Source organism: Ruegeria sp. CDSA020 (assembly GCF_059612345.1).
This window is the reverse complement of record NZ_JBXWQK010000006.1, coordinates 281,192-335,622: the sequence shown is the minus strand read 5'-3', so window position 1 is coordinate 335,622 and position 54,431 is coordinate 281,192. Positions and strand designations below refer to the sequence as shown.

At 57.5% G+C, this 54,431-nt stretch carries 56 protein-coding genes and 1 tRNA gene (2 of these 57 running past the window's edge); 30 read left to right on the top strand and 27 right to left on the bottom strand.

Annotated elements, in window-relative coordinates:
* Positions 1-813: the 3' portion of an efflux RND transporter permease subunit gene (locus AC2FJW_RS13225; RefSeq protein ID WP_496750285.1), read on the top strand. The gene continues 2,238 nt to the left of window position 1, outside the view; 813 of the gene's 3,051 nt are visible here — the last part of the coding sequence; the start codon falls outside the window, past its left edge; it ends in the stop codon at positions 811-813.
* Between the two features lie 60 nt (positions 814-873).
* Here the strand turns inward: AC2FJW_RS13225 and carB are convergent, their stop codons facing one another.
* Entirely contained in the window at positions 874-4,275 is a 3,402-nt protein-coding gene (gene carB / locus AC2FJW_RS13220; protein WP_496750284.1) for a carbamoyl-phosphate synthase large subunit, read from the bottom strand.
* A 177-nt stretch (positions 4,276-4,452) separates the two neighbouring features.
* Between carB and AC2FJW_RS13215 the strand changes: the two genes are divergently transcribed.
* The 4 genes from AC2FJW_RS13215 to aspS all read left to right on the top strand — a co-directional run bounded on the left by AC2FJW_RS13215 (position 4,453) and on the right by aspS (position 8,705).
* Positions 4,453-5,580: an aminodeoxychorismate synthase component I gene (locus AC2FJW_RS13215; protein ID WP_496750283.1), complete on the top strand. Its 1,128-nt coding sequence runs from the start codon at positions 4,453-4,455 to the stop codon at positions 5,578-5,580.
* Positions 5,535-6,182, top strand: coding sequence for an aminotransferase class IV family protein (locus AC2FJW_RS13210; RefSeq protein ID WP_496750282.1), 648 nt, complete (start codon positions 5,535-5,537; stop codon positions 6,180-6,182). The genes AC2FJW_RS13215 and AC2FJW_RS13210 overlap by 46 nt, the downstream gene beginning before the upstream one ends.
* Positions 6,179-6,850: a CPBP family intramembrane glutamic endopeptidase gene (locus AC2FJW_RS13205; RefSeq protein ID WP_496706671.1), complete on the top strand. Its 672-nt coding sequence runs from the start codon at positions 6,179-6,181 to the stop codon at positions 6,848-6,850. Before AC2FJW_RS13210 ends, AC2FJW_RS13205 begins: the two co-directional genes overlap by 4 nt.
* A 79-nt stretch (positions 6,851-6,929) precedes the next feature.
* Positions 6,930-8,705 (top strand): aspartate--tRNA ligase, encoded by a 1,776-nt coding sequence (gene aspS / locus AC2FJW_RS13200; protein WP_142636592.1) that lies wholly within the window; start codon positions 6,930-6,932, stop codon positions 8,703-8,705.
* A 194-nt stretch (positions 8,706-8,899) separates the two neighbouring features.
* On the opposite strand, the gene AC2FJW_RS13195 is transcribed toward aspS, so the two are convergent.
* A complete protein-coding gene (locus AC2FJW_RS13195; protein ID WP_496693874.1) occupies positions 8,900-9,616 on the bottom strand; it encodes a response regulator in 717 nt (238 codons plus the stop codon).
* 134 nt (positions 9,617-9,750) lie between these two features.
* On the opposite strand from AC2FJW_RS13195, the gene mce reads away from it, so the two are divergent.
* A complete protein-coding gene (gene mce / locus AC2FJW_RS13190; RefSeq protein WP_271949260.1) occupies positions 9,751-10,155 on the top strand; it encodes a methylmalonyl-CoA epimerase in 405 nt (134 codons plus the stop codon).
* 17 nt (positions 10,156-10,172) lie between these two features.
* Entirely contained in the window at positions 10,173-10,448 is a 276-nt protein-coding gene (locus AC2FJW_RS13185) for a DUF1467 family protein (RefSeq protein ID WP_142636598.1), read from the top strand.
* Between the two features lie 3 nt (positions 10,449-10,451).
* Here AC2FJW_RS13185 and AC2FJW_RS13180 read toward each other — a convergent pair whose 3' ends face one another.
* Together AC2FJW_RS13180 and AC2FJW_RS13175 are read right to left on the bottom strand one after the other, a co-directional pair.
* Positions 10,452-11,150: an EI24 domain-containing protein gene (locus AC2FJW_RS13180; protein WP_496750281.1), complete on the bottom strand. Its 699-nt coding sequence runs from the start codon at positions 11,148-11,150 to the stop codon at positions 10,452-10,454.
* Positions 11,147-11,725: a nitroreductase family protein gene (locus AC2FJW_RS13175; protein WP_281972678.1), complete on the bottom strand. Its 579-nt coding sequence runs from the start codon at positions 11,723-11,725 to the stop codon at positions 11,147-11,149. Before AC2FJW_RS13175 ends, AC2FJW_RS13180 begins: the two co-directional genes overlap by 4 nt.
* A gap of 136 nt (positions 11,726-11,861) precedes the next feature.
* On the opposite strand from AC2FJW_RS13175, the gene AC2FJW_RS13170 reads away from it, so the two are divergent.
* Positions 11,862-12,137 (top strand): DUF167 domain-containing protein, encoded by a 276-nt coding sequence (locus tag AC2FJW_RS13170; protein ID WP_496706668.1) that lies wholly within the window; start codon positions 11,862-11,864, stop codon positions 12,135-12,137.
* On the opposite strand, the gene AC2FJW_RS13165 is transcribed toward AC2FJW_RS13170, so the two are convergent.
* Complete coding sequence (locus AC2FJW_RS13165) at positions 12,128-12,373, bottom strand: DUF8831 family protein (protein ID WP_142636604.1); 246 nt, start codon at positions 12,371-12,373, stop codon at positions 12,128-12,130. The genes AC2FJW_RS13170 and AC2FJW_RS13165 overlap by 10 nt on opposite strands.
* Positions 12,374-12,495: 122 nt before the next feature.
* Between AC2FJW_RS13165 and AC2FJW_RS13160 the strand changes: the two genes are divergently transcribed.
* The 5 genes from AC2FJW_RS13160 to AC2FJW_RS13140 all read left to right on the top strand — a co-directional run bounded on the left by AC2FJW_RS13160 (position 12,496) and on the right by AC2FJW_RS13140 (position 14,427).
* A complete protein-coding gene (locus AC2FJW_RS13160) occupies positions 12,496-13,203 on the top strand; it encodes a M48 family metallopeptidase (RefSeq protein WP_271949271.1) in 708 nt (235 codons plus the stop codon).
* Positions 13,200-13,568, top strand: a complete 369-nt coding sequence (locus AC2FJW_RS13155; protein ID WP_142636608.1) for a YigZ family protein — start codon at positions 13,200-13,202, stop codon at positions 13,566-13,568. The genes AC2FJW_RS13160 and AC2FJW_RS13155 overlap by 4 nt, the downstream gene beginning before the upstream one ends.
* A 64-nt stretch (positions 13,569-13,632) precedes the next feature.
* Complete coding sequence (locus AC2FJW_RS13150; protein ID WP_496693872.1) at positions 13,633-13,890, top strand: DUF6455 family protein; 258 nt, start codon at positions 13,633-13,635, stop codon at positions 13,888-13,890.
* 10 nt (positions 13,891-13,900) lie between these two features.
* Entirely contained in the window at positions 13,901-14,173 is a 273-nt protein-coding gene (locus tag AC2FJW_RS13145; protein ID WP_496750280.1) for a DUF6455 family protein, read from the top strand.
* Positions 14,170-14,427: a DUF6455 family protein gene (locus AC2FJW_RS13140; protein ID WP_496750279.1), complete on the top strand. Its 258-nt coding sequence runs from the start codon at positions 14,170-14,172 to the stop codon at positions 14,425-14,427. The genes AC2FJW_RS13145 and AC2FJW_RS13140 overlap by 4 nt, the downstream gene beginning before the upstream one ends.
* Here AC2FJW_RS13140 and AC2FJW_RS13135 read toward each other — a convergent pair whose 3' ends face one another.
* Entirely contained in the window at positions 14,428-14,670 is a 243-nt protein-coding gene (locus AC2FJW_RS13135; protein ID WP_142636614.1) for a CDGSH iron-sulfur domain-containing protein, read from the bottom strand. It lies immediately after the preceding gene.
* A gap of 226 nt (positions 14,671-14,896) precedes the next feature.
* Between AC2FJW_RS13135 and AC2FJW_RS13130 the strand changes: the two genes are divergently transcribed.
* Positions 14,897-15,085 (top strand): hypothetical protein, encoded by a 189-nt coding sequence (locus AC2FJW_RS13130; RefSeq protein WP_142636616.1) that lies wholly within the window; start codon positions 14,897-14,899, stop codon positions 15,083-15,085.
* A 131-nt stretch (positions 15,086-15,216) separates the two neighbouring features.
* Positions 15,217-15,573, top strand: coding sequence for a diacylglycerol kinase (locus AC2FJW_RS13125; protein WP_496689606.1), 357 nt, complete (start codon positions 15,217-15,219; stop codon positions 15,571-15,573).
* Positions 15,574-15,607: 34 nt separating this feature from the next.
* On the opposite strand, the gene rimO is transcribed toward AC2FJW_RS13125, so the two are convergent.
* Positions 15,608-16,996 carry a 30S ribosomal protein S12 methylthiotransferase RimO gene (rimO, locus tag AC2FJW_RS13120; RefSeq protein ID WP_496750278.1) on the bottom strand — a complete coding sequence of 463 codons (1,389 nt, stop codon included), beginning with the start codon at positions 16,994-16,996 and terminating at the stop codon, positions 15,608-15,610.
* Positions 16,997-17,092: 96 nt separating this feature from the next.
* On the opposite strand from rimO, the gene AC2FJW_RS13115 reads away from it, so the two are divergent.
* Positions 17,093-19,051: an AsmA family protein gene (locus AC2FJW_RS13115; protein ID WP_496750277.1), complete on the top strand. Its 1,959-nt coding sequence runs from the start codon at positions 17,093-17,095 to the stop codon at positions 19,049-19,051.
* 31 nt (positions 19,052-19,082) lie between these two features.
* On the opposite strand, the gene AC2FJW_RS13110 is transcribed toward AC2FJW_RS13115, so the two are convergent.
* Genes AC2FJW_RS13110 through AC2FJW_RS13095 form a run of 4 tightly spaced genes read right to left on the bottom strand, consistent with a single transcriptional unit; the run spans position 19,083 to position 23,644 of the window.
* Complete coding sequence (locus AC2FJW_RS13110; RefSeq protein WP_496750276.1) at positions 19,083-20,579, bottom strand: phosphomannomutase/phosphoglucomutase; 1,497 nt, start codon at positions 20,577-20,579, stop codon at positions 19,083-19,085.
* A 14-nt stretch (positions 20,580-20,593) separates the two neighbouring features.
* Positions 20,594-21,427 carry a 3-deoxy-8-phosphooctulonate synthase gene (gene kdsA / locus AC2FJW_RS13105; protein ID WP_496708714.1) on the bottom strand — a complete coding sequence of 278 codons (834 nt, stop codon included), beginning with the start codon at positions 21,425-21,427 and terminating at the stop codon, positions 20,594-20,596.
* A gap of 5 nt (positions 21,428-21,432) precedes the next feature.
* Positions 21,433-23,007, bottom strand: a complete 1,575-nt coding sequence (locus AC2FJW_RS13100) for a KpsE/RkpR family capsule polysaccharide export protein (RefSeq protein ID WP_496750275.1) — start codon at positions 23,005-23,007, stop codon at positions 21,433-21,435.
* Complete coding sequence (locus tag AC2FJW_RS13095) at positions 22,985-23,644, bottom strand: ABC transporter ATP-binding protein (protein ID WP_142636630.1); 660 nt, start codon at positions 23,642-23,644, stop codon at positions 22,985-22,987. The genes AC2FJW_RS13100 and AC2FJW_RS13095 overlap by 23 nt, the downstream gene beginning before the upstream one ends.
* A 228-nt stretch (positions 23,645-23,872) precedes the next feature.
* On the opposite strand from AC2FJW_RS13095, the gene AC2FJW_RS13090 reads away from it, so the two are divergent.
* Both AC2FJW_RS13090 and AC2FJW_RS13085 read left to right on the top strand, forming a co-directional pair.
* On the top strand, positions 23,873-24,460 hold the full coding sequence (locus AC2FJW_RS13090; protein ID WP_282027571.1) for a uracil-DNA glycosylase family protein: 588 nt from the start codon (positions 23,873-23,875) through the stop codon (positions 24,458-24,460).
* The gene (locus AC2FJW_RS13085) at positions 24,453-25,241 is read left to right on the top strand and encodes an SseB family protein (RefSeq protein WP_281972684.1); all 789 of its coding nucleotides are present in this window, start codon (positions 24,453-24,455) and stop codon (positions 25,239-25,241) included. Before AC2FJW_RS13090 ends, AC2FJW_RS13085 begins: the two co-directional genes overlap by 8 nt.
* A 45-nt stretch (positions 25,242-25,286) precedes the next feature.
* Here AC2FJW_RS13085 and yghU read toward each other — a convergent pair whose 3' ends face one another.
* A complete protein-coding gene (gene yghU, locus AC2FJW_RS13080; RefSeq protein ID WP_496750274.1) occupies positions 25,287-26,165 on the bottom strand; it encodes a glutathione-dependent disulfide-bond oxidoreductase in 879 nt (292 codons plus the stop codon).
* Positions 26,166-26,411: 246 nt separating this feature from the next.
* Here yghU and AC2FJW_RS13075 point away from each other — a divergent pair, with 246 nt between their 5' ends.
* The gene (locus AC2FJW_RS13075; protein WP_496689615.1) at positions 26,412-26,930 is read left to right on the top strand and encodes a YHS domain-containing (seleno)protein; all 519 of its coding nucleotides are present in this window, start codon (positions 26,412-26,414) and stop codon (positions 26,928-26,930) included.
* 53 nt (positions 26,931-26,983) lie between these two features.
* Here AC2FJW_RS13075 and AC2FJW_RS13070 read toward each other — a convergent pair whose 3' ends face one another.
* Together AC2FJW_RS13070 and metF are read right to left on the bottom strand one after the other, a co-directional pair.
* The gene (locus tag AC2FJW_RS13070) at positions 26,984-27,655 is read right to left on the bottom strand and encodes a J domain-containing protein (protein ID WP_282021502.1); all 672 of its coding nucleotides are present in this window, start codon (positions 27,653-27,655) and stop codon (positions 26,984-26,986) included.
* Positions 27,656-27,869: 214 nt separating this feature from the next.
* A complete protein-coding gene (gene metF / locus AC2FJW_RS13065; RefSeq protein WP_496706658.1) occupies positions 27,870-28,736 on the bottom strand; it encodes a methylenetetrahydrofolate reductase [NAD(P)H] in 867 nt (288 codons plus the stop codon).
* 93 nt (positions 28,737-28,829) lie between these two features.
* Here metF and AC2FJW_RS13060 point away from each other — a divergent pair, with 93 nt between their 5' ends.
* Positions 28,830-29,735, top strand: a complete 906-nt coding sequence (locus AC2FJW_RS13060; protein ID WP_496701538.1) for a LysR family transcriptional regulator — start codon at positions 28,830-28,832, stop codon at positions 29,733-29,735.
* 96 nt (positions 29,736-29,831) lie between these two features.
* Positions 29,832-30,617: an inositol monophosphatase family protein gene (locus AC2FJW_RS13055; protein WP_496750273.1), complete on the top strand. Its 786-nt coding sequence runs from the start codon at positions 29,832-29,834 to the stop codon at positions 30,615-30,617.
* Positions 30,618-30,671: 54 nt separating this feature from the next.
* Here AC2FJW_RS13055 and bhcD read toward each other — a convergent pair whose 3' ends face one another.
* Genes bhcD through bhcA form a run of 4 tightly spaced genes read right to left on the bottom strand, consistent with a single transcriptional unit; the run spans position 30,672 to position 35,014 of the window.
* Positions 30,672-31,652, bottom strand: a complete 981-nt coding sequence (gene bhcD, locus AC2FJW_RS13050) for an iminosuccinate reductase BhcD (protein WP_496694735.1) — start codon at positions 31,650-31,652, stop codon at positions 30,672-30,674.
* Positions 31,653-31,665: 13 nt separating this feature from the next.
* Positions 31,666-32,829: a 3-hydroxy-D-aspartate aldolase BhcC gene (bhcC, locus tag AC2FJW_RS13045; RefSeq protein WP_496750272.1), complete on the bottom strand. Its 1,164-nt coding sequence runs from the start codon at positions 32,827-32,829 to the stop codon at positions 31,666-31,668.
* Between the two features lie 11 nt (positions 32,830-32,840).
* Positions 32,841-33,812 carry a beta-hydroxyaspartate dehydratase BhcB gene (gene bhcB, locus AC2FJW_RS13040; protein WP_496694737.1) on the bottom strand — a complete coding sequence of 324 codons (972 nt, stop codon included), beginning with the start codon at positions 33,810-33,812 and terminating at the stop codon, positions 32,841-32,843.
* An 11-nt stretch (positions 33,813-33,823) separates the two neighbouring features.
* Complete coding sequence (gene bhcA, locus AC2FJW_RS13035) at positions 33,824-35,014, bottom strand: L-aspartate--glyoxylate aminotransferase BhcA (protein ID WP_496750271.1); 1,191 nt, start codon at positions 35,012-35,014, stop codon at positions 33,824-33,826.
* A gap of 189 nt (positions 35,015-35,203) precedes the next feature.
* On the opposite strand from bhcA, the gene AC2FJW_RS13030 reads away from it, so the two are divergent.
* On the top strand, positions 35,204-36,046 hold the full coding sequence (locus AC2FJW_RS13030; RefSeq protein ID WP_496750270.1) for an IclR family transcriptional regulator: 843 nt from the start codon (positions 35,204-35,206) through the stop codon (positions 36,044-36,046).
* Here the strand turns inward: AC2FJW_RS13030 and AC2FJW_RS13025 are convergent.
* Together AC2FJW_RS13025 and putA are read right to left on the bottom strand one after the other, a co-directional pair.
* Positions 36,011-36,754, bottom strand: a complete 744-nt coding sequence (locus AC2FJW_RS13025) for a rhomboid family intramembrane serine protease (RefSeq protein WP_496694740.1) — start codon at positions 36,752-36,754, stop codon at positions 36,011-36,013. The genes AC2FJW_RS13030 and AC2FJW_RS13025 overlap by 36 nt on opposite strands.
* A 42-nt stretch (positions 36,755-36,796) precedes the next feature.
* Positions 36,797-40,198 carry a bifunctional proline dehydrogenase/L-glutamate gamma-semialdehyde dehydrogenase PutA gene (putA, locus tag AC2FJW_RS13020; RefSeq protein WP_496750269.1) on the bottom strand — a complete coding sequence of 1,134 codons (3,402 nt, stop codon included), beginning with the start codon at positions 40,196-40,198 and terminating at the stop codon, positions 36,797-36,799.
* Positions 40,199-40,306: 108 nt separating this feature from the next.
* On the opposite strand from putA, the gene AC2FJW_RS13015 reads away from it, so the two are divergent.
* Together AC2FJW_RS13015 and AC2FJW_RS13010 are read left to right on the top strand one after the other, a co-directional pair.
* Positions 40,307-40,789: an Lrp/AsnC family transcriptional regulator gene (locus tag AC2FJW_RS13015; RefSeq protein WP_496750268.1), complete on the top strand. Its 483-nt coding sequence runs from the start codon at positions 40,307-40,309 to the stop codon at positions 40,787-40,789.
* A gap of 30 nt (positions 40,790-40,819) precedes the next feature.
* The gene (locus tag AC2FJW_RS13010; protein WP_271949329.1) at positions 40,820-41,386 is read left to right on the top strand and encodes a tetratricopeptide repeat protein; all 567 of its coding nucleotides are present in this window, start codon (positions 40,820-40,822) and stop codon (positions 41,384-41,386) included.
* 47 nt (positions 41,387-41,433) lie between these two features.
* On the opposite strand, the gene AC2FJW_RS13005 is transcribed toward AC2FJW_RS13010, so the two are convergent.
* The 7 genes from AC2FJW_RS13005 to AC2FJW_RS12975 form a co-directional block, all read right to left on the bottom strand.
* A complete protein-coding gene (locus AC2FJW_RS13005) occupies positions 41,434-43,323 on the bottom strand; it encodes a PhoX family protein (RefSeq protein ID WP_496750267.1) in 1,890 nt (629 codons plus the stop codon).
* 206 nt (positions 43,324-43,529) lie between these two features.
* Positions 43,530-44,525, bottom strand: coding sequence for an ABC transporter ATP-binding protein (locus tag AC2FJW_RS13000; protein WP_496690979.1), 996 nt, complete (start codon positions 44,523-44,525; stop codon positions 43,530-43,532).
* Positions 44,522-45,556 (bottom strand): Gfo/Idh/MocA family protein, encoded by a 1,035-nt coding sequence (locus AC2FJW_RS12995; RefSeq protein WP_496750266.1) that lies wholly within the window; start codon positions 45,554-45,556, stop codon positions 44,522-44,524. The genes AC2FJW_RS13000 and AC2FJW_RS12995 overlap by 4 nt, the downstream gene beginning before the upstream one ends.
* Positions 45,553-46,392 (bottom strand): carbohydrate ABC transporter permease, encoded by an 840-nt coding sequence (locus AC2FJW_RS12990; protein WP_496750265.1) that lies wholly within the window; start codon positions 46,390-46,392, stop codon positions 45,553-45,555. The genes AC2FJW_RS12995 and AC2FJW_RS12990 overlap by 4 nt, the downstream gene beginning before the upstream one ends.
* 10 nt (positions 46,393-46,402) lie before the next feature.
* Complete coding sequence (locus AC2FJW_RS12985) at positions 46,403-47,317, bottom strand: carbohydrate ABC transporter permease (RefSeq protein WP_142636674.1); 915 nt, start codon at positions 47,315-47,317, stop codon at positions 46,403-46,405.
* A 65-nt stretch (positions 47,318-47,382) separates the two neighbouring features.
* Positions 47,383-48,636, bottom strand: coding sequence for an ABC transporter substrate-binding protein (locus tag AC2FJW_RS12980; protein WP_142636676.1), 1,254 nt, complete (start codon positions 48,634-48,636; stop codon positions 47,383-47,385).
* 24 nt (positions 48,637-48,660) lie between these two features.
* A complete protein-coding gene (locus AC2FJW_RS12975; protein ID WP_496750264.1) occupies positions 48,661-49,545 on the bottom strand; it encodes an N-acetylmuramic acid 6-phosphate etherase in 885 nt (294 codons plus the stop codon).
* Positions 49,546-49,716: 171 nt separating this feature from the next.
* On the opposite strand from AC2FJW_RS12975, the gene AC2FJW_RS12970 reads away from it, so the two are divergent.
* From AC2FJW_RS12970 to AC2FJW_RS12945, 6 genes are all read left to right on the top strand, one after another.
* Entirely contained in the window at positions 49,717-50,592 is an 876-nt protein-coding gene (locus AC2FJW_RS12970) for a glucosamine kinase nucleotide-binding domain-containing protein (RefSeq protein WP_496694746.1), read from the top strand.
* A complete protein-coding gene (locus tag AC2FJW_RS12965; RefSeq protein WP_496694747.1) occupies positions 50,579-51,328 on the top strand; it encodes a GntR family transcriptional regulator in 750 nt (249 codons plus the stop codon). The genes AC2FJW_RS12970 and AC2FJW_RS12965 overlap by 14 nt, the downstream gene beginning before the upstream one ends.
* 19 nt (positions 51,329-51,347) lie before the next feature.
* The gene (locus tag AC2FJW_RS12960; protein WP_496694748.1) at positions 51,348-52,376 is read left to right on the top strand and encodes an SIS domain-containing protein; all 1,029 of its coding nucleotides are present in this window, start codon (positions 51,348-51,350) and stop codon (positions 52,374-52,376) included.
* Complete coding sequence (gene nagA / locus AC2FJW_RS12955) at positions 52,373-53,509, top strand: N-acetylglucosamine-6-phosphate deacetylase (protein WP_496750263.1); 1,137 nt, start codon at positions 52,373-52,375, stop codon at positions 53,507-53,509. Before AC2FJW_RS12960 ends, nagA begins: the two co-directional genes overlap by 4 nt.
* 138 nt (positions 53,510-53,647) lie before the next feature.
* Positions 53,648-53,722, top strand: a tRNA-Gly gene (locus AC2FJW_RS12950).
* Between the two features lie 127 nt (positions 53,723-53,849).
* Positions 53,850-54,431 carry the 5' end (the start) of an ABC transporter transmembrane domain-containing protein gene (locus AC2FJW_RS12945; protein WP_496750262.1) on the top strand. Its footprint extends 1,239 nt past the window's final position, so 582 of the gene's 1,821 nt are visible here — the first part of the coding sequence; it begins with the start codon at positions 53,850-53,852; the stop codon falls past the right edge of the window.

Here is a 54,431-nt window from a genome sequence, read left to right as displayed (position 1 = left end):
CCGATCATCTTGCGCCGCCCGGTGGACGGGGATTATTCGATCGTGGATCAGGTTGTATTCTCGGACCAGTCGCAGAAATTCGTGCCGATCGAGCAAATGGTCGACAGGTTCGAATATAAGGCACTCAATACGCTGGTTCACCGCCGGGATCGTGTGCTGACCATTACGGTAGGGGCCGACATCCCGCCGGATTTGACAGCTGCGCAGGTTCATTCCGAAGTCCGCACAGCCATCGAAAGCATGGAGCTGCCAGCGGGCTATCGACTGGAATGGGGTGGAGAGTTCGAGAATGCTGGCGATGCAAATAAAAGCCTGGGTCGTCAGTTGCCGTTGAGCCTGTTGATTATGGTTCTGATTTCGGTGCTGATATTCAACGCCATTCGTCAGCCGATCATTATCTGGCTGTTGGTACCGATGTCGGTAAACGGAGTGGTGATCGGTCTGCTGGGAACGGGTCTGCCGTTCACATTTACGGCGCTGCTGGGACTGCTTAGCCTATCGGGGATGCTGATCAAGAATGGCATCGTTTTGGTCGAAGAGATCGACTTGGTACGTGCAACCGGTCAGGGGCTGCGTGAATCGATCATAGAGGCTTCGGTCTCGCGTTTGCGCCCCGTGATGCTGGCCGCGATCACGACGATCCTGGGCATGGCGCCGTTGCTGACGGATGCGTTCTTCAGGTCGATGGCGGTGACCATCATGGGAGGTCTGGCCTTTGCCACGGTCCTTACCATGGTGGCGGCCCCCGTGTTCTACATGGTGTTCTTCCTGCCGGAGGAACGGCGCAAGAAACCACCGCAGCCGGTTGTTTAAATGAAAAACCCCCGGTCATGGACCGGGGGTTTTGCTTTATTCTGGTGTAGTGGGGGAAGGTCAGCCTTGCAGGGACCTGACCTCGACATCACCTTCGGCCTGCGCCTTTATCGCCAATGCGGCAGCGTGGCTGGCGGCGGCGGTGGTGAAATAGGGGATCTTGTCATAAAGCGCGATGGACCGGATGGCCTTGCTGTCCTCGACCGCCTGTGCACCTTCGGTGGTATTCATCACCAGCTGTACCTGACCATCTTTAAGCATGTCAGCCACGTCGGGGCGACCTTCGTAGACCTTGTTGACCAGATCACAGGCAATACCGTGCTCGGCCAGCCAGCTTTGCGTTCCGCGGGTGGCGACAAGGGCAAAGCCCTGCGCGGCCAGAACCTGTGCGGCCTCAAGCATGGCAGGCGTCTTGTCGGCATCCTTGATTGAGATAAATGCACGGCCCGAGGATGGCAGCACCATGCCCGCGCCCATCTGCGCCTTGAGGAAGGCGCGGGGGAAATCACGGTCCCAGCCCATGACCTCACCGGTCGAGCGCATTTCCGGGCCCAGGATTGTGTCAACGCCAGGGAAACGGGCGAAAGGCAGAACCGCCTCTTTCACCGAGAACCACGGCATATCCGGATCGGCCAGCGTCATCTGGTCGGCGATCTTGGTATCGTCCACGGTTTTGTATGCAGGGCGCAGCGGGAAGTCCGCCAGCTTTTCGCCCGCCATCACGCGCGCAGCGATCGAGGCGATGGCGCTGTCCGTGGCTTTGGCGACAAATGGCACGGTGCGTGAGGCGCGCGGGTTGACTTCGATCAGGTAGATATCATCATCCTTGATCGCGAACTGAATGTTCATCAGGCCGACAACGTTCAGCGCCTTGGCCAGCTTGAAGGTCTGTTCCTTGATCCGGCCAATCACCTCTTTCGACAGCGAGTAGGGCGGCAGCGAACAGGCGCTATCGCCCGAATGCACGCCAGCCTCTTCGATATGCTGCATGATGCCTGCGACATGTACGTCCGTGCCGTCGCACAGGGCGTCGACATCCAGTTCAACCGCGCCCGCCAAATAGCTGTCCAGCAGCACGGGGCTGTCGCCCGAGACCACCACGGCCTCGTTGATATAGCGCCGCAGCTGGTCCATATCGCGCACGATTTCCATCGCGCGGCCACCCAGAACATAGGACGGGCGGATCACCAGCGGAAAGCCGATATCCTCGGCGATTTTCAGCGCCTGCTCGTCGGTCGATGCGATGCCGTTATTGGGCTGTTTCAGGCCCAGATCGTTGACTAGCGCCTGAAACCTTTCGCGGTCTTCGGCGAGGTCGATGGCGTCGGGTGTAGTGCCGAGGATCGGAATGCCTTCTTCTTCCAGCGCGTTGGCCAGTTTCAGCGGGGTTTGACCACCGAACTGAACGATAACACCGTGCAGCGTTCCGTTTTCCTGTTCTTTCGTCAGGATTTCCATCACGTGTTCAAAAGTTAGCGGTTCGAAATACAACCGGTCCGAAGTGTCATAGTCGGTCGAAACCGTTTCGGGGTTACAGTTGATCATGATGGTCTCATAGCCCGCATCGGTCAGTGCGAAGCAGGCGTGACAACAGCAATAATCGAATTCGATCCCCTGACCGATCCGGTTGGGGCCGCCGCCCAGGATAACAACTTTCTTGCGGTCACTCGGGCGCGCCTCGCACTCAACATCACCCATCATAGGGGCTTCGTAGGTCGAGTACATATAGGGCGTCTGCGCCTCAAACTCGGCAGCGCAAGTGTCGATGCGCTTGAATACTGCGTTAACACCCAGATTGCGGCGGGCGCGGCGTACATTGCCTTCGTCACGGCCTGTCAGGTTGCCCAACCGCGCATCGGTGAAACCCAGCATTTTCAGCTTACGGATGCCGTCCTCGGTGACGGGCAGGCCGTCGCGGCGAACTTCTTCCTCGGCCTCGATGATTTCGCGGATGCGAGCCAGGAACCAAGGGTCGAATTTGGTGACGGCGAAAATCTCGTCGTCAGTCAGGCCGTGACGTATGGCCTGAGCAATTGTACGCAAACGATCCGGCGTTTGCTGGCTAATGGCTTTTACAATTGCAGCTTTGTTGTCTTTCAGCCACGCGAGATAAGCATCTTTATGTTCCCAAATCTCATCGTAGCGCATGTAGTGCGACGGTGTTGGGTTTGGGGTTAGACCGGGGATTTCAACCTCATCAAAACCGGTTAAACCCGATTCCATCGACGCCAGCGCCTTTTGCATCGATTCGTGGATCGTGCGGCCGATGGACATGGCTTCACCCACAGACTTCATCGCGGTGGTCAGATAGGGTTCCGAGCCGGGGAATTTCTCAAACGCGAATTTCGGGATCTTGGTGACGACATAGTCGATGGTTGGCTCGAACGAGGCCGGAGTGACCTTGGTGATGTCATTGTCCAGCTCATCCAGTGTGTAGCCCACGGCCAGTTTTGCCGCGATCTTGGCAATCGGGAAACCGGTCGCTTTGGACGCCAGCGCAGATGAACGCGACACACGCGGGTTCATCTCGATCACGACCATCCGGCCATCGTCGGGGTTGATCGCCCACTGTACATTCGAGCCGCCGGTTTCAACGCCGATCTCGCGCAGAACGGCAATCGAGCCGTTGCGCATGATCTGGTATTCCTTGTCGGTCAGCGTCAGGGCAGGGGCAACGGTGATCGAGTCACCAGTGTGCACGCCCATGGGATCGATGTTTTCGATGGAACAAACGATGATGGCGTTGTCGGCAGTGTCGCGTACCACCTCCATCTCATACTCTTTCCAACCCAGCAGGCTCTCATCGACGAGGATTTGGTTTACCGGCGAGGCATCCATGCCCGAGCGGCAGAAGTGAATATAATCCTCGCGGTTATAAGCCACACCACCGCCGGTGCCGCCCATGGTAAAGGCGGGGCGAATGATGGCAGGCAGGCCGATGTCTTCAAGATCGCCCAAGGCAATCTGGACGCCAGCATCAAGATCGGTGGAGCCGTCGTCGCGCTTGGGGGCGGTAACGATGGTGGCCTTGGGGTTTTCGATGCCCAGCCGATCCATCGCTTCGCGGAATAGTTTGCGGTCTTCGGCCATTTCGATGGCGTCGCGGGTCGCACCGATCATCTCGACACCGAACTCGTCCAGTACGCCCATCTCTTCCAGTGCAAGTGAGGTGTTCAGTCCGGTCTGCCCTCCCATTGTGGGCAACAAGGCGTCGGGGCGTTCTTTCTCGATGATCTTGGCGACAACTTCGGGCGTGATCGGCTCGATATAAGTGGCATCGGCCAGACCGGGATCGGTCATGATTGTAGCCGGGTTTGAGTTTACCAGAATGACCCGGTATCCTTCTTCGCGCAGGGCTTTGCAGGCCTGTGCGCCTGAATAGTCGAATTCGCAGGCCTGACCGATGACAATGGGGCCCGCCCCGATGATCATGATCGACTGGATGTCGGTTCTTCTCGGCATAGCCTGTTTCCTTCGGTTAACTGCGAGTCAGGGCACCGCCCGCGTGCCCAAATTGTTCTGCGTTATAGGGACCGCGCCAAAAGGTTCAAGAGGTATCGGAAACAGGGGCGAAATTGCCGCTTTCCCCTCTTTCCCTTACCGCCGTATTGTCTATACCGCGCAGCACGACAAATGAGGATGCACGTGCGTATTCGTTTTGATCAGGGGCCGGCCGGATCGGGAACTTATTTCGAACGGCCAGACCGGGTGATCCGCGCAGACAAAGCGGAAGACGTGCCACAGGCTTTGGCGGCGCTGGATGAGGCACGCGCGGATGGGGCCTGGCTGGCCGGTTATGCAAGCTATGAGCTTGGATATGCGTTGGAACCCCGCCTGTTGGACCGGATGCCTACTGACCGCCGCCTGCCACTGCTGTGTTTCGGTGCCTATGATGCGCCAGGCCAGTGCGATCTGCCCGCACCCCTAGGCGGTGTTGCCGAATTCACACCGCGCTGGGACGAGTCAAGATATGCAAGCGCCTTTCAGCTGGTCCACGATGCGATCGGGGCAGGGGATATCTATCAGGCCAACCTGACGTTCCCCATTGACCTGACATTGCAAGGGGATAGCGCCGCGCTTTATGCGGCGTTGGCTGTGGGCCAGCCGGTCGGTCACGGAGCGCTGGTTCAGCAGGATGATTTGCCCGATTTGCTCAGCCGCTCGCCAGAGTTGTTCTTTCGCACCGGTGCAGATCGGACGATCGAAACCCGCCCGATGAAGGGCACACAACCCCGCAGCGAAGACATGGCCGAGGACGCGCGCCGCCGCGATTTCTTGTCGAGAGACGAGAAGAACCGCGCTGAAAACCTCATGATCGTTGACCTTCTGCGCAATGACATCAGCCGGGTTGCGCTGCCGGGGTCCGTGAAGGTACCCGAGCTATTCAAGGTCGAAACATATGCAACCGTGCATCAGATGATCTCGCTGGTGCAGGCACAGCTGCATCTTGGGGCAGAACTTTCCGATATCCTAAACGCGTTGTTTCCCTGCGGCTCGATCACAGGCGCGCCCAAAATTCGCGCGATGGAGATTTTGACCGATCTCGAACCCTGGCCACGCGATATCTATTGTGGTGCTATCGGTTGGGCCGCGCCAGACGGGCGATCCGAGTTCAACGTGGCTATTCGTACGCTGATGGTCGAGGGCAACAAGGCCACGCTGAATGTGGGTGGGGGTGTTGTCTGGGACAGCACAGCCCCATCCGAATATGAGGAAGCGCTATGGAAGGCACGTTTCGCCCACCAGCTGACCCTGACTTCCGTCTGATCGAAACACTGGCATACCGGTCAGAGAGCGGGTTTGTGCGTGTTGGAAAACACTTGGCCCGGATGGAGCGTTCGGCACGGGCATTGGGGCTTCCTTTCGATGCAGGGCGCGCGATTGCAACGCTCGACCAAGTTGCGGGTTCAACCTCGTTGCGCTGTCGATTGACGATGGACATCAGTGGCGGGTTTGGCGTGACAACTGGTGCACTGGCGGATAACCCATCCGTCTGGCGGGTCGCAGTTTCCAATACGAGGCTTGCTGCCTCTGATATCTGGTTGCAGCACAAGACGACGCAGCGCGATGTTTATGACCGGGCCCGGGCGGCACTGTCCGAGGGCGTAGATGAGTGGCTGTTTCTGAATGAGCGTGACGAAGTGTGCGAGGGCACCATCACTAACATCTTTCTGGACATGCCCGATGGTCGTTGCCTGACGCCGCCCTTGTCCTCTGGCTTGCTTCCCGGGATCTTGCGCGAAGCCTTGCTGGAAAATAATAAAGTCAGCGAGGCGGTGCTGACCATGACCGACCTGCAAAGCGCGGAAAGGTTCTGGATGGGCAATTCCTTGCGAGGCCTGATCTGGGCAGAATTGGCGGTACTGTGAACAGGCAAACCGATTGGGCTGAAGCCGCAGCACCTTCCCGTTGGTTGCGACTGGAATTCGGTTTGTTCTTCGTCGCCATACCTGTGCTGATCGCCGTACTTTTCCCGCCAAACTGGATGTTTCCATCGCTGTTTACTTTTACGGCCATCGGGATCGTGTTGTTGCATTTCACGCACGGATTTGCCTGGGCGGAATTGAGATATAACTGGCGCAACTGGTCCTGGCCGGAAGTCGCCGGCTTTGCTGTGGGAATGACCCTGTTTTGTGTTGCGCTAGTACGACTGACCCGTCCCGAAGCTGCCTTTTTCCTGTTGCACAACCAACCCGAGCTGCTGGCGATGATTTGGGTGTTTTACCCATTCGTTTCCGCCCTGCCGCAAGAGCTGCTGTTCCGGTCGCTGTTCTTTCGTCGCTACCACGCAATCCTGCCCAATGGACGCACAGCTTATCTGCTGAATGCATCGCTCTTCTCGCTTGCGCATTTGATGTATTGGAGCTGGATCGTAGCTCTGATGACATTTGCCGGAGGGTTGCTGTTTACCTGGGCCTATCGCAAACGCGGATCGTTTTTCTATGCGGTTCTGCTGCATGCCATCGCGGGGAACATCATCTTTGCGGTGGGTCTGGGCATCTATTTCTACTCAGGCAACGTGCAAAGGCCGTTTTGACGGTGCGACTTGCCTTGACTTTCCCAGTCTGACGCGGTGTATCGGCCCGACCAATTCTGCGCCCGAAGGGATATGATCCATGCACGCCTATCGCAGCCACACCTGCGCCGCTCTGACCGCCGCCAATGTCGGTGAAACCGTTCGCCTGTCTGGCTGGGTGCATCGGGTCCGAGATCACGGCGGCGTTCTATTCATCGACCTTCGCGATCATTTCGGCGTCACACAGGTTTTGTGCGACGGCGACAGCGCGGCATTCGCCGAACTGGAAAAAGTCCGCTCGGAATGGTGTATCCGTATCGATGGCACAGTCAAAGCGCGCGCCGCTGATCTGGTGAACGCGAAATTGCCCACGGGCGAGATCGAAGTTTACGTGCGCGAGTTGGAAGTACTGGGCGCCGCTGACGAGCTGCCGCTGATGGTGTTCGGCGATCAGGAATACCCTGAGGAAACGCGCCTGCGCTATCGCTATCTAGACCTGCGCCGCGAAGTGATGCAGCAGAATATGACCTTGCGCTCGGACGTTGTTGCCTCGATGCGCCGCCGGATGTGGGATCAGGGCTTCCGCGAGTATCAGACGCCAATCATCACGGCGTCCTCGCCTGAAGGCGCGCGCGATTTCCTCGTTCCGTCACGTCTTCACCCGGGTAAGTTTTATGCCTTACCGCAGGCTCCTCAACAGTTCAAACAGCTGATCATGGTGTCGGGCTTTGACAAGTATTTCCAGATTGCGCCCTGTTTCCGCGACGAAGATCCGCGTGCCGACCGCTCACCCACCGATTTCTACCAGCTTGACCTTGAGATGTCGTTTGTCGAGCAGCAGGACGTATTCGACACGATTCAGCCCGTTCTGACCGGCGTGTTCGAAGAGTTCGGCGGCGGCCGTAAAGTCGATCAGGACTGGCCGCAGATTTCCTACAAGGACGCGGCCCTGTGGTATGGCAGCGACAAGCCCGACCTGCGGAATCCTATTAAAATGCAAGTGGTCTCCGACCACTTCCGCGGGTCTGGGTTCGCGATTTTCGCGAAGCTGTTGGAGCAGGATGGCACCGAAATCCGCGCTATCCCTGCGCCGACGGGTGGCAGCCGCAAGTTCTGCGACCGCATGAACGCCTTTGCCCAGAAAGAGGGTCTGCCCGGTATGGGCTATATCTTCTGGCGCGATCAGGGCGAAGGGATGGAGGCCGCCGGTCCACTGGCCAAAAACATTGGCCCTGAACGGACCGAGGCGATCCGCCAGCAACTGGGTCTGGGCGTCGGAGACGCGGCGTTCTTCCTGGGCGGCAAACCGAAAGCCTTTGAAAAGGTGGCCGGCAGGGCGCGCGATGTGATCGGTGATGAACTGAACCTGACTGAGAAAGACCGCTTTGCCTTTGCCTGGATCGTCGATTTCCCGATCTATGAGCAAGACGAAGAAACCGGTGCGATCGACTTTGAACACAACCCCTTCTCGATGCCGCAGGGCGGGATGGAGGCGCTGAACGGCAATCCTCTGGATGTGCGCGGCTATCAATATGACCTCGCCTGCAACGGATACGAGCTGGTCTCGGGCGCGATCCGGAACCACAAGCCCGAGATCATGCTGAAGGCCTTTGAGCTGGCTGGCTATGGCGCGGATGAGGTGAAATCCCGCTTTGGCGCGCTGTTCAACGCCTTCCACTATGGTGCCCCGCCGCACGGTGGCTGTGCAGCTGGTATCGACCGGATCGTGATGCTTTTGGCCGATGAAGCCAATATCCGCGAAGTCATGATGTTCCCGATGAACCAGCGTGCCGAGGATCTGATGATGCAGGCACCGTCCGACCCGGCCTCGGACCAGCTGATGGAGTTGGGCCTGCGGATTATCCCTCAGGACTGATAGAAAACCCGCCACAGTCGCCTGTGGCGGGTTTTTCTGTTTTCAACCCATTCCCAATTCGCTGTTAGCGGGTTTACAGGAAATGGTCCTTTTTCCTCTCGCGGCTGTTCCGAATGTCACGCGCGCTGACGCGTGTCTGTCTGTATGCCCACAGACAAAGGAGCGATGCGGTAATTAGATATGCGGTTGTCACTTCAGATAGCCTCGCGCTGTTCCAGACGGGCCTGCACTATTCCCGCAACTTGGGCTGTCAGAGCGGTGATGGGCATACCAGCGGCGCGTGAGGCTGCCAACTGCTGGGCGGCTTCGGCCAGAACCGTATCTTCAGCATCACGGGCAACGCCGCGCAGGAATTGGGCCGCATAGTCCAGTGACCGATGGTCATTCGGTCCGGCCAGAACATCTGCGATATGTGCCATGTCGTCCTGATAGGCCATAGGATCGGGGCATATCACCTCATCCCGAACGGCGTGGAGCGTGCAGGGGCGGCGGTCTTCAGGTAGGCATTTCAGAATAGACGACTGGAAATAGGACAGTGAGTTAAGCGGTTTGGCAAGAAACCCGTCCGCACCAACCTCTGTCGCAAGGGTTTCTGAATTGTCGTCGCCTGACATGCCCAGAATCGCTCCGATCCGGGGCGTAGTCATGGCCAGTTCGGCAATCAGATCAGCGCCAGAGCCATCTGGCAGCCCCATATCCACCAAGATCACCGAAGGCCGATAGATTTGAAGGTGGCGTCGGGCGGACTTCAGGCAATCGGCCCGCCTGATCCGCGCGCCTGAATGCAAACACATCAGGCGGATGGCATCGCAGGCATAGCGGCTGTCCTCAACAACCAAAATGGTTTGTCCCAGCAGCGGCCGCGTGGCCGTTGGCTGTGCGGGTGCGGTGAAGGGGCTCGAATCGTCCATGGCAGAACTCCTATTCAGCAGATGCTTCACGCTAGGAACTTCTGGCTAACACGGGGTTAACGGCAATTTGGCGCACTTGTCCTTTGCCTGATCTGTCCCCATAACCGCTGCAACGCAGAAGGTAGGAGAGTTCCATGATTGGCCGCTTAAACCACGTTGCCATTGCCGTCCCTGATCTTGTGGCGGCGTCTGAACAGTACCGCAGCGCTTTAGGTGCCAAGGTTGGCGCGCCGCAGGATGAACCTGATCACGGCGTTACTGTGGTGTTCATTGAATTGCCCAACACCAAGATCGAGTTGCTTTATCCTCTGGGCGATGACAGCCCGATCAACGGTTTTCTAGAGAAGAACCCCGCCGGCGGAATCCATCATGTCTGCTATGAGGTGGAGGATATCATTGCCGCGCGTGATCACCTGAAAGAAACCGGCGCCCGGGTGCTGGGTAGCGGTGAACCCAAGATCGGCGCGCACGGGAAACCGGTTCTTTTCCTGCATCCCAAAGATTTCAACGGCTGTCTGGTCGAGTTGGAACAAGTATAAACACCGGAGGTGTACACATGACGATCACTGCAGGACTGGTTCTGTTTGCCGTCATCTGGTTCATGACGCTTTTGGTGATTCTGCCGATCCGCATCAAGACCCAGGGTGATTTGGGCGAGGTCGTTCCCGGCACCCATTCAGGGGCCCCGGAAGTGCATCACATGAAGAAAAAGCTATGGATCACCACCGGGGTGTCGGTCGTGCTCTGGGCTATCATTGCAGGGATCATTATTTCGGGCGTGATTTCGGTACGGGATTTCGATTGGCTAAATCAAATGGAACCGCGAAACTAAGCTTCAGGGCGTTGGCCCTGACAGCTTATGAAAGATATGCGTGAATGTAGCAGCTCCGATAATCGGGATCACAAGATTCACCAGCGGAATAGACAGTGGGATGGCCATCAACGTGCCCGCAAGCCAAATTGTTGACGAATGTTGTGCCCGCAGTTTTCGCGCGCCCTCACGCCCGATACGGCGCATGGCTGCCAGCGTAAAATACTCACGCCCCAGCAGAAATCCGTTCATCGCCCAAAAGATAAACGGGGCCAGTGGCGTGAAGATCGCATAAAGGATCAGCGCCAGAAGGTTGGCCACAATCAGCACACCCATAAAACCAAGCGCGTCAGTGATCGCATCGCCTATCGGGATGCGTGGAACCGCGGGCAGGCTCGGATAATGCCTGTCCTCTACAGCTTGCGCGACATCGTCCAGAAACACAGACGTGATGGCTGAGGCGACGGGAATCATCAGAAACACTGGCAGGATCAGCACCAGGAAAATGCCGGAATAGCTGAGGACGTCATTCAGCCAGGGAACTGCACCAATGAATGGCAGCGATATCTCGTCCCCTGACAGCCGGTTGATCAGCCAAATTGCACCGGCGCAGGCTGCGATCAGCATCAGGATGGTCAGGCCGATACCTCGCAGCAGAACCCTGCGGAATTTCGGGTCTCCGATCTGACCAAGCGCTGAAAAAAAGGCGTTGAGGATGATCATTCTGTGACCCATTCGGTCAGGGCATCAACATCCGGGCGGGGGCGTTCGGGCGGGGTCGAGCCTTCGGTCGCGATATGGATCAGACCGGCAACCCGTTCGTTATCCTGCAATTCAAACGCCTTGCGACAGAATTCCGGATCGTGGGTTTGCCAGCCAGACAACCAATTCGCGCCCCATCCTGCGGTCAAAGCAGCGTTCAGCAAAGCAAGGCAAACAGCCCCGGCGGAATAGGTCTGCTCGATGGCTGGAATCTTTTCCGAAGGCTTCTGAACCTCGATCACAGCGACGGCGAGATGGCCTAAATCAAACTGTCCGCGCGCTTTTTCAATGTCTTGAGGGGATTTGCCAAGCGCCTCACCGCATTCCTGCGTCAGCCCCGACAGGCGCCCCATTGCGCCTTTTTCAAGCACGATGAACCGCCAAGGTTCCAGTTTTCCGTGATCCGGGCTGCGGGCTGCTGCGGTCAGCAGGGGCATCAGCTGCTCACGGTCGGGGGCCGGTTCAATCAACGTTTTGGCTGGGCGCGACCGACGGGTCTGCAAAAACTCAAAAGCGGCCGGATTCTTCAAGGACATATGTTAACTTCCTTTACATAGGCTGTCTGTATCTGGTTGAACATCTGGCGAGTTTCAAGTGCAATCGGCTGGACCAGTTGGATCAATTTCATTCCCCGCCCAACCGTGCAAGGGTCTTTGTTAACAGAAGGTGCTAATGGGAAAACCGAAACTAAGAAATCTTCCAGACCTGAGCGACCGTGTTGCACCGAATGCTGAGATTGCGGTCAGGGTTACCCCGAAAGCCGCAGCAGACAGGATTTTGGTTCAGGACGGAACGATCAGAATATATATCACTGCACCGCCCGAAAACGGCAGGGCAAATGAAGCCACGCGGGAGATTCTGGCGGTGGCGCTGGGGGTTGCTCCGTCCGCACTGATCCTGAAGCGCGGCCAGACATCGCGCGAGAAAGTCTTTGTGTGTCAGGCCTGACCGGGGGTTTCGCGAATTTGGTAAACACCTTCGGGCAGATCCAGTGCCGCAGCCAGATCACGAACCTGTTCGGGCGAAAGCGTAATCTTCTGAACCTGGTCAGTGCGCGGATCCAGTTGTTCCAGCGTTACGCATTCTGCAAAATTGTTAATAACCACATCCTCGTTCAGAGGCTTCTCGCCTTCGTCCACCAGGGTTATGACCGTCGAGTCGAATTCATGCTCAATCGAAAACATGTGTCCAGCTTGCCGGGCGGAACATTGCAATGCAACCCGTTCTTGGGAAATCGTCCGGTGGCGAACCGCCTTGTGTCGGGCTATGTTCGACGAAAAGGCATGACCGGACCAAAGGAAATAGTATGCGTCGCCTGATCTTGATGATATTTGGTCTGGTTCTGTCGGCCTGTGACACCGGTTCGTTACGCGTTCAGCCGGTAGAGGAATGGCAACAACCTTCAACTGATTTTCAGGTCGATGTGCTGACCTTTCGCGAAATCAGTCAAAGGGTCGGGGATGTGGCGCGCGCAGAGTGCAAGCGGCGCAGTAATGTCAGCAACTGCGATTTTTCGATCGTGGTTGATCTGAACCCTCGCGCACCAGCAAATGCTTTTCAAACCTTGGATGACGACAATCAACCAGTCATAATCTTCACCCGTGCGATGATTCAATCGGTGGAAAACGCCGATGAACTGGCCTTTGTGATGGGGCATGAATCTGCTCATCACATCCTGCGCCATATTCCCCGCCAGTCCGAAAACTCACGAGAAAGTGCCGCGATTTTTGGCGAGCTTGCACGCATAGCGGGGGCAAATGACGCCGATCTTGAACAGGCGCAGAAGCTGGGCGCGCAGGTGGGTGCCCAGATATATGTCAAGGACTTTGAACTGGAAGCGGACCGGTTGGGAACGATCATCACGCACCGGGCAGGTTATAATCCCTTGTTAGGAGCCCGCTATTTTGCCCGAATTCCTGACCCGGGCGATCGTTTTCTAGGCACCCATCCACCGAATGCTCAGCGCGTCGAAATTGTTTTGGAAACCTCGCGGCAGCTTGGGCTGACACAATGACGGGACTGAAACGGTTGGGGGTTGTCTTGACGGACCGCGGATCGAAATATGCCGTGTCCGGCGCTTTGGTCAGTTCCCGGGACGAGGTGGCAGCTGTCCTGCAGGACCTGAAATCTGACAAAAGCTATGCCAAGGCCACGCACAATACCTGGGCCGCAATCCTGCCTACTGGTGCGCTCAAGGCGGATGACGGGGAAAGCGGTGCCGGAATGGTGATTCTGCGCATGCTGGAAAGGGCCGAACTGAGCGGTCATATCGTCATTGTCACTCGATGGTATGGCGGAAAAAAGCTGGGCGGTGATCGATTTCGCCGGGTTCAGGATGCAACACGGGCTTATCTGGACGAACTGGAATTGGGACTTTGACCTGCGTCAAGGCTTGGGCTGTTTCGTATTGCTAGTCTGATCGGACAAAGCGAAACGGAAAGGAATGCCAATGCCCGATCGCGAAACGCTTAGGCATCATGCTGGTCTTGTTGACCGTATGGCTGGCAAGCTGGGGGTGGATCTGCAGGAATCTGCAATCGCTGGACATATATCGGTGGATCAGATTACCGATGCGGTTCTGCGATGCACCGATTGTCCGAACCCGGGCCATTGCCAATCATTTTTGAATCAACCGGTTCTGGCAACGCAGACACCCGAATATTGCCGGAACCAGGATTTGTTAAGCAAGTTGATCCCTTAGGGGGGCCGCAATGCCGCGCCTTGGACACCTCATGACTCATTTGCGCCTTGTGTTGAAGATGGGGCAAGCGACGGGTACGGATATTGTGCGGGCCCACAATAAAGGTCGGCTAAGTCAGGAAGACTGGGCTGAAATGATCCGCCTGTGTCAGGGATGTGGCTGGGCGGCTGCCTGCCCGGATTGGATGGAAAGACATCCAGATGTTGCAGGTGCACCGCAAACCTGCCCGAACAAACATCAATTCGCCGCGTTGAAAGCAATACAAATGCAGGAATTGGGATGAAACACGCTGTACTGGGCGACGTGGAAAAGCACTTTTGGCTAACTCGATCCGTGGCCCGATGCCTTAAGATCTCGTTGACCGAAGCCATGTCCGACGGGCGGTTGAGCCCGGATGAATACGCTGAGATGGTAACGCGTTGCCGGGCCTCGGACTGTCACGAGAAATGCACGATATGGCTGGCCATACAGCAATCTGATCCCCGTTCAGCGCCCGGGTTCTGCGTAAATAGCCAGGTTTTCAACCGGCTAAAGTGATCAGATCTTGGAATGTGTCCCGTCGCAAAACGGTGGGTTAGCGCAGTTTTTACAGCCGCAGAAGAACAGTTTCTTGCTGGTATCAGCCGTGAACTTGACCGGTTCAAAGCCGGTTCCTTTGTGAGATCCATCACAAAATGGCTGCCGATTGGACCGGCCGCACGAGCACCAGAAATAGCTTTTTCCTTCGGTTACTTCGATTGGATAGGGCGCTTTTTGCGCAATGACTGGACCTTCTGGCATCTGATTTCTCCGTTCGCTGACTTTCCCCAGTCTATCGCCTGAACAGATGTGCCGAAAGCAGTAGCTGCCACGCGGCACCCATTCCAGGGGCAATCCCCCCGGCATGGTTTTGCCTGCTTTCGCAAACGCGCTGTTGATTTTATTGCAAAATTACCAACCACACCGTATTGTGAAGTCGGCCCCATGTTCAGGGCAATAACAGAAATTAATTAGAGGAATGACGGACATGAAACTCAAATTTGCTGCCGTTAGTGCGTTTGCCCTGGTTCTGGCTGCTTGCTCGCAACAGGAAGAGCCGACACCGGTATACATTACCCCAGATTATGACAAATACGGCACGCCGAGCTGCCCGGCAGGGACAGATCTGGCGACGACCGAAGCAGGTCAGACCGTATGTAATCCGACTGCTCAATAAGATTTTCGCGGGCGGATTCCGACATAGCCGCCCGCACAATCGAACAAAAAAGCCGCCCTATGGGTGGCTTTTTTATTGCCTGTCATACGGTGTTCGGGTTTCTGTTTGACCTATTGAATTACCGAGGTCGCATGAGAAAACTTGTCACCCATCTAAAGGACCGCATCCGCTGGAGCTGGCAGGGATTGGCTGCCACTTGGCACGGTGAATACTCGTTCCGCGCTTGGGTCTGCGCTAATCTTGTTTCTGCGGGTCTGGCCCTGTGGCTGCCCCTGAGCGATGGCGTTCGGGCTCTGATACTGGTGATCGGTCTGTTGGTTCTGGTGGCCGAACTGTTCAATACGGCGATCGAACGGGCGGTGGATCATACTTCGACCGAACACAGTTTATTGGCCGGGCAAGCTAAAGACGCCGCCAGCGCTGCGGTGGCACTGACTGCTTTGGCTGGCGGATTGGCCTGGGTTATCGGGCTGTTGAGCCTTTTCTGACTGCCGCTGGGTCGGTCAATTCAGTTAGTTGTGGTTAGCGCAGCTTGCCCCATAGATCATATTCCCCGGCCTCGTCCACCTCGACCGAGACAATGTCGCCCGGCTTCAGGGCCTCAAACCCCTCGTCGATGAACAGATTGCCGTCGATCTCGGGCGCATCAGCTGTGGTGCGACAGATCGCGGCCTCATCGTCGATATCATCCACGATGACTTGCAGGGTATGGCCGACCTTGGCGGCCAGTTTGGCCTCGGAAATCGCCTGAGCCTTTTCCATGAACCTTTCCCATCGGTCTTGTTTGACATCGGCGGGCACATGGTCAGGAAGGTCGTTGGACCGGGCTCCTTCGACGTTCTCGTACTGAAAGCAGCCGACGCGATCCAGTTGCGCCTCGTCCATCCAGTCCAGAAGGGTTTGGAACTCAGCCTCGGTCTCGCCGGGATAGCCCACGATAAAGGTGGATCGCAGAGTGATGTCAGGACAGGTCGCGCGCCAGGCGGCGATCTCGTCCAATGTTCTGGCAGCTGCAGCTGGGCGGGCCATTCGTTTCAAAACATCCGGATGTGCGTGTTGAAAAGGGATATCCAGATAGGGCAGCACGTTGCTGCCAGCATCCGCCATCAGCGGGATCAGTTCACGTACATGCGGGTAGGGATAGACATAGTGCAGACGAATCCAGGCATCCAACTGACCCAATTCACGCGCCAGATCGGTGATATGGCTGCGGACCTCACGGTCATTCCAGGGATTCACGTCATATTTCCGGTCCAACCCATAGGCCGACGTGTCCTGAGAGATCACGAGCAATTCGCGCACACCGTTATCGACCAGCTTTTCCGCCTCGCGCAGAACAGCATGCGCCGGACGGCTGGCCAGTTTGCCGCGCATGTCCGGGATGATGCAAAACTTGCATTTGTGGTTACAGCCCTCGGATATCTTGAGATAGCTGTAGTGGCGCGGCGTCAGTTGAACGTTGGCCGCAGGCAGCAGATCCACGAACGGATCGGGATCGGGTGGCACGGCCTTGTGGACCGCGTCCAGCACCTGTTCGTACTGATGTGGTCCGGTGACGGCCATGATACGCGGGTGATGCTCGCGGATGTAATCGGGTTCGGCCCCCAAACAGCCTGTCACGATGACCTTGCCGTTTTCGACCAAAGCCTCGCCGATGGCATCCAGCGATTCCGCCTTGGCGCTGTCCAGAAATCCGCAAGTATTCACAATCACGGCATCCGCGCCTGAATAGTCCGGCGAAATGCCATAGCCTTCGGCCCGCAGACGGGTCAAAATCCGCTCGCTGTCGACCAAAGCCTTGGGACAACCCAGCGAAACCATGCCGATAGTTGGCTGGTCCGGGCGTGGCGCATCGGTGATCCGGGCAGCAGGTGCCAGGTCGGGGCGGAGGTTTGGCGGGTTTGTGGTCATGGCGCGGCATATAGTGGGGAAAGCTTCCCCTTGCAAATGCGCTGCCGTCTTTGAATGATCTTTTTATAGCGTGCCAAATAAGTCGGAGAGCAGAAAATGAAATGGCTAATGCGCATCCTGTTCCTTTTGGTGGCTGTGGTCGGTCTTGTCATCGGCGCGTTGCTGCTGATGCCGGGCGACAAGTTGGCGACCATTCTGGCCGAGCAGGTCAAGGCACAAACCGGGCGTGATCTGAAACTGTCGGGGGGCGTTAAGCTGTCCTTCTGGCCTGTGCTGGGCATGGAAACCGGGGCGGTTTCCTTCGGAAATGCCTCGTGGGCGGGGTCTGAGCCGATGCTGAGCGCCGAAAGCCTGGCGGTTGGGGTCGATACCTTGGCCATTTTGTCCGGCGATGTGCTGATCAAACGGATTATTGCCGAGAATCCGACCCTCAGACTTGAACTGTCAGACGGGCGCGGAAACTGGGAGTTTGACACGGCCGTCGCCCCGACAGCCAGCGGCTCGGGTGGATCAAAACCGGCCGATGCATCGCGCGCGGTGACACTGGAGCATCTGAAACTGACTCAGGCGCGTCTGATCTTTGTTGAAAATGGATCGGCCCGATTTGATGTCGCAGATGTGGATTTGTCTGCCAGTTGGCCAGCAGTCTCGGCCCCCATGGTTCTGGATGCACAAATGCCGGTTCCGGGTGGTGAGGCCCGCGTGGATATCAAGATACCCGACTTGCCGGCTTATGCCACGGGCGCGGCATCCGAGATTGAACTTGCACTTGTGGCCCCTGGTGGTGACATCGGATTTGACGGGCGCGTCAACCTTGCCGGAGAGATGGACGGCAAGCTGCAGTTGAAAACCAAAGACACGGAAAAAATGCTGGCCGCGTTCGGTCAGGAGGGCGTTGGAGTGCCGCACGGGTTGGGCCGCGCTGCGAACGTGTCGGGGCAGATGACCTATACCAAAGACGGTCGCATCTCGATGCGCGATCTGGTGGCTTCACTCGACAGTAACCGTTTTACAGGCGAAGTTGATATTGTCATTTCCAACCCGCCACAGATCACTGCTCGGTTGGATGCCAGTGATCTTGATCTTTCTCGCTATAATCAAAGTGGTCAGACGGTCTCGTCCAGTTCCGGCGGTTCCGGCTCGGGTGCTGCCTCGGAGGGGTGGTCAAGGGAACCGATCGACGCCTCGGCGCTGGCTTTGGCCAATGGTGAAATTCGACTGACAGCCAAATCTATCGCGCTGCCCGAGCTGACGCTTGGCCCCAGCGACCTGACAATGCGGCTGGACCGGTCTCGGGCTGCATTGGAGATGAACCCGGCAACCTTGTTTTCCGGAACGCTGAACGGGCAGGTGGTGGCCAATAATCGGAATGGGTTGTCCGTTGGCGGCAAGATAAAGGCCAAGGGCATTGACCTCAAACTAGCTCTGACAGCCTTGGTCGGGGTCGAGCGGCTGTCCGGGACCGGGTCGGGATCATTCGAGTTTCTGGGCGTTGGCCAGAACGAGAATCAGATCATGCGCTCGCTCAGCGGTAAGGGCCGCTTGGATGTAGGAAAGGGGCTGATATCGGGTTTTGACCTTGATCGTCTGATGGGACGAGGCAAAGGTTCGGGTGGCACCACCGTGTTCAACAGCCTGACGGCTAGCTTCACCATTGATAAGGGCGTTTTGCAGAACAACGATCTGTTGATGTCGCTGGACAATTTCCGCGCGGATGGCAAAGGAAAAGTCGGGATCGGAGCGCGCAATATCGACTATCTGTTCACGCCAGTCGCTCTGCGTGCGAATTCGGGAGAGGGCCTGTCGGTTCCGGTGCGTATAGTTGGACCATGGAGCAATCCGTCGATCAAGCCGGACCTGACCAAGGTGATCGAAGCGGCCGCCGGAGGAAAAGTCAAAGAGCTTGAGGATGATGTCAAAAAGAAAGTCATCGACAAGATAGGCGGCGATACCGGTACGGCCGGGACTGACGGTGACAGCGTCGAGGACGCGCTGAAGAACAAGCTTGAGGACGAGGCCAAGAAAGGACTGCTTAAGCTGTTTGGCGGAAATTGAAGTGTCGGGGCCAGAGCCCCGACACCAACGCTCAGATGGTCTGGTCGTAATCTCCGACACCAGGTTCGGTTCGGATGACCGCGTCGATATCCGCAAAAATGGCACGCATCTCTTCTTCGCTTTCGCTGCTTTCGCAGACGACCACCAGATTGGGCGTATTCGACGAGGCGCGCACCAACCCCCAGCTGCCATTGTCCAGAATGACTCGGGCACCGTTGACAGTGACCACTTCCTTGATCGGGCGACCTGCAAGCGTCTCTCCGGCTTCGGATTTGGCGACCAGCTTTGCGACCAAACGGTCGAGTATGTCGTATTTCTCGGTATCCGCTGCATAGGGGGACATGGTCGGTGTCGACCATGTTTTCGGTAGTGCCTTTCGCAGGTCGGACATGCTTTGGTCCGGGTTGCGGTCCATCAGTTTACAGATCTCAACCGCGACGCGCATGCCGCAATCATAGCCACGGCCAATCGGTTCGGCCAAAAAGTAATGCCCCGACTTTTCGAACCCAGCCAGCGCGTTGATCTCTTTGACTCGCCGCTTCATGTGGCTGTGGCCGGTTTTCCAATAATCTGCCTTGACCCCGCGGGCCTTCAACTCGGGGTCGCTGGCAAAAAGGCCGGTTGATTTCACGTCGGCGACAAAGGTGGCATTGGGGTAAATCTTGGCCAGATCGCGGGCCATGATCACGCCGACCTTATCAGCAAAAATCTCCTCCCCCTCGTCATCCACAACGCCACAGCGGTCACCGTCACCATCGAACCCCAGCGCCATGTCGGCACCGCTGGCTTTCACGGTATCGGACATGTCGTGCAGCATTTCCATCGCTTCTGGGTTCGGGTTGTAATGCGGGAAGGTATAGTCCAGCTGGTTATGGCTGGGCACGACTTCGACCCCCATGCGTTCAAAGATTTCCGGGGCAAAGGCGGATGCGGTGCCGTTCCCTGTGGCACAGACCACTTTGAGAGGTCGGGATATTCTGAAATCGCCGACCAGATCGTCGATATAGGCCTCTTTCACGCCATCAACGAATTCGTAGGACCCGCCAGGGTGGGTCTGCCCTTCGCCATTCAGAACAATGTCTCGCAGTTCCGACATCTCGTCCGGGCCATGGGTCAGGGGACGTTCAAACCCCATCTTGACCCCGGTCCAGCCATTTGGATTGTGGCTGGCCGTGACCATGGCCACCGCTGGAACGTCCAGATGGAACTGAGCGAAATAGGCCATCGGGCTAAGCGCCGGACCGATATCCTTTACCTGAATTCCCGCCTGCATCAGGCCCAGGATCAGGGCATTTTTAATGGTCAGAGAATAATCACGATAATCATTGGCTACAGCAATCACGGGTTCAATCCCACGCTTGCGCATCTGTGTGCCCAGACCCAACCCCAGTGCGGTCATGCCCGGCAGGTTGATCTCTTCTGGATATTTCCAGCGGGCATCATATTCGCGAAAGCCGGTTGGCTTGATCATTGCGTCGCGCAGAAAGCTCCAGGTGTTCGGAGTCACCTCGGGGTTGGGTTTGGTCATGGGAATACTCTTGTTCAGATCTGGATAGGGTTGGCCTTGGCCAACGCATCAAAACGCATCAATGTATCGATGAGCTGCGGCATCTGGTCCAATGGGATCATATTAGGACCGTCGGAAGGTGCAGTATCAGGGTCCTGATGGGTTTCGATAAAAACCGCACCGATGCCAAGCGAAACCGCAGCGCGGGCCATCACGGGCGCGAATTCTCGCTGCCCACCAGTAGAACCACCTTTGCCGCCAGGCTGCTGTACTGAGTGTGTGGCATCCATTACGACCGGGTATCCCGTTTTGGCCATCTGCGGCAGGCCGCGCATGTCAGCGACCAACGTATTATATCCAAACGAAGTTCCGCGTTCTGTCAGCAGGATGTTTGTGTTCCCAGTGCTTTCTACCTTGCTCACGATGTTGCCCATCTCCCATGGGGCCAAAAACTGTCCTTTTTTGACATTAACCGCCTTGCCGGTTTCGCCAGCTGCGAGCAGCATATCTGTTTGTCGGCATAGAAAGGCAGGGATTTGCAGCACGTCCACAGCCTCGGCCGCAATCGCGCACTGGGCTTCGGTATGTACGTCAGTCAGCACTGGAATGCCCAAGGTTTTGCGGATGTCATCCAGAACCTTGAGCCCTGTGTCTATTCCCATACCTCGCGCACCCGACAGCGAAGTTCGGTTCGCCTTGTCGTACGAGGCTTTAAAGACGTACTGCGCCCCGGCGGCGTCGCAGGCCTCTTTCATTTTTCCTGCGATCATTTGGGCATGATCCGCAGATTCCAGTTGGCAGGGACCGGCGATGATCGTCAGCGGAAGATCATTGCCGACCGTGAGATCGGAGATTTTTACATGTTTCATGTGTCTTACGAGGATACCTGTTCACGAAGGACCGACGCGGTAAGCGAGATCATCAGGTAGATACCAGCAAACAACAGGAAAGCCAAAATCGTATTTTCGAACTTGCGCGGATAGCTGGGTTCCTGACTGGGAACAGGATTGACGGAAACCGTCAGATACCGAACCTGACGATTGGCTTCGGTCCTGGTTGTCTCCATATGCTGCATAGCTGATTGCAGGATCATATCCCGAGCGGCCAGATCGGCCTGTGCCATCTGAATCCGAACACTCAGCCTGGCCAGCGAATTCTCGCCGGCAGAGACATCCAGCATTTCGGCGTTCAATTCCTCCAGCACAACCGTAAGCCGTGCGATATCGGCCTGTGCGCCATCCACCTTGGCTTTGTTTGGGCGGCGATTGTCCAACAAGGCTGCAAGCTGCAGCTCTTTGTCCTGAATAAGCGTCTCGATTTCGTTTATGCGGCCCCGCAACCCGGCAATGACGCTTTCAGGGTCAAGGATTGCGCCTTGCAGCTGAAGCTCGATCAGGTCTTCCTGAGCTTTCTTGCGTTCTTCCTGAGCGCTTACAAACCCTTCCCGGGCATCTTTCATCTGGTCTTCGCGTTTCTTTTCGGTCAGCGCGTTTACCCGTTGCTCGGCATAGGAAATCAGTTCTCGGGAAAACGCGGCCGAAGTCTGGGGGTCAGGTGTCGCCACCTCCATCCGGATCAGGCCATCGGTCGGGTCATATCCGACCGTGATCATGCGTTTGTACAGCTTGTAAGCCTCTTCGAGACTCGCGTCCGGGGACAATCGCTGAATGGGGTCGATCCAGCCCTGTTTGAACACATCAGCGAAACCGGCCTCTGTGTCCAAAAGTTCAAGCGCATCTTTCGATTCCAGAAACTCCTGGGTGGCAACCGAATCCTGCGTGGTCGCAAATTGGGTCCCTGCCAGAAGCCCTCCGATAGAGCCTGCGCCCCCGTCCGCCTGAAGGATTAGAAAGGCAGAGTTGCTGGCGTACATTGGGGTCGCGATCCGATAGAAATAGAGACCCACGACAAAGGTAGGTAGCAGGACAAAGGCCGCAAGCCGTGCAAACAGAGCGAACAGTTTGCGACGGCGGCGGCGGGCGATGTCCCTCTGAATCTGTCCGATTTCACGTTCACGTCGCTCGGCCGGGCTCATCTCCGGTCCGGGCAGATTCTCCGGCGCATCTTTCACGGTCTGGGGCAGGTGGATCGTGATGCGATCATTCGTCTGCTCGTCCGAAGTTTTCTTTTCCGAGGCAAGGTTCAGCAGACTGGAGCGTTCAAACGGATCAATTCCCTTTTTGCGCAACAACCGAACTGCATCATAGTCCGAAGTCGCCGCAAGACCGTTTTTCTGGGCGAGACGACGTGCCACCCTCAGTTGGCGGCCGGTCAGGCCTTCGCGTTTGATAGCGTCGATCTCGGTCCCTACTGGCGGTTCATTTGCTGCGCCGGGTGCCTGTGTGGCCTGGCGAATGCGCGAGATCGCGTCTTCGCGCGTTTCGGCATTTCCCGCAGACCGCCGTTTGCGGCGCCAGTTGTATTTATCAGCCCTGGGTTTGGTAGTCATATAACTGCTTTGCCTCTTCCAAGGTTTCGAACAAGTGAAGCTGACCATCCACTAATACCGCCGCCTGACGCGCGAATTTTTCAAGCAGGGCCGGGTTGTGAGAGACGATGACCAGTGTTGTTGTGCGCAGCCGTTCCTGCAGAATGTCGCCTGCCTTTTTGTTGAATTCAACATCCGTTGTGGCCGGCATCCCTTCGTCGATGAGGTACATGTCGAAATCCAGAGCCAGCATCAACGCAAATGTGAACCGCGACCGCATACCGGATGAATAGGTCGCCAGCGGTTGATTGAAATATTCACCCAGGCCACACAGCCAACTGCAATATGCCTCGACATAGTCCGGGTCCATACCATAGATCTTGGCGATATAGCGCGAGTTCTCCAGAGCCGACAGCTTGTTTGAAACTCCGCCGGTAAATCCCATCGGAAAAGAGACGCGGCAGGATTTGCGAATGACCCCTTCGTCGGGTTTCTCTAGTCCGGCCATCATGTTGATCAGGGTGGTTTTCCCGGTACCGTTCGGGGCCAGAATACCGATGGATGTGCCAAGTTCGACGCGAAAAGACACTCTGTCCAGAATCACCTTTCGGCGCGTCCCGGTCCAAAAGGACTTGCTGACATTTTCAAACTCAAGCATCCAAGGCCTGCGGGTTTATCTTGTTGTTGCGCCGTTCGGATCGGCGAAAGAACGGTACCTCTACGGCGCCATATAGGCCACATTATGTCGAATTATGAAACAAATGATCAATGCGTTCCGGGGGTCGTTTTTGGTAATGTGACTTTTGCATCTGTTGGTGTCTGGAAGTGTGTTACTTATCTTGCTTTACGAACACCAACCATCTGATGCGGCACTGATTGCGATCTCATGAACCCACTCGAAAAAGAAATAGAGGCCTGCCGTATTTGTGCCGACCGATTTGCGGCAACCGAAACCGCGCATGAACCAAGACCCATTGTCTGGTTCCGCAAAGACACGCCTATTTTGGTCTGTGGTCAGGCTCCGGGGGCACGTGTGCATGCGTCGGGTCGCCCTTTTACCGACCCTTCCGGTGATCGGCTTCGGGCGTGGTTGGGTGTTGATGAGGAGCTGTTTTATGACCGTTCACGTGTCTCGATCGTTCCAATGGCGTTTTGCTTTCCCGGCTATGATGCGCGCAAGGCAGATTTGCCTCCTCCGCCAGTATGCGGTCAGACTTGGCATGATCGGGTCATGGCGGATCTTGGGCCTGTGCCGTTGACCATTCTTGTCGGGGGGCACGCCCATAGATATCACCTGAAGTCACGTGGGTCAGTCACCGAAACCGTCCGCAACTGGCGGGACTATGCGCCGCGGGTCTTTGCCTTGCCTCATCCGTCCTGGCGGAATACGGCATGGATGAAGAAAAACCCGTGGTTCGAAGCCGATCTGTTGCCGGTTTTGCGCGCACGGGTGCAAGAGGTTCTGAATGACTGAGATTTCGGCTCTGGACGCCGCCCATGCCGCGGCTGAGGCCGCTCCGCAGGATGATGCGGCCCGTCTGCGTTTCTTTGAGCGGCTGGCTGACAGTGAGCTGTTCCTGATGCTGACGGAAGAGGCAAAGAACGAGAATATTTCGCCCGAATTGTTCGACGTGGCAGACGGGCGTTTTGTGCTGGCTTTCGATCGCGAAGACCGGCTGGCCCGCTTCGCAGACCGCCCGGTACCCTATGTTGCGCTGTCGGGGCGGGTTTTATCGTCTATGTTGTCGGGGCAGGGGATCGGGCTGGGGTTGAACCTTGAGGTTGCCCCGTCCTCGATGTTGATCCCGCCCGAGGCATTGGGCTGGTTGGTGGAAACTTTGCAGCATGGTCCCGAAGAGGTGCAACAGCACCTGTCCGAGTTCTTGGCTCCATCGGGGCTGCCTGACGAACTGCTGACAGCTTTGGACGCCAAGCTGGCTACGGCCATTGGGTTGGCGCAAGCCGCCTATCTGGTCAGCACCAAAACGGCTGAAGGTGGGTTCGGGCATTTGCTGGGTTTTGTCGATGCCGTCGAAGGGGCAGAGGCAGCTCTGGCTAAGGCCGCGTCCGAAGCGCTTACCTTTTCCGGGGTCGAAGCTGGGGCAATGGACGTAGGTTTTTTCAAATCAAGTGACACGGCCGCAGCGTCTTTGGCGCGGGTGGGTTTGCGGTACGATCTGCCGCAGCCTGAGGCGCGTGTGAATGCGCATATCGCTCCTGGGCGCGATCCGGATAAACCGCCTTTGCTTAAGTAATGGCAGAATGGGGCTTCGCAGATTGATCCGCGAAGCCCGGTTTGTTTACTCGGCTGCCGGCTCCAGCTTGTCCTGTGTGCGCGTTTCAAAGTCGCCGGCCTCGTGGCGTTCGTGAAGCTGTGTATGCTTTTCGCCGAAGGCACGATTGACCATGCGACCGCGTTTCACGGCGGGACGGGCGTCAATCTCCTTGGCCCAGCGCATGACGTTCTTGTAGGATTCGACGTCTAGGAACTCGGCTGCGCTGTACAGGCGCCCAAGAACCAGTTGTCCGTACCAGGGCCAGATCGCGATATCGGCGATAGAGTAATCCTCGCCTGCGATATAGGTTTTCTCGGACAGCTCCCGATCCAGAACATCCAGCTGCCGCTTGGTTTCCATGGCAAAGCGGTTGATGGGATATTCCCATTTCTCGGGCGCATAGGCGTAGAAATGGCCAAACCCGCCACCCAGATATGGTGCACTGCCCATTTGCCAGAAAACCCAGTTCATCACCTCTGTCCGTTCTGGCCCGGATTCGGGTAGGAATGCGTTGAACCTTTCAGCTAGGTGAAACAGAATTGAGGCACTTTCGAACACGCGCACTGGTTTTTCACCGGACCGATCCCACAGGGCAGGGATCTTCGAGTTCGGGTTGGCCTCTACAAAGCCCGAACTAAACTGATCTCCCTCGCCGATGTTGATCAGCCAAGCGTTATACTCGGCCTCTTCATGGCCTAGCGCCAGAAGCTCTTCCAGCATGACGGTTACTTTTACCCCGTTCGGAGTGGCAAGCGAATAGAGCTGCAGAGGATGGTGCCCAGCAGGCAAATCCTTGTCATGAGTTGCCCCCGCAATCGGGCGGTTGATATTAGCGAATTGTCCGCCGTTTTGGCTGTCCCATGTCCAGACCATCGGGGGCGTATAGGTCGATTGCTCGCTCATTTCTTGCCTTTCTCAGCAAAGTTCGGGTGAATTATCCGTTCGCTTCAACAGCTAATATTGCAAAGGGCAAAGTCCAACCCTGCCCGTTGGGAAGATTTTGTAACATTCAGTGCAAAAGACTTCACGTTTTCTCATTCGATGTCACAGCGACGCGAGCGGGACTGCGTTCGATCGAGGAATCACCTATTCTCTGCACAGCCCCGTATTCCGGGCCGATCATCCATCCAATAAAAAAGGACCGCCCTTATGAAACGACTTGCCTGGACCTTAGCTGCGACCTTGGCATTTGCCATGCCTGCCCTTGCAGGTGATCAGTATGTGGACGGCACCGGCTATGCGGTGTCGGGATATGACGTGGTTGCCTATCGCAGTCTGGATCAGGTTGCTGTCGGTCAATCACAGCCCGAAGCCGTCCGCGGAAGGTCAGATATTACGGCCGAATACAACGGCGTTACCTGGGCATTCTCGACCGAAGAGAACCGGGACAAGTTCTTGGAAAACCCTGCTTATTATGCGCCGCAATATGACGGTCACTGCGCCTATGGCGTGTCACGCGGCGGTAAGGTGCCTGCGAACCCGAACCTGTGGCGGATTGTTGATGACAAGCTGTATCTGAACATTACCGATGTGGTTGTCGGGTTCTTTGAAGAAGATATTCCCGGCAATATCAATCTGGCTGAAGGAAACTGGCCGGGCATCGAGGCCGACGGGGCCTCCAGCAGCGTGATCCCGAAGTTTACCTCCGAAGGCCCTGTCGCAAACTGAGATTTCTGCAACGGATGCAGAGCCCGGCATTGATTTGCCGGGCTTTTTGTTTGTCATCCGGCCAACCAGTACTCATCCTGTGTTTGCTGGTCGGCGTTGAATCTGATCCGTACGCTGCGGGCGCCCGGAAATTTCTTGGTCGCAAGCGCAACGGGTACGACAACTTCGCCAGTGCCCGCATCTTTGGACTGAAAGCTCAGAATCTCTGTCTTGACGCGCTTGGAGCCAGCAAGAACACTTGTCGGCAATGCGACGCGGTTAGCACCTTCGCAGACAGGTGCGGAAATGAAATAAGTCAGGTTGCGGCCATGCAAGCCGACAGCGTCCGGAATGTGGTCAGCATCTTGCAGGCGATCCGCATCTTGACTGTCCGCTGGGGTGTCCGGGGAGTCCTGCAAGTGGGGCAGCGCCGTATTCAACATTGCACGACAGGCATCAATATCTTGGGTTTCCAGCTGAATAACGCGTTTGCGCAATCGGGGGCGGCGTGGTTTCCCCGCCGCCGAGCCCGCCAGACCTTTCCCGGCCAGCCCCTCGCTGCGCAGCAAATCATAGGCCGCCTTGGCGTTGGCCAAGGCCGCACCGTCTCCGCCATTCTTATCGGGGTGGGCTTCGAATGCGATGTCGCGCCAGGCTTCTCGAATGTCATCTGAACTGGCGCTTTGAGCCAGACCAAGTGTGCCGAATGCATTGGCGCGGGCACTAACCTTGTCAAAAGGTTCCATACTAAATTCACTCATAAACAAACTATACGGCCCCACAATGAATGGGCGGTTGCTAAAGTCAAATTTGTAACAGAATTGAACGGTTTATCGCGACAATGATTAAGGCTTCAGTTGGATTGTTCAAGTGGCCCCTGTTAGGCAGGGCAATCCCAACTTGTTCCACAAAAACACCCTGGGTTTTAGCCCCGGGTGCACAGTCTGAAACAAGCGGATATCAAGCGACGTTCTGAAGCTCGGCCTTTGGTGTGACTCCAAGGGCAAAGCACACATCCCGGGTCAGTTCCGGCCGGTTCAGGGTGTAAAAGTGGAGCTTGTCCACTCCGCCCTCGATCAGGTCTGAACAAAGTTCTGTGCACAATGCGGTGGCCAGCAGGTCTTCGCGGTCGTCACGAATGGCCTTCTCAAAGGCATTCTCGATCCAATCCGGAATATGTGTCCCGCATCTGCGGGCAAAGTTGCGCGCCCCTTTCCAGTTTTCGATTGGCAGGATGCCCGGAACGATGGGCTTGTCGATTCCTGCCTTTTCACAGGCATCGCGGAAACGGAAAAAGGTCTCGGCCTCAAAGAAGAACTGTGTCAGGGCTTCGTCGGCCCCAGCGTCCAGCTTGGCCTTTAGCCAATCGACATCGGCGGAAAAATCCCGTGCTTCGGGGTGTTTGTCTGGATAGGCGCCAACACGGATGCTGAACATCTCGGTTTCTGCCAGTGCTTCGATTAATTCGACCGAGTCCGCGAACCCTTCCGGGTGCGGCGCGAACCGATCCTGACCCTTGGGCGGATCGCCGCGCAAGGCGACGATGTTCTCCACGCCCGCCCGAGCAAAGGTATCTGCGATTTCCAGTGTTTCCTGACGTGACGCATCCACACAAGTCAGATGTGCAGCAACAGGCAGGCCAGAGGACTTGTGCAGTGTGGCCACCGCATCGCGCGTCAGCTCGCGCGTGGTGCCCCCCGCGCCATAGGTGACAGAAACAAAGCGCGGTTCAAGCGGTGCCAGTGTTTGCACCGTATCCCAAAGGCGGAATGAAGCCTCAAGTGTCTGTGGCGGGAAAAATTCAAATGAAACTTCTGGTCTTGTCATCTCGGCCTCACGGGTGAAATCTCTGACCCTTGTGCCAGCTTACGCATTGTGAGACAAACTCATATTATTCAAGAACAACATGAGCTCCACGCAATGCATATCGAATTCCGCCACCTGCGTACGATCAAGGCGATCCATGAATGTGGCGGGCTTGCCCGTGCCGCAGATCAACTGAACATCACTCAATCTGCGTTGAGCCATCAAATCAAAGGCCTAGAGGATCAGGCCGGGGTCGAATTGTTCTTGCGCCGGTCCAAACCGATGAAACTTTCGGCGGCCGGTTTGCGGCTGTTACGCCTGGCCGAGCAGATCCTGCCGCAGGTCGAGGCGACACAGCAGGAGTTCTCTTCTTTGCGCGACGGGCGCACGGGCCGTATGCATATCGCCATTGAATGCCACGCCTGTTTTGAGTGGCTGTTCCCGGTGCTGGAATCCTTTCGTAAATCCTGGGGCGATGTGGATGTCGATATCCGCCCCGGCCTAGCCTTTGATGCCTTGCCGGCTTTGCAAAAAGAAGAGGTCGATCTGGTCGTTTCCTCGGACCCAGAAGATCTGCCCGGTGTCGAATTCATCGAACTCTTTGACTATGACGCAGTGTTTGTCGCGGCTTCGACACACCCGCTTGCCCAGAAAGAGTTCATTGAGGCCGAAGATTTTCGGGGCCAGACCCTGATTACCTATCCGGTCGAACGTACACGGTTGGATGTATTCAGCCAGCTGCTGATCCCTGCGCGGGTTGAACCGGCCGCAATCCGGCAGGTTGAGCTGACCGCTGTGATCCTGTTGCTGGTCGCGTCGAACCGGGGGATTTCGGTGCTGCCGGACTGGGTCGTGCGTGAGGTGAAGTATAATTCCGACTATGTTACCCGCCCGCTGACCAAGGCGGGCGTAACACGTCGCCTTTATGCTGCAGTGCGCACCGAGGACCTTGAGAAACCCTTTGTGCAAGAGCTGATCAAGCTGGCCAAAACCGAGGCGCGCAAGCTGCAGGAGCAATAGGCACAAAACGCGGGACTGCTTTGCGTATCATTCCTCTTGGCAAGGGCGCATTGCCCCAGTATACGCGCGGTTTGACCGGACAGGAGCCTTTGGACAATGGTTGGCAGTGCAAACCTCAACATCATGATCAAAGCCGCGCGCAAAGCGGGGCGTTCACTGGTCAAGGATTTTCGTGAAGTCGAGAACCTTCAGGTGTCGATGAAAGGCGCCGGGGATTTTGTGTCCAAGGCAGACATTGCAGCCGAGGCGATCCTGAAAGAGGAACTGCTTGGCGCGCGCCCGACCTATGGCTGGCTGGCCGAAGAGGGCGGCGAGATTGCCGGCGAAGATCCCACCCGCCACTGGATTGTGGATCCGCTGGATGGCACCACGAATTTTCTGCACGGCCTGCCGCACTGGGCGATCTCGATCGCGTTGGAACATAAAGGCAAAATTGTTGCCGGTGTGATCTATGACGCCGCCAAGGACGAGATGTTCTTTGCAGAAAATGGCGAAGGCGCCTGGATGAACGACACCCGTATCCGCGTTTCGGGTCGTCACCGCATGATCGAGTCGATCTTTTCGACCGGGCTGCCTTTTGGCGGACGGTCTGACTTGCCTGCGACCCTGCAGGATCTGGCGCGTCTGATGCCAGTCTGCGCCGGTGTACGTCGGTGGGGCGCAGCAGCGCTGGACATGGCTTATGTTGCTGCTGGCCGGTATGAAGGCTTTTGGGAACGCCGTCTGAATGCCTGGGATGTTGCCGCCGGGATCATCATCGTGAAAGAGGCTGGTGGCTTTGTGCAGGCTTTGAACCCGGAAGGTAACGTGCTGGAGGATGGCGAGGTCATCTGTTCCAACGAGCCCATCTTTGATCAGTTTTCCAAGGTCATCCGGGGCTGAGCCACCAACAGACAGGTCAAGCAAGCGCGCCCGATTGAGGCGCGCTTTTTCGTTTCAGAGGGTCGCGCGCTGGGCTAGATCGGCCTCTTCAGCCAATCTTGCAGCGACAGAGGCGACTGCAAGATCCTGCAACCCGACCCCGGTTCCATCAAACAGAGTGATCTGATCGTCGCTTGTCCGACCGGGGTGGTCACCATTGATGACGGCGCCGATGGGCGCGATTGCATCCTCGGTCAAGGCGCCAAGGCTGATGGCATGTTGGGCCTCGCCGATTGTCACGGACTGGGCGACCTCGTCGGTAAAGACAGACGCCGCGGCGACGAGATCCGCGTCAACCTCCTGTTTGCCTTTGGTGTCGGTGCCCATGCAAGCCAGATGCGTGCCGGGCTTGATCCAGTCTTTCATCAAGAGCGGCTCAAAAGCCGAGGTGATGGTGATGATCACATCCGCTTGTGCGCCAAGCTCCTGTTGGCTGACGGCCTCGAATTCCAACCCAACCTCAGTGGCCACAGCTGCAAGTCGGGGCAGCATGTCGGGATGCGGGTTCCAGGCAATGACCTTTTCGAAGTCGCGCTGTTCCGCCGCCGCCCGCAGCTGGAAAGTTGACTGATGTCCGGCCCCGACCATACCAAGTACTCTTGCGTCTTGCCGCGCCAGATGCGCGATCGAAACCGCCGAAGAGGCCGCTGTGCGCACCGCTGTCAGGTAATTGCCCCCGACAAGCGCGGACAATCGCCCGGTATCGGGGTCGAACAGAAACACCGTGGATTGGTGGTTGGTCAGGCCCTTCGCCGCATTGCCCGGCCAGTATCCACCGGATTTGAGGCCCAGCACCTGACCGTCGCGGTCAAATCCCGATTTGAACCCATAGAGTGCGTCGGCATGGCCCAAAGCCTCGCGGATAACGGGAAAGTTCCACGCGCCACCTTTAGCCATCGCACTGAACACAGCTTGTACAGCGTCAAAGGCCTGCTGGCGTCCTACCAGTTTCTCACACAGATCTTCGCCTACAATCAGCAGGCCGTCGCTTTTCATAACATCCCTCATCTCAATAGGCTTTCCCGCGGGCCGAGACCGGCCACAGGGCTTCGACTTTGCCGCCCCGTACGCCCACGTACCAATCATGGACATTGCAGGTGGGGTCACAATGGCCCGGCACCAACCGCAGCTTGTCATTGACCTTCAGTACGCCGTCTGGATCCCCGATAACCCCATGCTCGTCCGAGCACTTGAGGTATTCGACATCATCACGCCCGAACACAAAGGGCAGGCCGCTATCGACCGACTGCGCCTTGAGGCCGGCGTCGCAGATGGCCTTGTCTGCTTTGGCGTGGCTCATGACGCTGGTCAGGATGAACAGCGCATTTTCCCATTCACCCTGATCAATCCGCTGGCCGTTCTGATCCAGAATCCGCCCATAATCCGCGTCCATGAAGGCGTAAGAGCCGCATTGCAATTCGTTGTAAACGCCCGAGTTACTTTCGAAGTAATAGGAACCGGTGCCGCCGCCCGAAACCAGTTCGCACTCGATCCCTTCTGCTTTCAACCCGGCGACAGCGTCTTTGACCATGGCAATGGCAACATCCAGCTTCTCTTTACGGGCCTCATAGGTGTCGAGATGTTGCATCGCACCCTGATAGGCCTGAATGCCGGTGAATTTCAGATTTGGTGCTGCTTGCACAGCTTTGGCAATCTCGATGACCGCCGGTGTCGTGGTTACACCACAGCGCCCTGCGCCGCAGTCGATCTCGATGAACACTTCCAGTTCTGTGCCGTGACGCGAAGCGGCAGCCGACAGGTCGGAGATATTGTCGATATCGTCCACGCAGACAATGATACGCGCGCCGAAATTGGGCAGCCGTGCCAGTCGGTCAATCTTGGCCGGGTCGCGCACCTGGTTGGATACAAGGATGTCCGTAATGCCGCCACGGGCAAATACCTCGGCTTCCGACACTTTCTGACAGCAGACGCCGACCGAACCGCCCAACCGTTCCTGCAGCTTGGCCACATCGACCGATTTGTGCATCTTGCCATGAACACGATGGCGCATCCCATGGGCCTTTGCGAAATCGCCCATCTTTCGGATGTTGCTCTCTAGCGCGTCCAGATCAAGGATCAGGCAAGGCGTCTGTATCTCGCTTTCGTCCATGCCGATCGCGGCAGGGATGTCGAAGCCGACCTCGAGGTCTTCAAAATTTACGGTCTTGTTCATGTTGTTTCTCCTTACCCTTTCAGCCAGGGCAGTTTGTCCAAGTCTACATTGCCACCGGTCACGATGACGCCAATGCGCTTGCCTCGGAAAACCTCTGGGTTCTTCAAAATGGTTGCCAGAGGAACCGCCGAAGACGGCTCCATCACCACGCGCAGGTGCTTCCAGGTCAGTTTCATCGCTTCGATGATTTCCTCTTCCGAGGCGGTAAAAATATCGGTCACGTGGTTGGATACGAAATGCCAGGTGTTTTCTTTCAGGGGCACCAGCAGCCCATCCGCGACTGTCTTGGGGGCGTCATCTGCGATGATATGACCGGCCTTGAAGGACCGGTAGGCGTCATCCGCCTGTTCCGGTTCCGCTGCATAAATTGCGGTCTCGGGCGCAAGGTTCGAAACCGTCAGACAGGTGCCTGAAATCATGCCGCCACCGCCGATGGGCGCGATAACGGCGTCCATTCCACCAGTCTGTTCCAGCAGTTCGGCGGAGCAGGTGGCCTGACCGGTAATCACACGCGGGTCGTTATAGGGGTGAACAAATTCGCCACCGGTTCGGGCCTGAACCTCGGCAAATGTTGCTTCGCGCGAGCTTGTCGAAGGGTCACATTCGGTGATTGTACCGCCATATCGGCGAACTGCATCCTTCTTGGCCTGCGGGGCTGTGCGCGGCATGACCACGTTGCACGGAATACCGCGGCGGCCGGCCGCATAAGACAAAGACAAGGCGTGGTTGCCGCTGGAATGCGTGCAGACACCCTTGGGCATCAAATGGTCTGCAAGGCCGAATACAGCGTTGCAGGCCCCACGCACCTTAAAGGCCCCGGCTTCTTGGAAATTTTCGCATTTAAAGAACAGCTGCGCGCCGGTCAGGTCATTCAGGTGGTCCGAAACCATGACCGGAGTTCGGCGGATATGCGGTTTGATCCGATCATGCGCGACTCGCATGTCCTCGATCGTCAGATCCGCGGCAGAGGGGTGATCCAACATTGTCATTCTCCTTACGCCGCGACCTCGGTTCGGTTGCCGGGTGTGGCGCGAAAGTGTTCCTGGGCTGCGGCGACGCCAGAGCCCAATGTGATCGGATAGCTTAGATCGGCCATTGCCATCTCGATCGTACAGAGCCCGGACAGGACCATCGCATCTGTCAGACTGCCCAGATGCCCAATACGGAACGCCTTGCCGTGCAACTGGCCCAAGCCAACACCAAAGGACATCCCGTAGGTGTTAAAGGCATGGTCGGTCAGAATGTTGCTGTCGAACCCTTCGGGCACGTAGATTGCGCTGACCGTGTCCGAGTAAAGTTCTGGCGATTGAGCAACCAGTTCCAGCCCCCAAGCATCGACGGCGCGCCGGACGCCCTCGGCAAGCCGATGATGACGGGCGTAAACATTCGGTAAGCCTTCTTCAAACAGCATCTTCAGGCTTTCACGCAGCCCGTAGATCAGTTGCAGGGGTGGTGTATAGGGAAACCCTCCGGTCGCATTGGCCGCCATCATATCCCGGAAATCGAAAAAGGTCCGGTGCAGCTCTGCGGTTTCCATCGCGTCCAGCGCTTTCTGGCTGACGCAAAGGATGGCCATGCCAGTGGCCAGCATGAATCCCTTCTGCGATCCCGAAACCGCGATGTCGACGCCCCAGCGGTCGAACTCAAACGGTACAGAGGCCAAAGAGCTGACGCAGTCCACCATCAAAAGCGCCGGATGATTGGCGGTATCCATCGCCCGCCTTACAGCCCCGATATCCGAAAGCACCCCTGTCGCCGTTTCATTATGAGTGACCAGAACGGCGCGAATTTCATGCGCTTTGTCCCCAGTCAGAACCGTCTGAAATTGGTCAGCGGGAGCGCCGCTGCCCCAAGGGCAGTCGATGACCTGAACGTCAAGCCCGTGACGTGTGCACAGATCAATCCAGCGGTGGCTGAAAACGCCATAGCGCGCTATCAGGACCTTATCACCGGGGCTGAGCGTGTTGGTGATTGCAGCCTCCCATCCACCTGTGCCGCTGGCGGGAAAGGTAACGATCTGGGCCGCAGCGGTATCAAAGACCTTCTTGGTGTCTTCCAGTACGGGTGCAAATGTCTGGACAAAGTCCGGCGCGCGATGATCCTGCGTCTGGACCTGCATGGCCAGGCGCAATCTATCAGGTATGTTGGTCGGGCCGGGAATGAAAACCGGGTTTTGGTTCGACATGGCTTGTTCCTCTGCTTTGGAGATAAGTGTCTGGGAAAAAGCTGCATTACGCAATTTTCTTGAAAAATATTTTCATTTATTGAAGATAAATATTAAGCTACTGATATATTAAACTTTTCCGTTTTTCATTTTTACGTACAAGAAATCCGGACGCGAGAAACTTTGGACAGCTGAAAGGAAATGCCTGGGATGGAAACGCAGAAAAGGCCACGCGGCAGACCAAAATCGCTGTTCAAGGAAAGCTCGGCCGGGACCATGCAATCGCTGGATCGGGCGCTGAGCGTTTTGACCACAGTGGCCCGTCTGGAACGCGCAGCACTCAGCGATTTGGCGCGCGAAGTTGATGTGCCCACGGCCACAACACATCGAATTCTGGTGACGCTGCAGAAGCACGGTTTCGTCGCCTTTGATGAAGAGCGTCAAGAATGGATGATCGGGATCGAGACCTATCGCACCGGAGCGTCCTTTCTACGCCGTAATGGTGTTATCGAAATCGGAAGGCCCATTTTACGCCGGCTGATGCAAGATAGCGGCGAGACGGCGAATCTAGCCGTTCCGGACGGGGCCGAAGTGGTGTTTGTGGGGCAGGTCGAAACGGCCAATCCGATCCGGGCCCTTTTTCCTCCGGGCGCGCGGACACCGATGTATGCCTCGGGCACCGGTAAGGCGATCTTGGCCGCGTTGAACGAGGCTGCATTGATCAAGGCGCTGGGCACGTTGGACACAAAGGTCTTCACGCCTCAAACACTGGTGCCCGGCGATGCACTACAAAGCGATCTTGATCAGACCCGGGCCCGCGGGTGGTCGCATGATCGGGAGGAACGATACGAGGGGATGTCATGCATCGGTGCGGCCATCTTCAACGACCGGGGGGAACCCTGTGCGGGCATTTCCGTATCTGGCCCTACCGCCCGGTTCAGCACTGAACGCGCGCCGGAATTGGGCGGATTGGTACAAGCCGCCGCGCAAGAGGTTACCTTGCTCAGCGGTGGGCGCTTACCGGCGCGGGATGCGGGGGATGCGGGATTGTGACAGCTTGTATTTGTGCTCTGGATGGGGCGGATGCCCATGGGTGCGGTTCCAATAGTCACTCGCACCGCGCCGCAACCAAAGGGGTATGCACAAGAGCAAACCAACAAGGAAGCCCCCGGTATGGGCCCAATAGGCGACGCCGCCCTCGTCGGGGTTGCTTGACAGGCTCCCAATGAACTGCATACCCAGCCACACGCCTAGCATGACAAACGCCGGGATCGAGAAGACACGAAAATAGATCACCAGAACAAGCAGGATGTCCACGCGCGCTTTGGGGAACATCAACAAATAGCCACCCATGACGCCAGCTATTGCGCCAGACGCACCAATCGTAGGGACCAGAGATTGTGGCGCTGTGACGACGTGGATCAGACCGGCCCCGATACCGGCGGCAAGATAGAACAGCAGAAAGGGCAGGTGGCCCATCTCGTCTTCGAGGTTGTCGCCGAAGATCCACAGGAACAGCATGTTTCCTGCCAGATGCATCCAGCCGCCATGCAGGAACATCGAGGTCACGAGGGTCTCAAGCGTATAGCCGTCCGTAATCCGGGCGGGCACCACCGCAAAGTCGGTATACAGCTGGGTGATCAGCCGCTGGTTCTCCATGCTTCCCGCATAGCTGAGGAAAATCAGGATATTTGCAGCCATCAACAGATAGATGACATACGGTGTGCGTCCCGAAGGGTTATGGTCACGAATTGGAAACATGGTGCGACGCTGGGCGGTTGGCTGCCCAGCGTCAAGGCCTGTTTAGGCCGCACCCCCCAGCAATGCGGCATTCCCACCCGCAGCAGTGGTGTCGACACAGACATGTCGTTCTCCCAGAACGCGGGTGCGATCTGGCAGGCCGGGGATCAGAGGGATGATTGGGCCTGCACGCCGGGACAGATGACGCTCGATTTCCTGACCGGTTGCGTCGTCGCCCCACCACAATACGCCCGAGAATCCAGTCAGGTTTTCAAGCCGGTGCAGGTCTAACGCGCCGATAGCAGTGATAGCCCGCCCGCCCAGTGCTTTGACCGCGTTGGCCTGCGCTTGTGCGGCTTCAACTCCGGGGCCCATACACAATAGCGGTGCGCGTGAGAATTCACTCAGGCGGTTCGATTCACCCGTCGGACCGGGCAGCAACCGGGCTTTGATCTCAGCAGATTTTCCTTCTGGCAATGGTAGATCGGTTATATCGGTGGACCATTGCTCGGGACTGACCTTCCGGTCCGGGGCGCAGAAACGGGTCAGGTAGTTCGGCCCGCCCGCCTTTGGGCCGGTCCCCGACAGGCCCTCGCCGCCAAAGGGTTGCGATCCAACTATGGCGCCGATCTGGTTGCGATTGACGTAGATGTTTCCGGCATGAACAGCTTCGGTGATGTGCTGAACGCGGTCGTCGATCCGTGTGTGCAGGCCAAAGGTCAGCCCGTATCCTGTGGCGTTGATATCGGCGATGATCTGATCCAACTCCGAGGAATTGAACCGCACTACATGCAGGACGGGGCCAAACACCTCGCGCTCCAACTCGGCAATGCCGGGGATTTCGATAAGGGTTGGGGCGATGAACGTGCCGTCGCCAGGGACGGACATCTCTTTCAGGACACGCCCTTCGGACCGTGCCAATGCGATGTGATCAGCGATTCCAAGGCGGGCATCTTCGTCGATCACGGGGCCGCAATCGGTTGAAATCAGCCAGGGATCGCCAACCAGCAGCGCGTCCATGGCCCCTGTCAGCATGGTCAGAAGATCATCGGCAATGTCTTCTTGGACATAAAGACAGCGCAACGCCGAGCACCTTTGTCCCGCTGATTGGAATGCGCTTTCGATGATCGACTGAACCGCCTGTTCGGGCAGGGCGGTGCTGTCCACGATCATCGCATTCAAGCCACCGGTTTCCGCGATCAGAGGCGTTCCCGGTCGCAAGTTTCCGGCCATGGCCGCACGGATTTTCAGGGCGGTCCCGGTCGAGCCGGTAAAGGCCACTCCCGACACCCTCGGGTCCGAGGTCAGGGCTGCGCCCACCGATGGACCGCCCGGCAGCAACTGTAGCGCCCTGCGTGGCACTCCGGCCTCGTGCAGCAATTCAACGGCGCGATGCGCGATCAATGGTGTCTGCGGTGCGGGCTTTGCCAATACCGCATTCCCAGTGGCCAAAGCGGCGGATATTTGACCGGTGAAAATGGCCAGCGGAAAGTTCCACGGGCTGATGCAGGTGAACACACCCGCTGGTTCTGCGTCGGGTATATTCGCCGCATAATAGCGCAGGAAATCTACCGCCTCGCGCAGTTCGGCGACTGCATCGGGCAGGGACTTACCAGCCTCACGGGCCAGCAGGGCGAAAAGCTCACCGAAATGGGTCTCGTAAAGGTCGGCGGCGGCGTTCAGAACCTGCGAGCGTTGATCTGCCACTACCTGCCAGGGGGTGGCTGCAGTCAAAGCAAGCTCGACATCTTGTGCGCTGGCCGGGGCAACAGCACCGGGGCGATCCCGCGACTGTGCGGGGTTGACGATGGGCTGATCGTCATCGGGCCGCGCATCGCCGGACAACAACGGGCGCGCATACCAGTGATGCGTCCGAAACGCGTCCCGCGCGGCGTTGACCCGGTCCAAAGTGGGAATGTGCCGTAGGTCAAACCCCTGCGAATTGGGCCGCTCGGGTTGAAACAGCTCGGGTCCGGTTGGAATGGGGAGCGCCGGTTCGAGGAGAGTGAGAAACGGATCGGCTGCAACCTCCTCCGGGGGAACAGTATCATCCACGATTTGGTTCACGAATGAAGAGTTCGCACCATTCTCAAGCAGTCGCCGCACCAGGTAGGCCAGCAAGTCACGATGGGCCCCGACAGGCGCGTATATGCGGCAGCGTGTGTTGTTTGCGTCCTTAACCAGATGGTGCAGGGTTTCCCCCATGCCGTGCAGGCGCTGGAATTCGAAAGGCTGATCAGTGGCCATCTGAAGAATGGCGCTGACCGTATGGGCGTTATGGGTGGCGAACTGCGGGTAAATCCGGTCGGTCATACCCAGCAATTTTCGCGCATTGGCGATATAGGAGACATCGGTCACGGCCTTGCTGGTAAACACCGGAAAACCCTCGACGCCTTCTACCTGAGCGCGCTTGATCTCGGTATCCCAATAGGCGCCTTTGACCAGCCGCACCATCAGTTTGCGGTCATAACGCTCGGCCATTCCATAGAGCGCGTCCAGTGCGATTCCAGCACGCGGACCATAGGCCTGAACCACAATTCCGAACCCGTCCCATCCTGCGAGTGCAGGCTCGGCCATCACCGCTTCGATGACCTGCAGGGACAGCGACAGGCGGTCGGCCTCTTCGGCGTCGATATTCAGGCCCATGCCAGCGGCTTTGGCCAAAAGGCACAGGGCGCGCAGGCGGGGGACAAGCTCGGCCATCACACGCTGTTCCTGGGCCAGCTCATACCGGGGGTGCAGCGCCGACAGCTTGACCGAGATGCCCGGATTGGCCCGAATGTCATCATGGGTGCAGGCCTCTGCAATGGCGGTGATGGCACGGGAATAAGACAAATGATATCGGGCCGCGTCGGCCTCGGTCCGTGCGGCTTCACCCAGCATATCGTAGGAATAGGTATAGCCCTTGGCCTCCATCCCGCTGGCACGTTCCATGGCCGACTGGATGGTCTCGCCCAGCACGAACTGACGGCCCATTTCCTTCATTGCGCGCCCGACGGCCGTGCGGATAACCGGTTCACCCAGTCTTTTGATCGCACCTCGCAGGGCACTGACAGGCGAGGGCTTGCCGTCGTCGAGAACTTTACCGGTCAGCATCAGCGCCCAGGTCGAGGCATTCACCAGCGGCGAGGAGGATTGCCCAAGATGCTTGCCCCAGTCGGACGGCGCGATCTTGTCTTCGATCAGTGCGTCGATCGTGTCGGCATCCGGAACGCGCAGCAGCGCTTCGGCCAGACACATCAGCGCCACACCCTCGTCGGTGGACAGGCCATATTCGGCCAGAAAGACCTCCATCATGCCGGGCGACGTGCTGGATCGGATATCACGCACCAGCTGGGCGGCCGCCGAACAGATTTGGGCGCGATCAGTTTCAGACAGCGCGGCATGATCGATAAGATTGTCGAGAACGGCGGTTTGATCAGCGTAGGTTTGGCTGTCGATATGGGTGCTCAGGCTGTGTGACATGAATCCTCCAGGCTTTTGTTGAATATAATGTCGATTTCTCAGGACGATTGCCGTATTTTTTAATTCATCTGGTCGGATAGACTGTATTTAGGGGATAATGCCGTGCAAATGAACTTTCCGAATTTGGATCGGTTTGATCGAGCGATCTTGGCGATTCTCTCAGAGGATGGGCGCATATCAGTTGCCGACCTTGCGCGGCGGATCGGGCTGTCGAAATCCCCAACCCAGGCGCGTCTAAAGCGACTTGAGGCTAGCGGGGTGATCACCGGGTATCGCGCCCTACTGGACCCGATCCGACTGGGGCTGGACCATGTGGCTTTTGTCGAGGTGCGCCTGACCGACACGAGAGAGAAGGCACTGGCCGAGTTTAACGCCGCAGTCCGCAAGGTGCCCGAAATCGAGCAAGCCCATATGATCGCGTCGAATTTCGACTATCTGCTGAAAATCCGCACTGGTTCAATGTCGGAATACCGCGCCGTTTTGGCTGAGAAGATATCCTCGCTTCCGCATGTGGCGAATACCTCGACCTTTGTGGCGATGGAGGCAGTTAAGGAAACCGTTGTTTCAGGCGCTTTGGACAGGGTGGGTTGACGAATTGCGCAAGCGCGTCACCATACGCGTATGAAGCGTTTTGTGTTCCCTCTGCTAGTGTTGGCGGCCCCTCCGGGTGTCGCCTGGTCTGAAGAATGCCCGTCCTCGCCGGATCATACCGAAAGCATCTCGGCCGTAATCGCGCAAATTCAGGATGTTGGAAACGAGGCCGAAGCCCAGACATTTTCCAATCAATTATGGGAGTTCTGGACCGATGCGCCCGACGCTGTTGCGCAGGCCGTGCTGGACCGGGGTATGACCCGCCGCAGTGGCTGGGACCTTCGGGGCGCCATCGAGGAGTTTGACAAGCTCATCGAATACTGCCCGCACTATGCCGAGGGGTACAATCAGCGCGCCTTTGCATATTATCTTAGCCAGGATTTCGCATCTGCGTTGCCGGATCTGGACAAGGCGATCGAGCTGTCTCCGAACCATGTCGCGGCGATCAGCGGGCGCGCCCTAACGCTGCTTGGCTTGCATCGGATTGATGAAGCCCGTGCGGCACTGTCACATGCTTTGGAGCTTAACCCCTGGCTGTCCGAGCGCCACCTGATGGCTCCGGGCGGACCGTTGGAGCCGCCGGGTAAGGATATCTGAGGAATAGACCTCCCCGACCCATAGGACCGGGGACAATCTGGAACAGCTTAACCGACCAGCCCGTTGTCGGTGCGCTTGATCGTGATCACCGACGAGCGCGGTGTGCCTCCATCCGGCCATTCGCTGCCGGGATGCTGAATGCCGACAAACATGGTGCGCAGATCGCTGGACCAAGCCAGCCCCGTGACCTCACATCCTTTCGGACCGGTCATGAAACGGGCGATTTCGCCAGTGACCGGATCGCCGACCAGCATCTGGTTGTTGCCGTGGCCTGCAAAGTCTTCTTCGTTGTCGTCATTGCCGTCGGTCTGGATCCAGACCAGACCAGTCGAGTCAATGGTCATTCCGTCGGGTGAGTTGAACAGGTTGCCCTCGTTCACATTGGCCGACCCGGCGCGGGCGTCAGAGTGCACCGTCGGATTTCCCGCCATGACATAGAGATCCCAGACGAACGCGTCGGCTGCGTGATCGTCATCGGCGGGTTTCCAGCGGACAATCTGGCCGTATTTATTGGCTTCACGCGGGTTGGGGCCGTTGGTCGACGTATCATCACCCCCGGCATTTGGTTTCACGCCGCGGTTCTTGTTGTTGGTCAGGCAGCAATAGGCTTCGACCGCTACCGGGCTGGACGCGACCCATTCAGGGCGATCCATGGTCGTGCCACCCGCCTTGGACGCCGCCATTCGGGTGAAGATCGCAATATCCGCCGCATCCATGCCGGTTGCATCCGGCGTCAGCGGCAGCCAGGTGCCTGTCATGTCGTCATTGAATTTCGCCACGTAAAGCGTGCCGTCGTTCAACAGGCTCTGGGTTTCGCCGCCGGGCTGATAGGTTCCGTTCGAGACGAATTTGTACAGATACTCGCCCCGCTCATCATCGCCCATATAGACAACCACGCGGCCATCAGCGGCCAGAGTCACCTCGGCATTCTCATGCTTGAAGCGACCCAGACCAGTGTGTTTGACCGGGGTGCTGTCCGGTTTGGTCGGGTCGATTTCGACGATCCAGCCCACCCGGTGCGGCTCATTGGGGTTTTTGGAGGTATCGAACCGTGGGTCGAACAGCTCGTAGCCGTTCCAGCTTTCGGCTTTGACACCATAGCGCTTGAAGCCGTCCGCGACCTTCTGATCGTAGCTGGCGTTTTCGTCGCTGGAGCCGAAATAGCCGTTAAAGTTCTCTTCACAGGTCAGATAGGTGCCCCAGGGCGTCTTGCCTGCACCGCAGTTGTTCATAGTGCCCAGCGAGGTTGTGCCGGTCGGGTCGGCCTCGGTCTTCAGCAGGTCGTGGCCAGCGGCGGGGCCGACGATAGCCATCGGCGTGTTGTGGTGAATGCGCCTGTTGAACGGGCTGTCCTTGACCACCGACCAACCTTCGGGGCCTTCGGTGATTTCCATCACGGTCACGCCTTGCAGGTTCTGCAGTTTGCGCACGTCGTCAGCACTGGCCGGAACACCTTCCCGCGCGGCTGGCAGGTTGATTTTACCGTTCGGATATTCGTGATTGATCGCAATCAGCTCATGACCCTGGAAGGTAAAGGTCTCCATGCCGTCGGTATTCTCGCCAAAGATGCGGTCCGAGTTCTCAACCGGGCCGCCCTCGGCGAGGTCATAGCCATCGGCATCCGAAAACAGTGGATCACCCCAGCGCATCAGGATCTGCCAGTCGTACCCTTCGGGCACATGGACGGTGCCGTCGGTCTGTGCGGCGATTGGTGTGAAGGCAAAGCGGGATGCAGCCTGTGCCTGCGCCGAGGTCGAGCCAAGCAGGCCGGTTCCCAACGCAGCCGCGCCAGAGCCGAAAGCCACGACGCCGGACAGAAATCCACGGCGGGAAATGGCGCTTTCGACGACACGGTCAAAGTCGTTTTCTTCGGGGCGGGGGAAATGCAGCTCGTCCCAGTCGTCGGCGGAAAGTGTGGTAGGGTCAACGTCTTTCATGGATTGCTCCTGGCTGTCTGTGAAAAGTCGATGAAACGGATTTAGGGGGCATTTGTGACAGGGTAATAACAGCACCATTAACAATGATGCCGGGATACTCAGGAAACAGATAAACTTTGGATGCGTTAGGATACGCCGATGTGATCAGCCCGTCAAAACGGGCTGATCACATCTTGTTATTATTGGCTTTTTGACAGGAAAAGCGGTCAGGTAAGGCGCTGACCGTCCGCATTGAACCGATAGGCCTTGCCCGGAGAATAGGCGAAACGCAATTCCTGCCCTTCGGATATCGCATGCTGGCCAAACAGCCGGGCGGTTATGGCGTGTTCGTTGATCTGCGCGATGACATTTGTGTCTCCGCCCAGCTTCTCAACATGGCTGACGCGTGCAGTAAGCGGGCCGTCATCTGCAAGGAACAGATCCTCGGGCCGAATGCCGATCGTGTTCTGACCGCTTTCGTTGAGCAATCCTTGAGGCAGGAAATTCATTGACGGCGAGCCGAGGAACCCTGCCACGAACTGGTTCGCGGGATTGTTATACAGTTCCATCGGGCTACCGATCTGTTCTACCCGGCCGTCACGCAGAACAACGATCTTGTCGGCCAGGGTCATGGCTTCGGTCTGGTCGTGGGTAACATAGATCATCGAGGCGTCCAGTGCGCGGTGCAGATTGGCGATCTCGATCCGTGTGTTCATCCGCAGCGCGGCGTCCAGGTTGGACAGCGGTTCGTCAAACAGGAACAGTTTAGGTTCGCGCACAATGGCGCGACCAATGGCAACCCGTTGCCGCTGACCGCCTGAGAGTTCGGACGGGAAGCGGTCCAGATAGGGTTCCAGGTTCAGCATCCGGCTGGCTTTGGCCACGCGGCCTTCGATTTCCGATTTGGGCTGCTTTTCCTGCTTCAGCGCCAGGGTCATGTTGCCCCGCACGCTGAGATGCGGATAAAGCGCATAGCTTTGGAATACCATCGCAATGCCGCGTTTGGACGGTGGCACCAGATTGACCTGCTGCCCGCCAATGTTGATCTCACCGGACGATGCATCCTCGAGCCCCGCAATCACCCGCAACAGGGTGGATTTGCCACAGCCCGAAGGGCCGACAAAGACGACAAACTCGCCGTCTTCGACTTCAAGCGTGATGTCTTTTAGGACATGCACATTGCCGAAGGATTTATTGATTTTGTTCAGCGTCAGGGCGGTCATGTCGCTTGCTCCTCAAAGGAAACGGGCTGGCCAGTACGGATGCTTTCATCTGCGGCCAGGCAAATGGCAAGGGATTGGACAGCGTCATTCATATGACGCGTCAGGTCTATGTCTTCGGCGATGGCGCGCAGCATATAGCCCTGTTCGGCATCGCAGAGTTCCTGGTGACCGGGTTCACCGGGCATGTCGATTGTGTGGTCGCCTTGCGGTGTGTGGACTAGCAGACCGCCAACCTTTGTGTGGCCGTCGATATCCGCCGAGGCGCCCTTGTTCCCGTCGGTGATCGAGACCGAACCGTTGGGCGACACTATATCTTTCACGAAGAATGCGGTTTCCGACATCATTGGGCCCCAGCCGGCCTCATACCAGCCGACCGAGTCGTCATTGAAAACCACCTGAAATTGCCCGTAATTGTACATGTCGGGCGCGATCTCATCGGACAACCGCAGACCCATTCCGTGGACACGGACGGGCCGGGCATCAGTGATCTGGCACATCACATCGACATAGTGAACGCCGCAATCCACGATGGGCGAGGTGGTCTGCATCAACGCTTTATGCGTCTCCCATTCCGCACCGTTGGATTGCTGGTTCAGGTTCAGGCGGAATACATAAGGCCCACCCAGTTTGCGGGCCTCGGCAATCAGCCGCACCCACGAGGGGTGGTGGCGCAGGATGTAGCCAACAACCAGCTTGCGGTTCAGTCGGATGGCGGTTTCGACCACGCGCCGCGCATCAGCGACATTGGTGGCCAGCGGTTTCTCTACAAAGACATGCGCCCCGGCTTCCATCGCCGCACAGGCATAATCCGCATGGCTGTCGGAATATGTGGCGATCACGACCAGATTCGGGTTTGTTTCGGCCAGCGCGGTTTCGAAATCCGAATAGGCAGGATAATCCGCCAGATCGGGGTGATCCACGCGCCCGGATCGGTTCACCAGCCCGGCAATTTGCACGTCCGGGTGATGGTGATGGGCCAGCGCGTGGCTGAACCCCATATTGCCAAGACCTGCGATCAGAACACGTGTCATTTGACAGCCCCTGACGTGATGCCGCGGATCAGCTGGCGTGAGAATATGACATAGAGAACCAGGACCGGCAGGATTGCCATCGACAAGGCTGATAGGACCGCGTTCCAGTCGGTGACAAATTGACCGATAAAGACCTGGCTGCCCAGCGTCAGGGTCTTGGTCTCTTCGGCGGGGGCCAGGATCAGCGGGAACCAAAGGTCGTTCCAGATCGGGATCATGTTGAACACCGCCACCGTCGCCATGGCGGGCCGCACCAGTGGCAGCACCAGGCGGAAGAAGATCGTATATTCCGACAGCCCGTCGATGCGCCCGGCGTTTTTCAGATCGTCACTGACCTGCCGCATGAATTCGGAAAGGATGAACACAGCCAGCGGCAAACCCTGTGCCGTATAGACCAGGATCAGCGCCCAAAGTGAGTTCACCAACCCGGTCGCCACCATCATCTCAAGGATTGCGACAGTGCCTATGCGGATCGGAATCATGATCCCCAGTGCCAGATACAGGCCCATCAGCAGGTTGCCTTTGAACTGGTACTCGGACAGCGCATAGGCCGCCATGGCACCGAACAGCAGGATAAAGAACAACGACGCCACGGTGACGATCATCGAGTTCTGAAAGTAGAGGAAGAAATCCCCCTGCTTCATCACCGTCTCATAGCCGATCAGCGAAAAACTGTCTGCGTTGGGCAGGGCCAGCGGTTCGCGAAAGATCGACCGGCGGGTTTTGAAGCTGTTGATCAGGATCACAAAGACCGGGAACAGAGCGATCAGTGTATACAGCATCAGCCCAGCGTGCATCGCTACGGTGTTGAGGGGGTTATGGCGTGCTTTGTTCATCCGTTTGCCCTCACAGTTGATACCGGCGCATCCGGGTCTGGATGCCGAACAGATAGATGCAGACGCCCACCAGGATGATTGCGAACATGGCCCCGGCGATGGCGGACCCCATATGCGGGTCGCCCAGCTGCAACTGGAAGCCAAAGAAGGTGCGGTACATAAAGGTGCCCAGAATATCGGTTGAGAAATCGGGACCGGCCAGCGCGCCTTGAGAGGCATAGATCAGGTCGAATGCGTTGAAATTACCCACAAAGGTCAGGATCGAGATGATCCCGATCGAGGGCAGGATCAGCGGTAGTTTGATCTTCCAGAAGGCCGAGGCCCCGGTGATGCCGTCGATCTCTCCAGCCTCAAGGATTTCTTCGGGGATGGTCAGCAGGGCGGCATAGATCAGCATCATCGGGATGCCTACGAACTGCCAGACCGAGATCAGCGCCAGCGTGGTCAGTGCGTATTCCTCTTTTCCCAGCCACGGCGCAAAGAGGGACTTCAGCCCAACAGCATCCAGCATCGAAGGCGCAATGCCCCAGATCGGCGACAGGATCAGTTTCCAGGCAAAGCCCACGATTACAAAGCTGAGGATCGTAGGAATAAAGATCGCCGAGCGATACAGGGCAGCAAACCGTAGACGGGGGTGGCTGAGAAGGGCGGCCAGCGCGATGCCGATCGGGTTCTGAACCAACATATGGATCAGGAAGAACCAAAAATTATTACCCAGAGCATTCCAGAACTGATCCGACCAGTTGGGATCGAAAAACAGCGTCCGGAAATTCTGCAATCCGACAAACACGCGAGCCTGATCAACCTCTGTATACAGTGCAAGGCGCAGTGTGTTGAACAGCGGGAAAATCATCACAGCGGTATAGACGAGTACGGCAGGTGCCAGAAATACAACGATATGCCAGCGGATGCGGGGGCGGGTCATGGGATTGCTTTCAAAGGGGTGTCGGAGTTACCCGGGCGGTCGGCACCGCCCGGGTATGGATCAGCTTACTGATGCGGAGCGTACCAGGAGGCCAGGCCTTCCTGCAGTTCGGCACCCAGTTCCTCGGGGGATTTTGCGCCTTTGATGGCGGCAACCGAAGCGCCCCAGGTATCGTTTTCTAGGTTCGGTGTGCCACGCGACAGGATTTGATAGGTCGAGCGGATGGTCGATTCACACTCTTCGCGCCAGCCTACGATTTCCTTGGCCAGCGGGTCCTGCAGCTCGACCGGAGTGTTCGAGAGCGGGAAGAAGCCAGGCAGGGCGTTGCCGAAGATTTCGGCGAATTCCGGGCTTGCGACCCAGGCCAGGAACGTCTCGGCAGCTTCGGGATTCGCGGTGGCCGCATTCATACCAATGCCAATGTCGGTGTGGTCCGAGATATAGCAGGTATCGCCCGCATTCTGGACTGGCGGCTTAAAGGCGCCCATTTCGAAATCGGCCTGCGCATTGAAGCCCGAAATTTCCCAGGATCCCGCAGGGTAGACGGCTGCGCGACCCAGGGTAAAGATGTTCTGGCTGTCGGGATAGGTCTGCGCCTCATATCCGTCACCCAGATAAGCGCCCCAACGGGCCAGGGTGGCATAGGGGGCGGTCCAGGCTTCATCGGTCAGCTTTTGCTCGCCTGCGATCAGCGCCTGGCGGCCCTCTTCGCCTTTCCAATAGTTCGGGCCGATGTTGTTATAGCCCATAGTGGCGGCTTCCCACTGGTCGTTGGTGCCCATCGCCATCGGGATATACGTGCCGTCTTCCTTGATCTTGTCGAGGGCGGCAAAGAACTCGTCCTCGGTTGTGGGAACTTCGATGCCCAGTTCGGCAAACGCGTCCTTGTTGTAGATGAACCCGTGGATCACCGATGCCATGGGAACGCAGAAGCTGGCCGAGCCGTCATCCGTCTGCCAGGCCGATTTGGCCACATCCGAGAAGTTGCCCATCGCTTCGACACCCGACAGGTCGCTCAGGTGGCCGGCCTCATAGAGGGCCAGTGATGCATCGAAAGGACGGCAGGTGATCAGATCGCCAGCCGAGCCCGCATCCAGTTTCGAGTTCAGGACAGCGTTGTATTCTGCCGGGGCCGAGGGTGTGAATTGCACTTTGATGCCGGGGTGTTTGGCCTCAAACGCAGGGATGATCTGGTCCTGCCATAGCGTCAGGTCGTCATTTCGCCAGCTTTCGATGGTCAGGGTCACATCTTCCGCATAGGCAGCCGACGCCATCAGCGTCGTGCCCAGCAGAGCAAGTTTCAAGCTATTCTTGGTCATCCATATTCTCCCGATTGATGGTTATTATTCTATGGCCAGTGCGGCCGTTAGGATTCCGTCTGATGTTCGTAGGCGTTCGGTGGCTTCGGATGCCGAAACACCTTTTGCGGCGACAAGCACGGCGGGCTTCACATCACCGCGCGTTGCTTCCAGTGCGCGCTTTGCAGCGCCTGTGTCCACCTCGGCAATGCGGGTGACGATTCCGGCCGCGCGGGCGCGCAGTTTGTCATTGTCCGCGCGCAGGTTGACCATCATGCCGCCATGTACGTGGCCAAGGTCCAGCGCCATCAGCGACGACAGCATATTCAAGGCGATCTTTTGTGCCGTTCCCGCGCCCATCCGAGTTGATCCAGAGATCAGTTCGGGCGGTGTGGCAAGCAGGATCGGGATGTTGGCATGTATCAGCAGGGGGCTGTTGGCGTTATTGGCGATGCCGATCAAGGTCGCGCCGTTTGCGCGGGCGATGCCTGCCGCTGTCATCGTGTAAGGTGTGGATCCGCTGGCGGATACGGCAATTACCGTATCGCGGGCTGTTAACGCGTTCAGCGCCTCACGCAGGTCTCCGTCAGCATCTTCGGAGTCGCCAGGCATCTCAACACCCGTCGGAAGGCCGCCAGCCATGTGAATCCGCAACTGGTCTGGCGTGATTGAGAAGGTTCCGCCCAGCTCTTGCGCGTCAGCTGCAGCCATCAGTCCGGAGGATCCCGCCGCAACATAGTGCAACATGCCGCCCGAACGCAGAGTCACAGCCATCGCTGCAGCACCCGAGGCGATGGCCTCTAGGGCCGGGCGCACTGCTGCCGCCGCTGCGATCTGACCCTCGGCCAGCAGCAAGGCTGACCCCGTCAGGTCATCGCGACAAAGGCTGGCGGCATTATGATGCAGTTGTTCGGTCGACGGCAGCGTCAAGAGAATCCCCTCCCAGGTTTCCTGATTACAATACCTATTTAATACCACCTGTCCAACATTTTATTTTCAGTGAAGGTTTTGTGCGGTTTTTATAGGAAAAATTGCAATATTTGCGAGCTATGCCAAAATCTAGGCTTTTCTAAATCAAATAGGTATTGTATTGGTATTGTCATGATTGAGTCCCTGCATAATGCTGTATTGGCCGTTGATGGCGGTGGAACGCGCTGTCGTGTGGCCTGTGAAGTTGCTGGAATCGCTCACAGCGTTGAAGTTGGCGCTGCAAACGTCTCGACTGATTTTCAGGCTGGCGTTTCACAGATAAAGCTGGGGTTAGACCGGCTGTCTGGCAAGCTTGGCATCGGGGTTGAGGGCTTGTTGGCAAGTCCTGCCTTTGTTGGTTTGGCTGGGGTCACGGATCAGGCGATCGCAACTCGTTTGAGGGATGCGCTTGGTCTAAAGCACGCCCGGATAGAGGATGATCGTCCCGCAGCCTTGCGCGGGGCGCTGGGTGCGCAGGACGGGCTGATTGCCCATTGTGGTACAGGCTCATTTCTGGCCAGACAAACTGGTAGAGACATGCGCTTTGCCGGTGGCTGGGGCTCGGTCTTGGGGGATGAAGCCTCGGCCCAGTGGGTTGGAAGGATGGCATTGTCCTTGGCATTGCGTGCGTTTGATGGAACGCAGGCCCGTTCGGACCTTTTGACCACTTTGCTGTCCGAGCATGACGGACCTGCCGGGATCGTTCGCTTTGCGGGGGCTGCAGACCCTGCGCAGTTTGGTGCGATTGCACCAAAAGTGACCATGGCTGCCCAAGATGACGACGTGGTTGCGCAACAAATCATGCGGGCAGGTGCTGCCTATCTGGCGGATACTGCCACGCATTTGGGGTGGAGCCCGGGAACCGCGCTGTGCCTGACGGGCGGTATTGGTGGTCAATACGCGTCGTATCTGCCCGAAAACATGCAATCCGACCTGCGCGCGCCGTTAGGAGAACCGCTCGACGGGGCGCTCGCCTTGGCAAAGGAGGTCGAACATGAGCATTGCTGATTTTCTGCGTTCGGATTCCTGGCTGACCGCTGATAATGGGCCGAGATATGTCCAACTGCGGCGAAGGCTGCAGGAGGGCATTGATACGGGTGTTCTGCCCCCCAAATCGTCGCTTCCGTCCGAGAGAGAACTTGTCGAGATCACGGACCTTTCGCGCGTCACCGTGCGAAAGGCGATTCAAGAGCTTGTCCAGGAGGGCGTGATCGAACAGCGTCAGGGCTCGGGCTCGTTCATCCGCGAGCGCATGCCACGGGTCGAACAATCGCTGACACATCTGACTTCGTTCACCGAAGACATGTCCAGCCGTGGAATGAAAACCGCGTCGAAATGGCTGGAGCGGGGGGTCTTTGCGCCGACCCAAGAAGAGATTTCCGCCTTGAGCTTGTCCGAGGGTGAGCAAATCTCTCGTATCTACCGATTGCGCGAAGCCGATGGCCGTCCACTGGCGCTGGAAAAAGCGGCGCTACCTTTGGATATCCTGCCGAACCCGATCGAGGTGACCACCTCTCTGTACGAGGTCTTGGATCGGTTGGGCCGCCGTCCTGTTCGGGCGGTTCAGAAGATCTCGGCCCTGAATTTGGCCGCGCGTGAGGCTGAACTGCTTGATGTTCCCGAGGGAGCCGCCGGGCTGAATATTGAACGTGTTTCTTTTCTCAGAAACGGACGCGTCGCCGAACTGACACGCTCGCTTTATCGCGGCGATGCGTATGATTTTGTCGCTGAATTGCGGTTGTAACCTGAAAGGACGGAACTTGATGTCCGTAGAACTCTCGAAGATGCGTCAGGAAATTCTGGAAATTCCTGATGCCGTAGACCGATTGCTAAGCAATGGGGCTGACAATATCCGCCACGCTGCCCAGTTGGCGCGCGACGCAGACCCGCGTTTTCTGGTCTCGGTGGCGCGAGGATCTTCGGATCACGCCTGCACCTATCTGAAATATGCATGCGAACTGTTGCTGAATCTTCCTGTTGCCTCGGTCGGGCCCTCGGTCAACTCGATCTATGGTGCCGAGCTGCGGGCGCAGGGTGCGTTGAGTATATCGGTGTCGCAATCTGGTCAAAGCCCGGACATCGTTGGCATGACGCGCGCGCTGAAACGATCTGGTGCCGTGACGGTCGCCATTACGAACAATACGGAATCCCACCTGGCAGATGCCACGGACGCCGTCCTGTCTCTTCATGCGGGACCGGAATTGAGTGTGGCAGCAACTAAGACCTTTGTGACGTCTCTGGTGGCGGGGCTGTGGTTGCTGGCGGAAATCGCGGATGAGGCAGAACTGAAGCAGGCCATATGGTCACTGCCCGGGTATCTTGGGAAGGCTGCCCAATGCGACTGGACCCCGGCCGCCAATGCGATTTCCGGCCGGTCCCTGTTTACCTTGGGTCGCGGTCCATCGCTGGCGATCTCGAATGAAGCGGCGCTGAAAATCAAAGAGACCTGCCAGATCCACGCCGAGAGCTATTCGACTGCCGAAGTTCTGCACGGGCCGGTCTCAATCGTTGAAGAAGGGTTTCCAACCATTGTGTTCGCCGCCGGTGATGCCGCTGAACAAACAACGGCAGAAGCGGCTGATGCGTTGGCGGCAAAAGGGGCTACCGTTTTTGCCGCAACCTCGGCGGTGAAACGGGCGCAGCCTCTGCCGGTCGTCAGAACGGACCATTGGCTGACCGATCCCATCAGCACCATCACATCGTTCTACAGCATGGTTGAATCGGTCGCCTGCAATCGCGGAATTGACCCTGATGCCCCGCGTCACCTTAAGAAAGTTACGGAAACTGTATGACCTCTGAGACGGTTGTATTCAGAAACGGCGCCTATTTCGACGGCACACACCTGCTGGAGGGGCAGGCGGTTGTGTTTCGCCAAGGTAATTTGTCCGAGATCACCCCGGCAGACGGAACCAAAATCGCCGGGCAGCAGGTCGATCTGAACGGTGATATTCTCTGCCCCGGATTTGTGGACCTACAGGTCAATGGCGGCGGAAGTGTTATGTTCAACGATGACCCTTCTGTCGAGACTATCCAGCGCATTTCTCAAGCGCATAGAAAGCTTGGCGTCGCATCCTTTTTGCCCACCCTGATTACCGACACTGCGGCCAAGACCCAGCAGGCAATAGAGGCCGCGATCAAGGCTGTGGATGTCGGTGTTCCCGGTGTCGCTGGACTGCATCTGGAGGGACCGCATCTTTCGTTGGCGCGAAAAGGGGCGCATGACGCCGCGCTGATCCGCCCGATGGATGAAGAGGATCTGACCACCCTGATAGCCGCGGCCAGCCGATTGCCTTGCCTTAAAGTAACCCTGGCGCCAGAAGCTGTGTCTGAGCGACAGGTTACCTCTTTGGCTGAGGCCGGAATTCTGGTGTCTCTGGGTCATAGCGATGCGGATTTTGCGACCTGTCAACGTTATGCTGCGGCGGGCGCGCGCTGTGTCACACATCTGTTCAACGCCATGAGCCAGCTTGGAAACCGCGAGCCTGGTCTTGTGGGGGCGGCGCTGTCCAATGCGGGTTTGTCTGCGGGTCTGATTGCCGACAGTATACACGTACACCCTGAGGTCATGCGGGCGGCATGGGCGGCAAAGACCGGCCCGGCCCGGATATTTCTGGTCAGCGATGCCATGGCTGTTGCCGGAACAGAGGATGCCGAATTCAACCTTGAAGGGCGCCGTATTACCAGAACGGATGGCCGCCTGACGCTTGAAAATGGAACGCTGGCAGGGGCTGACCTGGATCTGACGACGGCTGTTCGCATACTTGTTAAAAATGTCGGTGTCCCGCTGAAGGATGCGCTGAGCGCCGCAACGACCTATCCTGCGAAGTTGATTGGTTTGGACGAATCTTCCAGTAAGAATCTGGCATCCATGATCCGTATTTCGGCGGATCTTGAATCTTGCGAATGGGCGAATGCCGCGCGTTGAATAAGCCGCGCGCTGCCGAAGCGACCCCTGGATTACCGATGCGCCGGGGTCCGTCCCCGGGTGTCATATGATTTTGAATTTCACGTGCGAACTGTGCTTGACGACACCTTGGGCATGGCATAAACCAGCCACCGCTGAGCGGGCGTCGTATACTGGCTATTACCTCAGCCTTCCAAGCTGATGAAGCGGGTTCGATTCCCGCCGCCCGCTCCAAATCAGCCCCAAAAGTCTGCGTCAAATAGCCTTTCGTTTGGGCCATTCGGCTGCACCGCTTGACCCGGCGGGTTGTAGACGCCAAGAAGCGGGATACCGGAATTCGAACACGAAGTAAGGGCCTGACATGGCAAAACCCGTCTCAGCCAGTCCAGCAGCAAAACCCGCACCCGGTGCGGCTGAAGAACGGGCCAGGTCCAGGAAGATCGGTGTTCTGGCTTCGCTCTGGCCATTCATGAAGCCTTATCGTTTGCAAATGATTGGGGCCTCTTTGGCCTTGGTTCTGACCGCGAGCATGACGCTGACATTGCCTTTGGCTGTCCGCCGTGTGGTCGACAACTTTCGGATCGAAGACGGAGAGCTACTGGATTGGTACTTTCTGGCGGCGCTGGGCATAGCCGCGATTCTGGCCGTCGGAACCGGCATCCGCTACGCGCTTGTTACGCGCCTGGGTGAACGCGTTGTCGCCGATATCCGCAAAGCCGTTTTTGATCGCGTCATCGGGATGAGCCCCGAATTCTATGAACGTATCATGACGGGTGAGGTGCTGAGCCGGATCACCACCGACACCACGCTGATTCAATCCGTGCTGGGCTCGTCAGTCTCGATCGCTCTACGCAATATGTTGATGTTTCTGGGCGGGCTTGTGCTGATGCTGCTGACCTCGGCCAAGCTGACCGGGATGGTCTTGCTGCTGATTCCGCTGGTT

What these genes read in the sequence shown, in the direction of transcription:
- carB (WP_496750284.1), bottom strand. Translation starts at nt 4,275, where the DNA reads ATGCCGAGAAGAACCGACATCCAGTCGATCATGATCATCGGGGCGGGC.
- AC2FJW_RS13215 (WP_496750283.1), top strand. Translation starts at nt 4,453, where the DNA reads ATGCACGTGCGTATTCGTTTTGATCAGGGGCCGGCCGGATCGGGAACT.
- AC2FJW_RS13210 (WP_496750282.1), top strand. Translation starts at nt 5,535, where the DNA reads ATGGAAGGCACGTTTCGCCCACCAGCTGACCCTGACTTCCGTCTGATC.
- aspS (WP_142636592.1), top strand. Translation starts at nt 6,930, where the DNA reads ATGCACGCCTATCGCAGCCACACCTGCGCCGCTCTGACCGCCGCCAAT.
- AC2FJW_RS13195 (WP_496693874.1), bottom strand. Translation starts at nt 9,616, where the DNA reads ATGGACGATTCGAGCCCCTTCACCGCACCCGCACAGCCAACGGCCACG.
- mce (WP_271949260.1), top strand. Translation starts at nt 9,751, where the DNA reads ATGATTGGCCGCTTAAACCACGTTGCCATTGCCGTCCCTGATCTTGTG.
- AC2FJW_RS13185 (WP_142636598.1), top strand. Translation starts at nt 10,173, where the DNA reads ATGACGATCACTGCAGGACTGGTTCTGTTTGCCGTCATCTGGTTCATG.
- AC2FJW_RS13180 (WP_496750281.1), bottom strand. Translation starts at nt 11,150, where the DNA reads ATGATCATCCTCAACGCCTTTTTTTCAGCGCTTGGTCAGATCGGAGAC.
- AC2FJW_RS13175 (WP_281972678.1), bottom strand. Translation starts at nt 11,725, where the DNA reads ATGTCCTTGAAGAATCCGGCCGCTTTTGAGTTTTTGCAGACCCGTCGG.
- AC2FJW_RS13170 (WP_496706668.1), top strand. Translation starts at nt 11,862, where the DNA reads ATGGGAAAACCGAAACTAAGAAATCTTCCAGACCTGAGCGACCGTGTT.
- AC2FJW_RS13165 (WP_142636604.1), bottom strand. Translation starts at nt 12,373, where the DNA reads ATGTTTTCGATTGAGCATGAATTCGACTCGACGGTCATAACCCTGGTG.
- AC2FJW_RS13160 (WP_271949271.1), top strand. Translation starts at nt 12,496, where the DNA reads ATGCGTCGCCTGATCTTGATGATATTTGGTCTGGTTCTGTCGGCCTGT.
- AC2FJW_RS13155 (WP_142636608.1), top strand. Translation starts at nt 13,200, where the DNA reads ATGACGGGACTGAAACGGTTGGGGGTTGTCTTGACGGACCGCGGATCG.
- AC2FJW_RS13150 (WP_496693872.1), top strand. Translation starts at nt 13,633, where the DNA reads ATGCCAATGCCCGATCGCGAAACGCTTAGGCATCATGCTGGTCTTGTT.
- AC2FJW_RS13145 (WP_496750280.1), top strand. Translation starts at nt 13,901, where the DNA reads ATGCCGCGCCTTGGACACCTCATGACTCATTTGCGCCTTGTGTTGAAG.
- AC2FJW_RS13140 (WP_496750279.1), top strand. Translation starts at nt 14,170, where the DNA reads ATGAAACACGCTGTACTGGGCGACGTGGAAAAGCACTTTTGGCTAACT.
- AC2FJW_RS13135 (WP_142636614.1), bottom strand. Translation starts at nt 14,670, where the DNA reads ATGCCAGAAGGTCCAGTCATTGCGCAAAAAGCGCCCTATCCAATCGAA.
- AC2FJW_RS13130 (WP_142636616.1), top strand. Translation starts at nt 14,897, where the DNA reads ATGAAACTCAAATTTGCTGCCGTTAGTGCGTTTGCCCTGGTTCTGGCT.
- AC2FJW_RS13125 (WP_496689606.1), top strand. Translation starts at nt 15,217, where the DNA reads ATGAGAAAACTTGTCACCCATCTAAAGGACCGCATCCGCTGGAGCTGG.
- rimO (WP_496750278.1), bottom strand. Translation starts at nt 16,996, where the DNA reads ATGACCACAAACCCGCCAAACCTCCGCCCCGACCTGGCACCTGCTGCC.
- AC2FJW_RS13115 (WP_496750277.1), top strand. Translation starts at nt 17,093, where the DNA reads ATGAAATGGCTAATGCGCATCCTGTTCCTTTTGGTGGCTGTGGTCGGT.
- AC2FJW_RS13110 (WP_496750276.1), bottom strand. Translation starts at nt 20,579, where the DNA reads ATGACCAAACCCAACCCCGAGGTGACTCCGAACACCTGGAGCTTTCTG.
- kdsA (WP_496708714.1), bottom strand. Translation starts at nt 21,427, where the DNA reads ATGAAACATGTAAAAATCTCCGATCTCACGGTCGGCAATGATCTTCCG.
- AC2FJW_RS13100 (WP_496750275.1), bottom strand. Translation starts at nt 23,007, where the DNA reads ATGACTACCAAACCCAGGGCTGATAAATACAACTGGCGCCGCAAACGG.
- AC2FJW_RS13095 (WP_142636630.1), bottom strand. Translation starts at nt 23,644, where the DNA reads ATGCTTGAGTTTGAAAATGTCAGCAAGTCCTTTTGGACCGGGACGCGC.
- AC2FJW_RS13090 (WP_282027571.1), top strand. Translation starts at nt 23,873, where the DNA reads ATGAACCCACTCGAAAAAGAAATAGAGGCCTGCCGTATTTGTGCCGAC.
- AC2FJW_RS13085 (WP_281972684.1), top strand. Translation starts at nt 24,453, where the DNA reads ATGACTGAGATTTCGGCTCTGGACGCCGCCCATGCCGCGGCTGAGGCC.
- yghU (WP_496750274.1), bottom strand. Translation starts at nt 26,165, where the DNA reads ATGAGCGAGCAATCGACCTATACGCCCCCGATGGTCTGGACATGGGAC.
- AC2FJW_RS13075 (WP_496689615.1), top strand. Translation starts at nt 26,412, where the DNA reads ATGAAACGACTTGCCTGGACCTTAGCTGCGACCTTGGCATTTGCCATG.
- AC2FJW_RS13070 (WP_282021502.1), bottom strand. Translation starts at nt 27,655, where the DNA reads ATGGAACCTTTTGACAAGGTTAGTGCCCGCGCCAATGCATTCGGCACA.
- metF (WP_496706658.1), bottom strand. Translation starts at nt 28,736, where the DNA reads ATGACAAGACCAGAAGTTTCATTTGAATTTTTCCCGCCACAGACACTT.
- AC2FJW_RS13060 (WP_496701538.1), top strand. Translation starts at nt 28,830, where the DNA reads ATGCATATCGAATTCCGCCACCTGCGTACGATCAAGGCGATCCATGAA.
- AC2FJW_RS13055 (WP_496750273.1), top strand. Translation starts at nt 29,832, where the DNA reads ATGGTTGGCAGTGCAAACCTCAACATCATGATCAAAGCCGCGCGCAAA.
- bhcD (WP_496694735.1), bottom strand. Translation starts at nt 31,652, where the DNA reads ATGAAAAGCGACGGCCTGCTGATTGTAGGCGAAGATCTGTGTGAGAAA.
- bhcC (WP_496750272.1), bottom strand. Translation starts at nt 32,829, where the DNA reads ATGAACAAGACCGTAAATTTTGAAGACCTCGAGGTCGGCTTCGACATC.
- bhcB (WP_496694737.1), bottom strand. Translation starts at nt 33,812, where the DNA reads ATGTTGGATCACCCCTCTGCCGCGGATCTGACGATCGAGGACATGCGA.
- bhcA (WP_496750271.1), bottom strand. Translation starts at nt 35,014, where the DNA reads ATGTCGAACCAAAACCCGGTTTTCATTCCCGGCCCGACCAACATACCT.
- AC2FJW_RS13030 (WP_496750270.1), top strand. Translation starts at nt 35,204, where the DNA reads ATGGAAACGCAGAAAAGGCCACGCGGCAGACCAAAATCGCTGTTCAAG.
- AC2FJW_RS13025 (WP_496694740.1), bottom strand. Translation starts at nt 36,754, where the DNA reads ATGTTTCCAATTCGTGACCATAACCCTTCGGGACGCACACCGTATGTC.
- putA (WP_496750269.1), bottom strand. Translation starts at nt 40,198, where the DNA reads ATGTCACACAGCCTGAGCACCCATATCGACAGCCAAACCTACGCTGAT.
- AC2FJW_RS13015 (WP_496750268.1), top strand. Translation starts at nt 40,307, where the DNA reads ATGAACTTTCCGAATTTGGATCGGTTTGATCGAGCGATCTTGGCGATT.
- AC2FJW_RS13010 (WP_271949329.1), top strand. Translation starts at nt 40,820, where the DNA reads ATGAAGCGTTTTGTGTTCCCTCTGCTAGTGTTGGCGGCCCCTCCGGGT.
- AC2FJW_RS13005 (WP_496750267.1), bottom strand. Translation starts at nt 43,323, where the DNA reads ATGAAAGACGTTGACCCTACCACACTTTCCGCCGACGACTGGGACGAG.
- AC2FJW_RS13000 (WP_496690979.1), bottom strand. Translation starts at nt 44,525, where the DNA reads ATGACCGCCCTGACGCTGAACAAAATCAATAAATCCTTCGGCAATGTG.
- AC2FJW_RS12995 (WP_496750266.1), bottom strand. Translation starts at nt 45,556, where the DNA reads ATGACACGTGTTCTGATCGCAGGTCTTGGCAATATGGGGTTCAGCCAC.
- AC2FJW_RS12990 (WP_496750265.1), bottom strand. Translation starts at nt 46,392, where the DNA reads ATGAACAAAGCACGCCATAACCCCCTCAACACCGTAGCGATGCACGCT.
- AC2FJW_RS12985 (WP_142636674.1), bottom strand. Translation starts at nt 47,317, where the DNA reads ATGACCCGCCCCCGCATCCGCTGGCATATCGTTGTATTTCTGGCACCT.
- AC2FJW_RS12980 (WP_142636676.1), bottom strand. Translation starts at nt 48,636, where the DNA reads ATGACCAAGAATAGCTTGAAACTTGCTCTGCTGGGCACGACGCTGATG.
- AC2FJW_RS12970 (WP_496694746.1), top strand. Translation starts at nt 49,717, where the DNA reads ATGATTGAGTCCCTGCATAATGCTGTATTGGCCGTTGATGGCGGTGGA.
- AC2FJW_RS12965 (WP_496694747.1), top strand. Translation starts at nt 50,579, where the DNA reads ATGAGCATTGCTGATTTTCTGCGTTCGGATTCCTGGCTGACCGCTGAT.
- AC2FJW_RS12960 (WP_496694748.1), top strand. Translation starts at nt 51,348, where the DNA reads ATGTCCGTAGAACTCTCGAAGATGCGTCAGGAAATTCTGGAAATTCCT.
- nagA (WP_496750263.1), top strand. Translation starts at nt 52,373, where the DNA reads ATGACCTCTGAGACGGTTGTATTCAGAAACGGCGCCTATTTCGACGGC.